General features: G+C 66.2%; 50 protein-coding genes and 1 tRNA gene (2 of these 51 cut by a window edge). 24 read left to right on the top strand and 27 right to left on the bottom strand.

Annotated features, from left to right (window positions below):
• A protein-coding gene (gene hpf, locus E8M01_RS13365; RefSeq protein WP_136960567.1) for a ribosome hibernation-promoting factor, HPF/YfiA family crosses the window boundary here: on the bottom strand, positions 1-478 show its 5' portion. Its footprint begins 122 nt before the window's first position; only the first 478 of its 600 coding nucleotides appear in the window; it begins with the start codon at positions 476-478; its stop codon lies off the left edge, out of view.
• A gap of 204 nt (positions 479-682) precedes the next feature.
• Between hpf and E8M01_RS13360 the strand changes: the two genes are divergently transcribed.
• Positions 683-1,963 carry an adenylate/guanylate cyclase domain-containing protein gene (locus tag E8M01_RS13360; RefSeq protein ID WP_136960566.1) on the top strand — a complete coding sequence of 427 codons (1,281 nt, stop codon included), beginning with the start codon at positions 683-685 and terminating at the stop codon, positions 1,961-1,963.
• Here E8M01_RS13360 and E8M01_RS13355 read toward each other — a convergent pair whose 3' ends face one another.
• The 12 genes from E8M01_RS13355 to E8M01_RS13300 form a co-directional block, all read right to left on the bottom strand.
• Complete coding sequence (locus E8M01_RS13355) at positions 1,964-2,677, bottom strand: Crp/Fnr family transcriptional regulator (RefSeq protein WP_136960565.1); 714 nt, start codon at positions 2,675-2,677, stop codon at positions 1,964-1,966.
• 124 nt (positions 2,678-2,801) lie between these two features.
• A complete protein-coding gene (locus E8M01_RS13350) occupies positions 2,802-3,122 on the bottom strand; it encodes a hypothetical protein (protein ID WP_136960564.1) in 321 nt (106 codons plus the stop codon).
• A gap of 158 nt (positions 3,123-3,280) precedes the next feature.
• The gene (locus E8M01_RS13345; RefSeq protein ID WP_136960563.1) at positions 3,281-4,198 is read right to left on the bottom strand and encodes an ABC transporter permease; all 918 of its coding nucleotides are present in this window, start codon (positions 4,196-4,198) and stop codon (positions 3,281-3,283) included.
• Positions 4,198-5,274: an ABC transporter permease gene (locus E8M01_RS13340; protein ID WP_136960562.1), complete on the bottom strand. Its 1,077-nt coding sequence runs from the start codon at positions 5,272-5,274 to the stop codon at positions 4,198-4,200. The genes E8M01_RS13345 and E8M01_RS13340 overlap by 1 nt, the downstream gene beginning before the upstream one ends.
• Positions 5,271-6,776 carry an ABC transporter ATP-binding protein gene (locus tag E8M01_RS13335; RefSeq protein ID WP_136960561.1) on the bottom strand — a complete coding sequence of 502 codons (1,506 nt, stop codon included), beginning with the start codon at positions 6,774-6,776 and terminating at the stop codon, positions 5,271-5,273. The genes E8M01_RS13340 and E8M01_RS13335 overlap by 4 nt, the downstream gene beginning before the upstream one ends.
• Entirely contained in the window at positions 6,776-7,267 is a 492-nt protein-coding gene (locus E8M01_RS13330; protein WP_136960560.1) for a nucleoside deaminase, read from the bottom strand. Before E8M01_RS13330 ends, E8M01_RS13335 begins: the two co-directional genes overlap by 1 nt.
• A 128-nt stretch (positions 7,268-7,395) precedes the next feature.
• Entirely contained in the window at positions 7,396-8,601 is a 1,206-nt protein-coding gene (locus E8M01_RS13325; protein WP_136960559.1) for a CaiB/BaiF CoA transferase family protein, read from the bottom strand.
• A gap of 65 nt (positions 8,602-8,666) precedes the next feature.
• On the bottom strand, positions 8,667-9,746 hold the full coding sequence (locus tag E8M01_RS13320; RefSeq protein WP_136960558.1) for an amino acid ABC transporter permease: 1,080 nt from the start codon (positions 9,744-9,746) through the stop codon (positions 8,667-8,669).
• Positions 9,743-10,906 (bottom strand): amino acid ABC transporter permease, encoded by a 1,164-nt coding sequence (locus E8M01_RS13315; RefSeq protein ID WP_170181888.1) that lies wholly within the window; start codon positions 10,904-10,906, stop codon positions 9,743-9,745. The genes E8M01_RS13320 and E8M01_RS13315 overlap by 4 nt, the downstream gene beginning before the upstream one ends.
• Before the next feature lie 125 nt (positions 10,907-11,031).
• Entirely contained in the window at positions 11,032-12,066 is a 1,035-nt protein-coding gene (locus tag E8M01_RS13310; RefSeq protein WP_136960557.1) for an amino acid ABC transporter substrate-binding protein, read from the bottom strand.
• A gap of 146 nt (positions 12,067-12,212) precedes the next feature.
• Positions 12,213-13,250, bottom strand: coding sequence for a tryptophan--tRNA ligase (trpS, locus tag E8M01_RS13305; protein ID WP_136960556.1), 1,038 nt, complete (start codon positions 13,248-13,250; stop codon positions 12,213-12,215).
• Positions 13,251-13,358: 108 nt separating this feature from the next.
• Positions 13,359-16,973 (bottom strand): histidine kinase dimerization/phospho-acceptor domain-containing protein, encoded by a 3,615-nt coding sequence (locus E8M01_RS13300; RefSeq protein WP_246088716.1) that lies wholly within the window; start codon positions 16,971-16,973, stop codon positions 13,359-13,361.
• A 269-nt stretch (positions 16,974-17,242) separates the two neighbouring features.
• Between E8M01_RS13300 and E8M01_RS13295 the strand changes: the two genes are divergently transcribed.
• The 3 genes from E8M01_RS13295 to E8M01_RS13285 all read left to right on the top strand — a co-directional run bounded on the left by E8M01_RS13295 (position 17,243) and on the right by E8M01_RS13285 (position 18,688).
• Entirely contained in the window at positions 17,243-17,629 is a 387-nt protein-coding gene (locus E8M01_RS13295) for a phasin (protein ID WP_136960555.1), read from the top strand.
• Positions 17,630-17,853: 224 nt separating this feature from the next.
• Positions 17,854-18,372, top strand: a complete 519-nt coding sequence (locus E8M01_RS13290) for a phasin (protein WP_136960554.1) — start codon at positions 17,854-17,856, stop codon at positions 18,370-18,372.
• Between the two features lie 240 nt (positions 18,373-18,612).
• Positions 18,613-18,688: transfer RNA gene (locus tag E8M01_RS13285), tRNA-His, on the top strand.
• Between the two features lie 49 nt (positions 18,689-18,737).
• Here the strand turns inward: E8M01_RS13285 and E8M01_RS13280 are convergent.
• Positions 18,738-20,345, bottom strand: coding sequence for a glycosyltransferase (locus E8M01_RS13280; protein WP_246088715.1), 1,608 nt, complete (start codon positions 20,343-20,345; stop codon positions 18,738-18,740).
• 193 nt (positions 20,346-20,538) lie between these two features.
• Here E8M01_RS13280 and E8M01_RS13275 point away from each other — a divergent pair, with 193 nt between their 5' ends.
• Positions 20,539-21,276 (top strand): acetyltransferase, encoded by a 738-nt coding sequence (locus tag E8M01_RS13275; protein WP_425467722.1) that lies wholly within the window; start codon positions 20,539-20,541, stop codon positions 21,274-21,276.
• Positions 21,273-22,430, top strand: coding sequence for a DegT/DnrJ/EryC1/StrS family aminotransferase (locus tag E8M01_RS13270; RefSeq protein WP_215908884.1), 1,158 nt, complete (start codon positions 21,273-21,275; stop codon positions 22,428-22,430). Before E8M01_RS13275 ends, E8M01_RS13270 begins: the two co-directional genes overlap by 4 nt.
• 203 nt (positions 22,431-22,633) lie before the next feature.
• Here the strand turns inward: E8M01_RS13270 and E8M01_RS13265 are convergent, their stop codons facing one another.
• Complete coding sequence (locus E8M01_RS13265) at positions 22,634-23,722, bottom strand: TRAP transporter substrate-binding protein (RefSeq protein WP_136960552.1); 1,089 nt, start codon at positions 23,720-23,722, stop codon at positions 22,634-22,636.
• A 270-nt stretch (positions 23,723-23,992) separates the two neighbouring features.
• On the opposite strand from E8M01_RS13265, the gene E8M01_RS13260 reads away from it, so the two are divergent.
• The 14 genes from E8M01_RS13260 (at position 23,993) to E8M01_RS13195 (ending at position 40,171) form a co-directional block, all read left to right on the top strand.
• On the top strand, positions 23,993-24,805 hold the full coding sequence (locus E8M01_RS13260) for an AraC family transcriptional regulator (RefSeq protein WP_136960551.1): 813 nt from the start codon (positions 23,993-23,995) through the stop codon (positions 24,803-24,805).
• Between the two features lie 70 nt (positions 24,806-24,875).
• Positions 24,876-26,039 (top strand): acyl-CoA dehydrogenase family protein, encoded by a 1,164-nt coding sequence (locus E8M01_RS13255; protein WP_136960550.1) that lies wholly within the window; start codon positions 24,876-24,878, stop codon positions 26,037-26,039.
• A 15-nt stretch (positions 26,040-26,054) separates the two neighbouring features.
• Positions 26,055-26,720, top strand: coding sequence for a glutathione S-transferase family protein (locus E8M01_RS13250; protein WP_136960549.1), 666 nt, complete (start codon positions 26,055-26,057; stop codon positions 26,718-26,720).
• Between the two features lie 94 nt (positions 26,721-26,814).
• Positions 26,815-28,437, top strand: a complete 1,623-nt coding sequence (locus tag E8M01_RS13245; RefSeq protein ID WP_136960548.1) for an acyl-CoA carboxylase subunit beta — start codon at positions 26,815-26,817, stop codon at positions 28,435-28,437.
• Positions 28,434-30,431, top strand: a complete 1,998-nt coding sequence (locus E8M01_RS13240; RefSeq protein ID WP_281287845.1) for an acetyl/propionyl/methylcrotonyl-CoA carboxylase subunit alpha — start codon at positions 28,434-28,436, stop codon at positions 30,429-30,431. Before E8M01_RS13245 ends, E8M01_RS13240 begins: the two co-directional genes overlap by 4 nt.
• An 11-nt stretch (positions 30,432-30,442) precedes the next feature.
• Positions 30,443-31,231, top strand: coding sequence for an enoyl-CoA hydratase/isomerase family protein (locus E8M01_RS13235; RefSeq protein ID WP_136960547.1), 789 nt, complete (start codon positions 30,443-30,445; stop codon positions 31,229-31,231).
• A 94-nt stretch (positions 31,232-31,325) separates the two neighbouring features.
• Positions 31,326-32,189 (top strand): beta-keto acid cleavage family enzyme, encoded by an 864-nt coding sequence (locus tag E8M01_RS13230; protein WP_136960546.1) that lies wholly within the window; start codon positions 31,326-31,328, stop codon positions 32,187-32,189.
• Positions 32,190-32,272: 83 nt separating this feature from the next.
• Entirely contained in the window at positions 32,273-33,148 is an 876-nt protein-coding gene (locus E8M01_RS13225; RefSeq protein WP_136960545.1) for a branched-chain amino acid ABC transporter permease, read from the top strand.
• Positions 33,149-33,152: 4 nt separating this feature from the next.
• Entirely contained in the window at positions 33,153-34,229 is a 1,077-nt protein-coding gene (locus E8M01_RS13220) for a branched-chain amino acid ABC transporter permease (RefSeq protein WP_136960544.1), read from the top strand.
• On the top strand, positions 34,226-35,014 hold the full coding sequence (locus tag E8M01_RS13215; RefSeq protein WP_136960543.1) for an ABC transporter ATP-binding protein: 789 nt from the start codon (positions 34,226-34,228) through the stop codon (positions 35,012-35,014). The genes E8M01_RS13220 and E8M01_RS13215 overlap by 4 nt, the downstream gene beginning before the upstream one ends.
• On the top strand, positions 35,011-35,799 hold the full coding sequence (locus tag E8M01_RS13210) for an ABC transporter ATP-binding protein (protein WP_136960542.1): 789 nt from the start codon (positions 35,011-35,013) through the stop codon (positions 35,797-35,799). The genes E8M01_RS13215 and E8M01_RS13210 overlap by 4 nt, the downstream gene beginning before the upstream one ends.
• Before the next feature lie 10 nt (positions 35,800-35,809).
• A complete protein-coding gene (locus tag E8M01_RS13205) occupies positions 35,810-37,669 on the top strand; it encodes an AMP-dependent synthetase/ligase (RefSeq protein WP_136960541.1) in 1,860 nt (619 codons plus the stop codon).
• A gap of 116 nt (positions 37,670-37,785) precedes the next feature.
• The gene (locus E8M01_RS13200) at positions 37,786-38,964 is read left to right on the top strand and encodes an ABC transporter substrate-binding protein (protein ID WP_136960540.1); all 1,179 of its coding nucleotides are present in this window, start codon (positions 37,786-37,788) and stop codon (positions 38,962-38,964) included.
• A gap of 70 nt (positions 38,965-39,034) precedes the next feature.
• Positions 39,035-40,171 carry an acyl-CoA dehydrogenase family protein gene (locus tag E8M01_RS13195; protein WP_136960539.1) on the top strand — a complete coding sequence of 379 codons (1,137 nt, stop codon included), beginning with the start codon at positions 39,035-39,037 and terminating at the stop codon, positions 40,169-40,171.
• A 19-nt stretch (positions 40,172-40,190) separates the two neighbouring features.
• Here the strand turns inward: E8M01_RS13195 and E8M01_RS13190 are convergent, their stop codons facing one another.
• Together E8M01_RS13190 and E8M01_RS13185 are read right to left on the bottom strand one after the other, a co-directional pair.
• Positions 40,191-42,050 (bottom strand): extracellular solute-binding protein, encoded by a 1,860-nt coding sequence (locus E8M01_RS13190; protein WP_136960538.1) that lies wholly within the window; start codon positions 42,048-42,050, stop codon positions 40,191-40,193.
• A gap of 101 nt (positions 42,051-42,151) precedes the next feature.
• Positions 42,152-42,613, bottom strand: coding sequence for an Lrp/AsnC family transcriptional regulator (locus E8M01_RS13185; protein WP_136960537.1), 462 nt, complete (start codon positions 42,611-42,613; stop codon positions 42,152-42,154).
• Between the two features lie 150 nt (positions 42,614-42,763).
• Between E8M01_RS13185 and E8M01_RS13180 the strand changes: the two genes are divergently transcribed.
• Positions 42,764-45,157 carry a transketolase-like TK C-terminal-containing protein gene (locus tag E8M01_RS13180; protein WP_136960536.1) on the top strand — a complete coding sequence of 798 codons (2,394 nt, stop codon included), beginning with the start codon at positions 42,764-42,766 and terminating at the stop codon, positions 45,155-45,157.
• Positions 45,158-45,220: 63 nt separating this feature from the next.
• On the opposite strand, the gene E8M01_RS13175 is transcribed toward E8M01_RS13180, so the two are convergent.
• The 10 genes from E8M01_RS13175 to E8M01_RS13130 all read right to left on the bottom strand — a co-directional run bounded on the left by E8M01_RS13175 (position 45,221) and on the right by E8M01_RS13130 (position 55,173).
• Entirely contained in the window at positions 45,221-45,916 is a 696-nt protein-coding gene (locus E8M01_RS13175; protein ID WP_136960535.1) for a ribonuclease T2 family protein, read from the bottom strand.
• A gap of 95 nt (positions 45,917-46,011) precedes the next feature.
• Entirely contained in the window at positions 46,012-46,548 is a 537-nt protein-coding gene (locus E8M01_RS13170; protein ID WP_136960534.1) for a hypothetical protein, read from the bottom strand.
• Positions 46,549-46,643: 95 nt separating this feature from the next.
• A complete protein-coding gene (locus E8M01_RS13165; RefSeq protein ID WP_136960533.1) occupies positions 46,644-47,231 on the bottom strand; it encodes a Smr/MutS family protein in 588 nt (195 codons plus the stop codon).
• Positions 47,228-48,664, bottom strand: a complete 1,437-nt coding sequence (gene mltA, locus E8M01_RS13160; RefSeq protein ID WP_136960532.1) for a murein transglycosylase A — start codon at positions 48,662-48,664, stop codon at positions 47,228-47,230. The genes E8M01_RS13165 and mltA overlap by 4 nt, the downstream gene beginning before the upstream one ends.
• 27 nt (positions 48,665-48,691) lie before the next feature.
• Entirely contained in the window at positions 48,692-49,405 is a 714-nt protein-coding gene (locus E8M01_RS13155; RefSeq protein ID WP_136960531.1) for a Tim44/TimA family putative adaptor protein, read from the bottom strand.
• A 154-nt stretch (positions 49,406-49,559) separates the two neighbouring features.
• Positions 49,560-50,564, bottom strand: coding sequence for an ABC transporter ATP-binding protein (locus tag E8M01_RS13150; RefSeq protein WP_136960530.1), 1,005 nt, complete (start codon positions 50,562-50,564; stop codon positions 49,560-49,562).
• Complete coding sequence (locus E8M01_RS13145) at positions 50,561-51,598, bottom strand: ABC transporter ATP-binding protein (RefSeq protein ID WP_136964608.1); 1,038 nt, start codon at positions 51,596-51,598, stop codon at positions 50,561-50,563. The genes E8M01_RS13150 and E8M01_RS13145 overlap by 4 nt, the downstream gene beginning before the upstream one ends.
• 20 nt (positions 51,599-51,618) lie before the next feature.
• Positions 51,619-52,554: an ABC transporter permease gene (locus tag E8M01_RS13140; RefSeq protein WP_246088714.1), complete on the bottom strand. Its 936-nt coding sequence runs from the start codon at positions 52,552-52,554 to the stop codon at positions 51,619-51,621.
• Positions 52,529-53,470 carry an ABC transporter permease gene (locus E8M01_RS13135; protein ID WP_136960529.1) on the bottom strand — a complete coding sequence of 314 codons (942 nt, stop codon included), beginning with the start codon at positions 53,468-53,470 and terminating at the stop codon, positions 52,529-52,531. Before E8M01_RS13135 ends, E8M01_RS13140 begins: the two co-directional genes overlap by 26 nt.
• Before the next feature lie 104 nt (positions 53,471-53,574).
• Positions 53,575-55,173 (bottom strand): ABC transporter substrate-binding protein, encoded by a 1,599-nt coding sequence (locus E8M01_RS13130; RefSeq protein WP_136960528.1) that lies wholly within the window; start codon positions 55,171-55,173, stop codon positions 53,575-53,577.
• Between the two features lie 474 nt (positions 55,174-55,647).
• Between E8M01_RS13130 and E8M01_RS13125 the strand changes: the two genes are divergently transcribed.
• The 3 genes in view from E8M01_RS13125 to pcaF are tightly spaced (at most 36 nt apart) and all read left to right on the top strand, a layout consistent with a single transcriptional unit that may run on beyond the window.
• Positions 55,648-56,508, top strand: a complete 861-nt coding sequence (locus E8M01_RS13125; RefSeq protein WP_136960527.1) for a CoA transferase subunit A — start codon at positions 55,648-55,650, stop codon at positions 56,506-56,508.
• Between the two features lie 11 nt (positions 56,509-56,519).
• Positions 56,520-57,287 (top strand): CoA-transferase subunit beta, encoded by a 768-nt coding sequence (locus E8M01_RS13120; protein WP_136960526.1) that lies wholly within the window; start codon positions 56,520-56,522, stop codon positions 57,285-57,287.
• Positions 57,288-57,323: 36 nt separating this feature from the next.
• Positions 57,324-57,671: the beginning of a 3-oxoadipyl-CoA thiolase gene (gene pcaF / locus E8M01_RS13115; protein WP_136960525.1), read on the top strand. The gene runs 858 nt beyond the window's last position; only the first 348 of its 1,206 coding nucleotides appear in the window; the start codon lies at positions 57,324-57,326; the stop codon falls past the right edge of the window.

Raw genomic sequence — 57,671 nt, 5'->3', positions numbered from 1 at the left:
CCGTGACGTCCAGTTCCATCACGGCGTCGGCCACTGTCATGCGTTTCAGGTTGGCGGTCTGTTCGGCAATGATCACCGGCTCGAATTCACCGGTCGGGCCATCGTCATCCTCGTCAGCCAGGTCGACCGGCGCCTCGATGACATAGGACCGTGCCTCGACGGTGGCGGCCTGGCCATTGCTGGCTGTCCGGTCCTTCTGGCGCCGCGCATAGCGCCGGAGCCGCTTCTCGATGCGCTCGGCGGCGAGGTCGCAGGCTGCATAGGCGTCGGCCGCGAAAGCCTCGGCCTGCAGCGTCGTGCCGCTCGCCAGGTGCAACGCATAGACCGCGCGGAAACCATGGGCTTCCTTCTCGACGGTCACATGTCCGGTATAACGGCCATCGGCATATCGGCCGGTGGCGTCCCCCACGCGCACCGCGATTCGTTCACGAAGCGCTTCACCGATATCGAGGTTCTTGCCAGAAATGCGCAGAGCCATAAGGCTCCCCCGATTGTCTGTTCGGATCGCGGACCGGTGGGCCGTTCCGCTTCCATCTTCTTATGTAGGTGACGGTTACGGATTACGAAATGACAAGTCAATGCGACATCGGAACGGGCCGGCCGGCAGGGCCATGCCCCGGCGCCCGCGAACGCAAGCTTAATATTTGATAATATTGAAGCATTTTGTTGTACTGGACCTGCCATGACGCCCGATGACGAGCTGTTCGCAAAGCCTGAACGCCGGGGCATCACGCTTCCCGCCTGGCTCGAACGGGCGATCTCGATCGGCATCGTAACCGCCGACAAGGAGGTGGCGCGGCGCCAGCGCCTGACCAATGTCGCGACATTCGCCGCCATGTCGAATGCCGGTTCGCATCTCGTCTCGAACGCGCTGCACGACTTCGACGGCATGATGGTGATCCATCTCTACAACGCCTTGATGGTGATTCTCGAACTGTTCATCCATCGCTTGCATCGGCGCGGCCCGAATGCCGGCGCCGTGGCGCTGCTCAGCCTGGTCATCGCAGGCAATTGCTTCGTCGTCGCCATGCTCGGCCGCGACAGCGGGCTGCAGGTCTATTTCACGCTGGCCGGCGGCATCCTGTTCCTGATCGGCATCGAGAACTGGCGGCTCTGGCTGCCGTTCATGGCGGCGACCTTCATGGCGCTCATCGCCGCGCTGTTCCTGATCTCGCCGCATGGGCTGATCGTGCCCGAGGATGCCGAGATCCGCCGGTCGCTGGCGATCCAGGGCATGCTCAACGCGATCCTGATCAATGCGGTGATGATCTTTTACGCCCTGACCGCCCTGCGCCGCACCCAGAACGAAGTCGAAGCGGCGCTCGGCCGCTCCGACGCGCTTCTGGAGATCCTGCTGCCGGCGCTGATCGCCGAACGCCTCAAGGCCAACCCCTCGAAGCCGATCGCCGACCGGCTCGACGACGCGATCATCCTGTTCGCCGATCTGGTCGGCTTCACCACGGCCTCGCACCGGCTGCCGCCCGACGTGATCGTTGCCTATCTCGACGACCTGGCGCGCGCCTGGGACGACAATTGCGCCGATCATGGCGTGCAGAAGATCAAGAGCATCGGCGACAGCTATATGGTCGCCGCCGGGATCGGCGAGGCCGGCAGCGACGGTGCGGTCCGCATGGGCCGCTTCGCCCTCGCCATGATCGAGACGCAGAAAGCCCGCGCGGCCCTTGCCGGGCATCGGCTGGATCTACGCGTCGGCATCCATCGCGGCGTGGCGACAGCCGGCGTCATCGGCCGGACCCGCATGGGCTACGACCTCTGGGGCGATGCGGTGAACACCGCGTCGCGCATGGAAAGCACCGGCCTGCCCGGCCGAATCCATGTCAGCCGGGCATTCCATGACGCGACCTGCGAGGCCTTCCGGTTCGAAGCCCGCGGCACCGTCGCGCTGAAGGGGATCGGCGAGGCCGAAACCTTTTTCCTGCTGGGCGAAAAGCCGGCGCCCTGATCAACGGGCGGCGCGGGTGATCACCTGCGGCCGCTCGAGGCAATAATAGCCGGCCAGCCGGCTGATATCGCCCCTGCGCAGCCAGTCGTTCAACATGCGGCTGGCGGTTTCCCTGGACACGCCGGCCATGGCCGCGATATCGGCCTGGCCGAGCTTGACCTTGATCAGGATGCGGCCGGATCCGACATCCTGGCCGAAGCCCTCGGCAAGAGCCACGAGGGCCACCGCCACGCGCCCCTTGACCGCCATGAAATTGGCGGTGGCGAGGGCCAGGTTGGTATCGCGCAGACGCCCGGCAAGCAGGACGGCGATGGCGCGGCAGATGGCGGCGTCGCGCGCCACCAGATCGTCGAAGGCGATACGCGGAATGAAGCGCAGCCGCGCCGCCTTCAGCGCCGAGACCGAGGCCGACCGCGGGTGGCCGTCGATCAGCGACAATTCGCCCACCACCGAGCCTGGCCGCAGCAGGGCGAGAATGCGCTGGATGCCGTTCTCCGAGGCGAGTTCGACCTTCAGAAGGCCATCGTCGATCAGGTAACAGCCGTCGCCGGGATCGCCGGCCAGGAACAGCACCTGGCCCGGATCGAGCTTGACCGGCATGGCGCGGTCGAGGAGCCGCGACGTCATGTCGGACGGCAGGGCCGCAAAAAAATGCGGCCGGCCCGCCGGCGCGGCATTGGCGAAGTCGTCGAGGCGCGGCGAGGCTGTCGGCATGGCAGGTGACGCTTGCATCCCGGCGGGCAAAGGACAAGGTGAAGCGGCGAAGCCTGCCGAAGCGGTAGGGCTTGGCAAAAGGGGGCGGCTCGCGCCGCCCCGTCCATGGCCTGGTGGACAGGGATCAATAGCAGATGCGGATCTGCCGGTAATAATCCCATTCACAGGGCGGGCCGCCGTAAAGGCCGAAGCGGTAGTGCCGGTGATGCCAATGGCCATGGCGGTGGAAATGCCCGTGACGATGGAAATGCCCGTGGCGATGGAAATGATGGCCGTGCCGGTGGAAGCCGCCGCCATGGCGGAACCCGCCATGATGCATGCCGCCGCTACGGACACCGCCGCCGCCGCGACCGCCGCGCGCCTCGGCATCGGTCGTCGCGATGAAGGCCGACCCGGCGAGAGCCAGAGCGGCGATCGCGAGATATTTGGTCGTCTTGCTGATCATGAAACCCTCCTGGGGCTTGGCCGAAGCCCGTTTGCTGTCGGTGAGGCCAAGGATGCCTGGAGCGGCGGCGCGCCGATGTGACGGGCATCACCGAATGCGCGATTGGCGCGGTGGCGGCTTGGGTGCGCCGCGCAGGCCATAGGCCCGTGAGAAACGCGCTAGCGATCCGGCACGAAGGGCGTGCCGAGCGCCGCGGGCGCCTGGCTCGCCACCCGTCCCGCCCGGCTGATCAAGACCAGGACCAGGATGGTGGCGAGATAAGGCAAGGCCGACATGAGCTGGCTTGGAATGCCCAGGCCGCGCGCCTGGGCGTGCAGCTGAAGGATGGTCACGCCGCCGAACAGATAGGCGCCGATCATGGCGCGGCCCGGCCGCCAGCTGGCGAAGACGACAATGGCAAGCGCGATCCAACCCCGCCCGGCGGTCATGCCGGGCGACCAGAACGGCGTATAGGCCAGCGACAGATAGGCGCCGGCAAGCCCGGCGCAGGCGCCGCCGAACAGCACCGCGAGAAACCGGATCTTCAAGACCGAATAGCCGAGCGCATGGGCCGAGCCGTGGCTCTCGCCGACGGCGCGCAGGACAAGGCCGGCGCGCGACCGGTAGAGAAACCACCAGACCGCGGCGCCGAGCGCGACCGACAGGTAGACCACCGGGTCCTGCTGGAACAGGAGCTTGCCGACAACCGGCAGGTCGCTCAGCCAGGGCAAGGCGATCTTCGCCATGGGATCGCGCCGGGCGCCGATGAAATCGGCCCCGATCAGGCCGGACAGGCCGAGGCCGAGGATCGTCAGCGCCAGGCCGGTCGCCACCTGATTGGTGGCCAGGCCGAGCGCCAGCGCCGCGAACAGGCCCGCCATGACCATGCCGGCGGCGATCGCCGCGAGGCAACCGACCAGCGTCGAGCCGGACAGGATGGCGGCGGCAAAACCGGTCGCCGCCCCGATGATCATCATGCCCTCGACACCGAGATTCAGGACGCCGGACCGTTCGGCCACCAGCTCGCCGAGGGCGGCGATGAACAGCGGCGTCGCGGCGGTGACGACGGTCAAGAGGATGGCTTCGACGATCCCCATCAGGCGGCCCTCTCGCGCCCGACGAGGCGCAGGCGATAGAGAATGAAAGTGTCGCAGCCGAGCACGAAGAACAGCAGCAGGCCCTGGAACACGCGGGTGAGGTCGAGCGGCACGCGCAGCGTGATCTGGGCGTTCTCGCCGCCAATGAAGGTGAGCGCCAGAAACAAGGCGGCGATCAGCGCGCCGACCGGATTGAGCCGGCCGAGGAAGGCGACGATGATCGCGGTGAAGCCGTAGCCCGGCGAAATCGACGGCTGCAGCTGGCCGATCGGCCCGGCCACCTCGATGATGCCGGCAAGGCCGGCGAGAGCCCCCGATACGGCGAAGACGAAGAGCGTGGTGCGGCGGTCGTCGAAACCGGCGAAGCGGGCAGCCCGCGGTGCCGCGCCGACCAGCCGGATCTCGAAACCCTTCAGCGTGCGGCCGATCATGAAGGTCGCCGCAATCGCCACCACGACGGCCAGGATGAAGCCGACATGCATGCGACCGCCGCCGACGATCAGCGGCATGACGGCCTCCGGCTCGAAATTGACCGATTGCGGGAAATTGAAGCCCTTCGGATCGCGCCAGGGTCCGCGCACGAGATAGTCGAGCGCCAGTTCGGCGACATAGACCAGCATCAGGCTGGTCAGGATCTCGTTGGCGCCGTAACGGGTCTTCAGCACTGCCGGGACCAGAGCCAGCAGCATGCCGCCGAACGCGCCCATGGCCAGCATGGCGGGCAGCACCCAGGGACCATTGGGCGTGCCGTGGGTGGCGAGCGCCAGCCAGGAGCCAAAAATGGCGCCCATGACGAGCTGGCCCTCGGCGCCGATATTCCAGTTGTTGGAGAGGTAGCAGAGGCTCAGGCCCACTGCGATCAGCGCCAGGGGCGTCGCCTTGACGGTCAATTCCTGCAGCGCCCAGCCGTCGGACAGGGGATCGAGGAAATAGACCTTGAGCGCGGCGAGCGGCGCCTTGCCCATCAGCGAGAACAGGATCGCGCCGGCGATCAGCGTCAGCATCACGGCAACCAGCGGCGAGGCGAACGAGAGCCAGAACGGCTGGTTGTCGCGGCGTTCGAGCTGCAGCCTCATGGCGCTGCCCCAGGGATGCCGCCCATCAGCAGGCCAACCTGCCCGCGCGGGAAATCGGCCGCCAGACGCGCCTCCGACAGGGCTCCGGCCGAGATGACGGCGAGCCGGTCGGCCAGTTCGTAGAGTTCATCGAGATCCTGGCTGATCACCACGACCGCCGCACCACGCACGGCAAGGTCGATCAGCGCCTGGCGAATGGTGGCGGCGGCCGCCGCGTCGACGCCCCAGGTCGGCTGCGCCACGACCAGCAGCAAGGGCTCGCGCAGGATCTCGCGGCCAACCACGAATTTCTGCAGATTGCCGCCGGACAGCGCCTTGGCCAAGGGGTCGGCGCTGCCGGCGCGCACGTCGAAGGCCTTGACCACGCGCGCCACCCAGGCTGCGAGGCTGGCGCGGTCGACCAGCCCGCGCGAGACGAAGCCGTTGGTGCCATGGCCCGACAGCAGGGCGTTGTCGGTCAGGGAGAAATCCGCCGCCGCGGCATGACCAAGCCGTTGCTCCGGGACAAAGGCCGCGCCGCGGCGCCGGCGCCGGGTGATATCCTCGAGGCCAGCGGGCCGATCGTCGATCCGGATCGCCTCCGACGGGCTCAGCCGCTCGCCGGAGAGGGCCTGGAACAGCTCGTCCTGGCCGTTGCCGGCAACGCCGGCAATGCCGAAGATCTCGCCGGCGCGAACGCTGAACGAGACCCGGCTCAGCGTCACGCCATGGCTGTCGGCGGCCGGCAAGGACAGGTCGTTCACCGCCAGGCGGATATCGCCCGGCACGTGGGTCGCGACCTTCAGCGTCGCCACGTCGGCGCCAACCATCAGGCGGGCAAGGCTCGCCGCGGTTTCGGTGCGCGGATCACAGGTCGCCACCACCTTGCCGCCGCGCAGAATGGTGGCCCGGTCGCACAGCCGGCGGACCTCGTCGAGCTTGTGCGAGATGTAGAGCACGCTGCGTCCTTCGGCCTTCAGCGCCTCGAGCGTCCGGAACAGCTGGTCGACCTCCTGCGGGGTCAGGACCGAGGTCGGCTCGTCGAGGATCAGGAGTTTCGGATTCTGCAACAAGGCGCGGACGATCTCGATGCGCTGGCGCTCGCCGACCGACAGGCGCCAGACCTCGCGCTTCGGCTCGAGCGGCAAGCCATAGGCGCGCGACAGGCGCGCCACCTCGGCCTCGATCCGCGTCATCGGCGTGGCCGAGGGCAGCGACAGCGCGACGTTCTCGGCAACGGTGAGCGCCTCGAACAGCGAGAAATGCTGGAACACCATGCCAATGCCGAGCGCCCGCGCCTCGGCGGGATTGGCCAGCCGGACAGTTTGCCCGCTCCAGGCGATGCGGCCCTCGGCCGGCTCGAGCAGGCCATAGAGGATCTTCACCAGGGTCGACTTGCCGGCGCCGTTCTCACCCAGCAGGGCATGGATCTCGGCGGGCTGGACGGTCAGGTCGATGTGGTCATTGGCGGCCAGCGCGCCGAACCGCTTGACGATGCCGCGAGCCTCGAGGAGCGCCGCCATCAATAGGCAATCTTGTCGGGCTTGGCGGCCCAGGCCTGAAACACCGCGCGCGCTTCGGCACTCGGCTGGTGCTCCATGGCGACCAGGGTGGTCGACGGCGCCCGCGCCACCTCGTCATAGAACGGCGCATCGTCGAATTCGATCGCCGCCGCGTCGCCGCGGGTATTGGCATAAACGATGCGGCCGACCCGGGCCCAGAGCGCGGAAGCAAGGCACATCGGGCAGGGTTCGCAACTCGTATAGAGCGTCGCGCCGCGGAGATCGAAACGGCCAAGCGCCGTGCAGGCGCGCCGGATCGCCACCACTTCGGCATGAGCGGTCGGATCATTGGTCGAGGTGACCTGGTTCCAACCCTCCGCGACGACCGTGTCGCCGACCGCGACCAGCGCCCCGAACGGGCCACCCTCGCCCTTCTCCATATGCTCGCGCGACAGCGCTACGGCGCGCGCCATGAACAGGGTGTCGAGCGAAGAGGAGCTTGTCGCGGTCATTGTCCGATCACACGCGGGCGCGGCGCCCAAGTCAATTCTGAAGCCAGGATTTCAATTCTGAAGCCAGGATTTCAATTCTGAAGCCAGGAATTCAATTCGGAAGCCTGGGATCGCATGACAAACGGCCGCTAGAGAACGCCATTCTCGCGCATCGCTGCGATCTCATCGGCCGAATAGCCGGTAGCACCCAGCACCGCGTCGGTATGCTCGCCGAGGCGCGCGCCGGGCCAGCGGATCTTGCCGGGCGTGCGCGTCAGCTTCGGCACGATGCCCTGCATGGTCATCGGTCCGAAATCGGCGGTCTCGACCTCGACCACCATGTCGCGGGCGCGGAAATGCGGATCGGCGGCAACCGCCGCCGCGTCATTGACGCCGCCGGCCGGCACCGAGGCGCCGTCGAGCAGTTTCAACAGTTCGGCGCGCGGACGGGTCGCCGTCCAGTCGCCGATGATCCGGTCGATTTCGGCCTGGTTGTCCGGCTGGCCGCGGGCGCCATGGGTGGCAAAGCGCGGATCGTGTTTGAGCCCGGCCATGCCCATGACCTCGGCGAGCCGGCCGAAGATGGTGTCGGCATTGGCGCCGATGACGATGTGGTGGCCATCCAGCGTCGGATAGATATTGGACGGTGCAAATCCCGGCGAGGTCAGCCCGGTGCGGCCGCGGACATGACCGGTCACCGAATATTCCGCGACGATGCCTTCGCTGGCGGCCAGGATGGCGTCGGTCAGGCCGACATCGATGACCTGGCCCTGGCCGTCGCAGCCGCGCTGGTGCAGCGCCGCCAGAATGCCGAAGGCGGCGTAGATGCCGGCCAGCGTGTCGCCGATCGACAGGCCGGTGCGGGTCGGCAGCCGGTCGGGGTAACCGTTGATCACCCGCATGCCGCCGATCGCCTCGGCGACCGCGGCGAAGCCGGCCTTTTCCGCGTAGGGCCCATATTGGCCATAACCGGACACCCGCGCGACGATCAGCCCGGGATTCAACGCCCGCAGCGCCTCGACGGTCAGGCCCCATTTCTCCAGCGTGCCCGGCCGGAAATTTTCGAGCAGCACGTCGGCTTCGGCGATCAGGCGGCGGAGCACCTCCTGGCCCTCGGGCCTCCGCAGGTCGACGGTGATGCTTTTTTTATTGCGGCCGATCACCGGCCACCAGACCGAGGCGCCGTCCTTCTTGGCGTAACCCCATTGGCGCATGGCGTCGCCCTTGCCGGGGTCCTCGAACTTGATCAGGTCGGCGCCCATGTCGGCCAGCAGCTGGCCGCCATAAGGGCCGGCGATGAACGAGCCGAGCTCGATCACCTTGATGTCGGAGAGCGGACCGGTGGATTGCGACATGGCGGCTTCCATCAGCAGGGGACCCGCCGAGAACTAGCCCCGCCGCCGCGGCCCGGCAATGGCCGCTAATAGGTGGTCTTCTTGCCTTCCAGCCGGCGCGCCCAGCGCGACAGGCCGAAGCAGATGATCCAATAGACCGAGCCGGCAAAGACATAGGCCTCGTTGTTCATGCCGACCCAATTGGGATCGGCCAATGCGGCCTGGGCAATGCCGAGCAGGTCGAAGATCGAGACGATGGACACCAGCGAGGTGTTCTTGACCAGCGCGATGAATTCGTTGGTCATGGCCGGCATGGCGATGCGCAGCGCCTGCGGCAGCACGATCAGCCGCGTCGTGGTCCAATAGCCGAGACTGGCGGCGGCGGCGGCCTCCGACTGGCCCTTGGGGATGGCCTGCAGGCCGCCGCGCACGGCTTCCGCCATATAGGCGGCGATGACGAAGGCGAGGCCGACCACCGCCCGCACCAGCCGGTCGATGTCCCAGCCGGCCGGCATGATCAGCGGCAGCAAGAGCGACGCCAGGAAGATCACCGTGATGATCGGCACGCCGCGCCAGAATTCGATGAAGATGGTCGACAGCATGCGGATGACCGGCAATTCGGAACGGCGCCCGAGCGCCATCAGGATGCCGAGCGGCACCGCCAGCACGCCGGCATAGACCGACAGGAAGATGGTCAGCATCAGCCCGCCCCATTGGCGGGTCTCGACCCGGACGAGGCCGAGGCCGCCGGAGAGCAGCCAGACGCCGACCAGCATGACGGCGACCCACATGAGCGGCACGACGCGGCCGCGCTGCGGCATGGCCTTCCAGAACGACAGCGCAACGGTTGCCAGCAGCAGGAGGCCGGCGAGATTGACGCGCCAGCGCTCCTCGATCGGGTAGAGCCCGTACATGAACTGGCCGAAACGGGCGCGAATGAACACCCAGCAGGCGCCGCCGCCGGTGCAGTCATTGCGCGTGGTGCCGACAAAATTGGCGTCGATCAGCGCCCAGCGCAGCACCGGCACGATGATCGCAACCAGCGCGACGAGGCAGACGATCGAGATGACCGCATCGACCGGCGTCGCGAAATAGTCGCCGCGCAGACGCCGGAGAATGGACGGGCCCTGCGGCCGGGCGAGGTCGGTGGCGGCCACGTCAGTCATCGGGTCACCAGAGCGGTCTTGGCGTTGTACCAGTTCATGAAGCCGGAGACGGCGAGCCCGATGGCCAGATAGATGGCCAGCGTGATGGCGATGATCTCGATCGCCTGGCCGGTATTGTTGAGCGCCGAACCGACGAAGACACTGACCAGGTCGGGATAGGCAATGGCCGCGCCGAAGGACGAGTTCTTCAGGACGTTGAGATATTGGCTGGTCATCGGCGGGATCATCACGCGCATGGCCTGCGGGATGACGACCAGGCTGAGCGTCCGGTTCGGCCTGAGGCCCAGCGCGTAGGCGGCCTCCCACTGGCCCTTGACCACGGCCTGGATGCCGCCGCGCACCACCTCGGCGATGAAGCCGGCGGTATAGACGGTGAGCGCCAGGAACAGCGCGACGAATTCCGGCACCAGCACGAAACCGCCACGGAAATTGAAGCCGCGGAAGGCCGGCAGGTCCCAGGTGGTGGCGAAACCGGCAATGCCGAAGGCCAGCACCGGCAAGCCGATGAGCAGGACCAGCCCGGTGGCCCAGGCCGGGAAGATCTGGCCGGTGGCATCGCGCCGGCGCTTGGCCCAGATGGCGATCGCGGCCTGGCCGACAATGCCGGCAAGGATCACCAGCGCGGCGATCTTGAAGGCCGAGCCCTCGACCGGCACCGGGATGGTCAGTCCGCGATTGTTGAGGAAGGCGACGCTGAAAATGCCGATCGACTGGCGCGGCGCCGGTAAGGCGTTGATGACCAGCGAGTACCAGAACATGACGAAGAACAAGAGCGGGATGTTGCGCACGATCTCGATGAAGGCGCCGGCAATGCCCGACAGGAGCTTGTTTTTCGACAGCCTGGCCACGCCGACCACGAAGCCGAGCAAGGTGGCCGCGATGATCGACACGATGGTGACCACCAGGGTGTTGACGACGCCAACCCAGAGCAGGCCGAGAATGTTCGAATTGCTGGTGTAGTCGGTCAGCACGAAGGGCACGTCGATGCCCGAGGTGCGCCACAGGAAATCGAATCCCGAGGCGATGCCGGCATTGACCATGTTCTGCGACGCGTTGCGCACGATGAACACGGTGACGATGACCAGCGCGAGCAGGATCACGACCTGCCAGAAGATCTCGCGCGCACGCTTGTCGTAGATCAGCCGGGTGAGTTCAGCCATGGCACATGACGGCCGGAGGGCAGAGAACCTCCCTCGCCAGGGGCGAGGGAGGTCGTGATGGCGGGAAGACGGTCAGGCTTGCAGGCCGCAGCCGGCCGGCCGGACAATGGCCGCCGGCGATCCGGTCATTGGAACGGCGGCGAGAACAACAGGCCGCCGCGGGTCCACAGCTGGTTCTGCCCACGCTCCAGGCCGAGCGGCGAGCCCTTGCCGACGGTGCGCTCATAGCTCTCGGCATAGTTGCCGACCTGCTTGATGGCGTTGAACAGCCAGTCGTTGGACAGGCCCAGCATGGCGCCGAAGCCGCCATCGGCGCCGAGCAGGCGACGGATTTCGGCATTCTTGGAATTGGCCCTGAAGTCATCGACATTTCTAGAGGTGACGCCGAGATTTTCCGCCGCGATCTGGCCGTTCAGCACCCAGCGGACGATGGCCTGCCAGCGCTCGTCGCCCCAGCGGGTCACCGGACCCTGCGGGTCGTTCGAGATGGTCTCGGTCATGATGGTGTGCTCGGCCGGGTTCTTCAGCTTGATGCGCTGGCCAGCCAGCGCGCCGAGGCCGGCGGTGTAGCTGTCGCAACGGCCGGCGTCGTAAGCCGCGATGGCGTCGTCGTTCTTCTGGAAGTTGATGATCGAGACCTTGAGATTGCGCTCGCGGAAATAGTCGGCCGCCATGCGCTCCTCGGTCGAGCCGGCGGCAACGCAGATCGAGGCGTTCTCGAGATCCGACGGTTTCTTGGCGCCCGAAGCGGTGCGCACGATGAAGGTCTGGCCTTCATAAAAATTGATGCCCTGGAAGTTCACCCCGAGCGTCACGTTGCGCGAATAGGTGATGGTGGTGTTGCGCGACAGGACATCGACCTGGCCCGACTGCAGCACCGGCCAGCGCTGCTGCACCGAGGTCGGCGTGAAACGAACCTTGGTCGCGTCGCCGAGCACGGCGGCGGCCAGCGCCCGGCAATAATCGACATCGAGGCCCGACCACTCGCCCTTGTCATTGGCGAAGGAGAAACCCGGCAGGCCGAGATGCACGCCGCATTCGAGATGGCCGCGGGCGCGGATGGCATCGAGCGTCGGGCTCGGCGCCAGTTGCTGGGCATTCGCCGCGCCGGCTCCGCCCAGGATGGCGGCAAGCAGCGCGCCACGGAACAGACTCTTCATGGATAGGCTCCCATTCCCCTCCGCGCCGGAAAATCCGCGCGGATGTTCTTGGGCGCCACAGTTCCGAGCGGCGAGCCTGGAGTCAACAGGCAAGACCGAGACGGACGGGGACAAGACCCGGTCGGCCGCCGGCAGCGGGCCGCTGGCTAGGACCGGACGAAGCCGAGGATATCCTTCACCGAGGCCATGACCGGCGCGGCGATGGCGCGGGCCCGCGCCGAACCCTCGGCCAGGATCCGGTCGATCTCGGCGGGATCGGCAAGCAGGCGCTGCATTTCGCCGGTGATCGGCGCGAGCTTGGCGACCGCCACATCGGCCAGCGCCGCCTTGAACCCGGAGAACTGACCGCCGCCGAATTCAGCCAGCACGTCGGCCTTGCTGCGGTTGGACAGCGCGGCAAAAATACCGACCAGATTGTCCGCCTCGGCGCGGCCTTCCAGGCCCTTCTCTTCCGAAGGCAAGGGCTCGGGATCGGTGCGGGCCTTGCGGATCTTCTGCGAGATCGTGTCGGCGTCATCGGTCAGGTTGATGCGCGAATAGTCGGACGGGTCCGACTTCGACATCTTCTTGGTGCCGTCGCGCAGGCTCATGACCCGGGTCGCCGGCCCCATGATGACCGGCTCGGTGACCGGGAAGAAGCCATCGCCAAGCCCGAGTTCGGCGATGCGCGGGCCAAAATCATTGTTGAACTTGATGGCGATGTCGCGGGTCAGTTCCAGATGCTGCTTCTGGTCCTCGCCCACCGGCACGTGGGTCGCCCGATAGACCAGGATGTCGGCCGCCATCAGGCTCGGATAGGCGAACAGGCCGAGCGAGACGTTCTCGCGGTCCTTGCCGGCCTTCTCCTTGAACTGCGTCATGCGGCTCATCCAGCCCATGCGCGCGACGCAATTGAACACCCAGGCAAGCTCGGCGTGCTCGTGCACCTGGCTCTGGTTGAACAGGATGGAGCGCTTGGGGTCGATGCCGGCGGCGATATAGGCGGCGGTCACCTCGCGAATCGCCTTCTTCAGCGCAGCCGGATCCTGCCACACCGTGATCGCGTGCATGTCGACGACGCAATAGATGCAGTCGTGCGTCTCCTGCATGCGCACCCAATTGACCAGTGCGCCGAGATAATTCCCGAGGTGCAGGTCGCCGGATGGTTGCATGCCGGAGAAGACGAGCGGCTTGAAGGTCGCCATGGACGCGGATTCCCTTGAAGGACGGCGCGCATCGGCGCCGATAAGGTGGCGCGCTTCCTCGCATGGGAGGCGCGCCGTTTCAAGGTTTTGCGTGAGGCCGCGCGGGCGCTATTCCGCCAGCACGCGGGTCGCCGGGAACACCACTTCGACGAGCGTGCCCTGATTGGGCGTCGACGAGATGCCGAAGCTTGCCCGGTTCGCTTCCACCAGGGCCTTGGTCAGCGGCAAGCCGAGACCGGTGCCCTTGACGCTCTGCGGATTGGAGGTCGCGACCTGGCGGAACGGCTCCATCGCCGCCTGCAGCTCGGTATCGGTCATGCCGACCCCGGTATCGCGCACGCGCAACACGGCCTCGCCGGCATCCGACAGCGCGGTGGAGACGATGATCTGGCCGCCGGCCGGGGTGAACTTGACCGAATTCGACAACAGGTTCAGCGCGATCTGGCGCAGCGACCGGGCATCCGCCACGACATTGGGCAGCTTGCCCATCAGCGAGGAGCGGATGATCACCCGCTCGCGGTTGGCCTGCGGCTGCATGATCGCCACCGTCGACTGGACGACGTCATTGAGATCGACACTGGTGAACGACAGTTCGAGCTTGCCGGCCTCGATCTTGGACAGATCCAGGAGATCGTTGATCAGCGACAGGACATGGCCGCCGGACGCGTGGATATCCTTGAGATAGTCGCGGTAGCGCTCGTTGCCGATCGGCCCGAAGCGCTCTTCCATCATCACTTCGGAAAAACCGATAATGGCGTTGAGCGGCGTGCGGATTTCATGGCTGATCTTGGCCAGGAAGTCGGATTTTTGCGACGAGGCCTGCTCGGCCTGGCGCCGGGCGGCGACCAGATCTTCTTCCGCCTTCTTCCATTGTGTCATGTCGCGGAACACGGCGGCGAGCTTCGGCCGGGCGCGCGGGCCGGTGCGGCCCATGGTCATGTAGAGCGGGATCAGGCCGCCCTGCTTGAAGCGGCCGATGATCTGGCGGCCGTCGTTGAGCACGCTGGCAACGCCATTGGCGAGCAGGCCGTCGCAATAGTCGATCGCCGACCGATGGCTCTCGGGCGCGAACAGCGTGGTGAAGCTGCGGCCTTTCAGATCGGCCGATTCATAACCGAACAGGGCTTCCGCCGAACGGTTCATGCTCTCGATGGCGCCGTCCGGCGCCAGGATCACGATGCCGTCGGTGGCGGTGTCGAGGATCTGCTCGACCTCCTCCAGTCGCCCGCGCAATTCGGTGAGCGTCGCGGTCTCGGCTTCGCCGTCAGGCGCCGCCGCGGCGTCGACCCGGGTGAGCGTGAACAGGAAGGCCTGATCGCCGGCCCAGGGGAATTTCGACAGCCGTGCCTCGACCGGCACGACCGAGCCGTCGGCGGCGGTAATCGCGATCGCCGTGTCGGAGCCGAGCTGATCCTGGTTCGGCTGGGTGGCGAAGACACGGGCGACGCCGCCGGCCGCTTCGAGGGCGGCTTCGCTCGCATAACCGGTCCAGTCGAGCAGCGTGCGATTGGCGAGCAGCACCGAATTGCCACGATGGACGAGCAGGCCGAGCGGCACCCGGTCGAGCAGCGCACGGGTATCGGCGTCGGCCGCGATCGGCAGCGCCGGTGGCGCTGGCGGCTGGGGCGTGGCGGGCCCGGAGGGCGGTGCGGGCCGGGGGGCAGCGCCAGGCGTGGCGCCAAAAGCGCTCGGCAGCGGACCGAACGGCGTTCCGGCGTCGACAAAGGTCCGCGGCGGCGTGATCGACGGCGCATCGGTTATGGCCGGCGTCACCAGTTCGGCCTGGGCCGGGGCATTGGTCTCGGCTTCGGTCTCGGCCGCGGCCGCGGCCGCGACGGTTTCAGCCGCAATCGGTTCGGCCACAATCTCCGCGACAGGTGCGACAGTCTCGGGCTCAACCGGTTCGAACGTCGCCGATTCGGGCTCGGTCAAATCGGGCCTGGCCGGCGCGGGATCGACCGATTCGGGCCTGGCCGATTCGGTGGGAGTCACCAGCTTGGCGGCAGGAGCAGCCGGTGCGGCAAGATCGGCGGCAGGCGCTTTCGGCGCCAGCGGCGGCGAGGCGGTGCCGTCGTCCATGTCGGTCTTGGCGCCCAGCGCCTTGGCAATCTCACGGAAGGCGTTGCGCTCGCCCGGCGACAGCGTCGCGGTGCGCTTCATGTCCTGCCCGGCCGTGCTGCGCAGCGCCACGACATTGGGCGGGTTGGTGTGCACGGTGAGCACCGGGCGCTGCTCTTCGAATGGAGCGGCGGCCGGCGTGCCGGCATCTTTGGTGTCCGTCTGCTTCGGCTCGTCGTGCTTGGCATCGGGGGCATTGGCGGTTTCGTCACCAGGCGATTCGGTCGCCGGGACGGCGACGTCGGGGGCCGGCTGGGTAGCAGCCTCGAGCGGGGCGACGACAGCCTCAACCGTCGGCTCGGTTAACGAGGCCTGGACGGAAAGCTGGCCGGCGGTTGCCGCAACGTCGGCCGCATCGGCGGCCGGCGCTTCGGCCTTGCCTTGGTCGACGGCAGCGGCCTCCTCGGACCCGGCCTCGACCGGCGGCGGTGCGATCGGCGCCGTCTCGCCGGTGACCAGGCCAAAACCGGAATAGCCCTGGAGGCTGCCGTCGCGCAGGCTCGGAAAGGCCGCGAGCGTGACCGACAGCCGGCGTGTTTCGCCGAGCGGCCAGGCTGCCGGAATGCCGCTGAACGGCTTGGCCGTGGCAATCGCCGCGGCGAGCGCGCCGTCGGGGTCGAGATCGAAACGATCGACGGCTTCGGCAAGGGTCAGGCCGGACGGCGCCGCAAGGACGGACGGATCGATGGCGCCGAAGCGCCTGTCGGCATCGAGACGCCAGGAAAACCGCTGCGGCGGCTCGAGCGCGGCATCGGCCTGTGCCGGCACGGCGGCCGGTTCGGCGACCTGCGCCGGCACTGCGGTGGCGCGCGGCACCGCGCTCGCGGCTGGCGCGACTTCGGTCGCCGTGGCGGCTTCGACCGCCTCGCCGACCCGCGGCATGGCATCGGGCGGGGTCACGGCCGCCTCTGGCCTTGCCGAGGAAGCGACCAGCCGAAGGCCCGGCTCCGGCTCCTGGCGCTCCCTTGCGCCGAGGAAAGCGACCAGGGCGTCAGCCGCCGGCAGCGCCACGATCACCAGGGGGCCGGTCACCAGATCGAGCCGGGCCAGGCCGTGGTCGGCCAGCGCCGCCTTGACCTGGGGCGCCTCGGCGCCGATCAGGGCACTAAGATCGGCCCCGGCGAAAGGCCGGGCAACCGCGCTGACGCCGAGCGGCGCGCCCTGGCTGTCGAACAAGGCGGCTGGAGCCGACAGATCCTGGATGAAGGACAGGGCGGCGGCGCGCGGCGTCCCCTTGGCCGGCGCCACCAGCGTGACGACGACCATGGCCGTCTCGCCGGCACGGACCAGGCGCGCCTGGGCAAGGGCATTTTCCGAGCCGAAACGGCCGAACAGGCGCAGCCGTTCCAGGCGCGGCGCGCCGTCGGCCGGCAGGTTCGGCGCCAGCCGGGCGATCTGGCCGGCCAGCGGATGGCTCGCGGCATAGCTTCGTTCGGTCGCCGTGGCGATGCCGGCCAGGCCCATGGCACGCGCGCCGGCACCGTTGGTGGCGACCAGCCGCGCCGCATCGGCCGACCACAGCCACCACGGACCGGCTTCGGCGATGAGGCCGGAGATCGCCGGGTTGGCGAGCACCGTCGACACATCGGGCGACAGGGATGTCATCCGGGCGATCCCCCAAAGGCAGCGCGCGGTCGCGCCACCAACATGATGAACGAAGTCTTGACAGATAGTGTCGGAACCGACGCCGCCCGTCCACGCCAGCCCGCCATTCCAGGTCCTCAACCCTTCGTTAGGGTTAATGTAGGCGCCGCCGCTGCATCCGCAATCGCCGCCGCTGTGTACTCTCAGGACCGGCCCGCTTCCGCTTTGCCCGGATCTGGGCAATGATTCGGCCGGGGCGTCTGTCTGCAGGCTGAGTCGGGGAGGGTCGCATGGTCGCCAAGGCACCGGTCGCCTACGAGATTCCGCTGGAAATGCGCGAGTTCGCCGACAAGAGCGTCGAACAGGCGCGCAAGGCCTTCGATGGCTTCGTCGGCGCCGCCCACCGCACCGTCACCGCCATGGAAGGCTCCGGCGAGACCGTCCAATCGGGCGCCCGCGACGTCAGCCGCAAGGCCATCGAGATCGCCGAGACCAACGTGGCGGCAAGTTTCGCTTTCGCCCAGAAGCTGGTCCGCGCGACCGATATGGTCGAGGTGATGCAGATCCAGGCCGAATTCCTCCAGAGCCAGATGCAGGCCATGCAGGCGCAGGCCAAGGAGCTGGGTGCGACGCTGACCGGCGCGGCCGCGAAAAAACCCAGCAACGGCAAGGCTTGAGCCCAACGGGCAGAAGGCTGATCGGCGGCGGGCCGGGTGCCCGAATGAACGACTTTGTCTTGTGCATTGCAGAATATGTTGCGTTGCACAATGAAATGGGCTATCGAATGGCCAACGCCGATCTCCAAGCAGTCTAACTGCGGGTCGGTTCGCCCGGGGAAGCCTCATCTAGGGGGAAGGCTTCGCGGAGCCTCGATGTTCGGTTCCCCGAGAGGAAATGCGACATGAGCCAGGCAGCCAAAACCACCAAGACCGAGACCACCGTTCCGGCCTCGCCGTTCCCGGCCTTCGACCTGACCAAGTTCGAAATGCCGAAATTCGACGCCGCCGCTTTCGACCTGTCCAAAATCGAAGTCCCGGCCGCGCTGCGCGAGACCGCCGACAAGGTCGTCGTCCAGATGAAGGACGGCTATGCCAAGCTGAAGGCCGCAGCCGAAGAGACCACCGACCTTCTCGAAGACACCTACGCCACCGCTTCGACCGGGGTGAAGGACTTCAATCTGAAGGCACTGGAAGCCGCCCGCGCCAACCTCAACGCCGGGTTCGATCATGCCCGCGACCTGATGGGCGTGAAGACGCTTGCCGAGGTCATCGAGCTCCAGTCGGCCTATCTGCGCAAACAGTTCGAGACGTTCCAGGGCCAGGCCAAGGATCTCTCGGCGATCGCCCAGAAGGTTGCCACCGACACCGTCGAGCCGGTCAAGGAGAAGGTCGAGAAGGCCTTCAAGACCGCGACCAAGTAATTCTCAAGGCGCGCCTGCCTGCCGGCGGGCGCCGCGCTGCTCCCAAGACCGCGTCATGCAGCACGTGGTCAAGCCTCCAAGCCCGGGCTTCGCGCCCGGGTTTTTTTCGACCCGGATTTTCAACTCGATTCGGGAAAACCGATATTCCGTGATTTTCGTCACACTTGGCCGTCTTGCCAAGGCCGGCCCTTCAGACTACTAGGGTCCGCGTTGATCGGGCGTCGCGTCACGCCCGCATGGGCAGCCGTAGCTCACTTGGTAGAGCGCCAGATTGTGGCTCTGGAGGTAGCTGGTTCGAAACCAGCCGGCTGTACCATTAAGCCCCGCGCGAACGCCGCCGCGACCCGACAGGACCGGCTGCTCGCTTATCTGCGGAAGATGGCCTTTGCGACCTCTTTGGCGCGACGGCGCAATCCCCACCCCAGCTTTCGGCGCCCAATGAACGCGTAGAGCCGGTAGAGCCTCATGCGGGCAGCAACTCTCATGCCCGCAAAGGGGTCCACCGGCGCGACCTCGGCCGATCGGAACTGTTCATTGGCCGAGCGCGATTTGGCTGTCTCTATCGGGACCGCGATCTGCCCGACGGTGCGCGCAGGAGCAAGACGGCGCGCAATGCCAATCTTCAATCTCGCCGCTGCGCGACGCAACCGTCGGAATTGCCAAGGCCGCCATCCCGCATCGAGCGCAGGCAAGAGCCGCAGGTCGACGAACCAGTATCGGAAGGCAAGATACAGACAAACAAGCGCGCCGAGAAAGGCGCGCCAGACGCTGCGATGCAGCCGGTAGCCAGGCCGCGCGGACCTGGCCAAAGACTGATACAACGCGTGCTCATCTTCGACCGTCCTGCGGAGCGTGAATTTTTCCAGCATCAGCTGCCGGCCGTTGCGGCCGAGCGAACGCGCCGCCTCTGGCTTGCGCAGCAGTTCGAGAATGCCGCGGGCAAGGTCGGCGGGGTCGCCGGGTTCGACCAGAACGCCCGTCTGTCCGTCGATCACGCTGTCGACCAAACCGCCGCAGCGGGTCGCCACCATGGGGCACTCCATCAGGAGGCCTTCGATGCTCCCGCCGAGGTTCTCACTGGCGGATGCCTGCACGGCGACGTCGAAGCTCTTCAACAGGGCTGGAATATCGGCGCGGAATCCGAGGAACTTCACACTCTCGGTCAATCCGAGATTCTGAACCAGCCCTTCCATCTTGGCGAGATAGGCGCGGCCACCCTCCTCCCATCCCGAGCCAACCAGAACGAGCTTCGCGCCCGGAACCTGTTCAAGAATGGCTGGCATGGCCTTGATCAGGTCTGCCTGGCATTTGACGGACCGCCCCTGCACGGCCGGCGGCGTCCAGCGGTTCACACCGAGTTCTGGATAGAAGTATGCGACCATGCCGATCAGAGGCGTGTCCGCCGACCACCCGTATTCGTTGCGCAGCTCTGCTGCCGTGTGGTGCCGGGGATCGAATTTCGCGTCATCGGGTCCGTAATAAATGACCCTGAGCCTCGCATCGCGGACGCCCATCGACTTGTAGAGCGTGCGGCTGAATTCGCAGGAGGGAATCAGCGCCGTTTCCATCCATTGCGTCGATCCATCGATCCAGCGCGGCGTGTAGGCCTCCAGATGAAACGGGCCGGCAACCATCGACAGGCGAACCGGAACGTCGGCGAGCCACGCGGCCAAGCGACCGATAACCATCGAATGGAAAAGATGCGTCTGCACGATATCGAAGCGCTCGTGCCGCAATATCCCGGCGAGCGCCCATATCTTCATCGGCAGGGCAAGCAGATCCGATGAATTCAGGAACTCAAAATCGGCGACGAGCACGCGGATACCGGCGGCTTCGAAGCGGTCAACAAGCTTACCCTTGCGGCCATTCAGGATGACCGACACATCGTAGCCGAAGCGGTCCCGAAGGTCGCGCAACTGCTCGAAGGCCCAAACGGCGCCTTCAGTGGTCGCAAGGATATGGCAAACGCGCATTCGCCTCTCCGCGATATGCGCACGCGCTGGCTCTCGTACCTTGCGACCTGATGCATTCATTGGCGCTTGACGAAGAGCGGCCCCTGATCCTGCAGCGCGCCTAGCGAGATACTGGTGCCAAGTCAACTTGATCCAGCCAGACGCACAACTTTACCGATCATGAGCAGCCATCGCAACCGGCCAGAACTCGCCGTTGACTCCTTGCACCAGCTTGCATCGAACAAGCGGAGATTCTATTGGTTTTCCATACCTAAACCAGAGACTCACGGGAACATTACGGCTCCGCACGCGTGGAACTACCATCGAGGGGACATTGAGAATTGCGATCGTTGGTGCTGGGGGGCACGGCAAGGTCGTGGCTGACACGGTCCTGACGCTTGGCAAGGACGACCTTGCTGGCTTCCTCGATGATAAAGCAGAGCTGGTCGGACGCGTCATTGCGGGAGTCCGGGTCATCGGCCGCATGGACGCGTGGTCGCAGCACGGCATCGAGCGCTTGATTTTCGCGATTGGCGATAATCACGCGCGGCGTAAAGCAGTGCAGCGCGTTACCGCCGCAGGAGCGAGATTGACATCCGCCATCCATCCGCGGGCCACCGTCAGCGATCGCGCAAGCGTCAAGGATGGCACGGCGATCATGGCGGGCGCTGTCGTCAATGCCTACGCGGACGTCGGAATGAACGTCATCATCAACACCGGCGCGATCGTGGAGCATGACTGTGTGATCGGCCCACACGCGCACATCGCCCCAGGCAGCTGTCTTGCTGGCAATGTCACGATCGGCGAAGGGGCGTTTCTCGGATTGGGCAGCAGGGTCTTACCCGGCTTGCGCATTGGTTCCTGGTCCATCGTCGGAGCCGGTGCCGTGGTTACGCGTGACGTGCCGGACGGTGCTACGGTTGCCGGTATTCCCGCGCGGAGACTGACATGAACCGCACCCAGCCGGCGGCGTTGCAGATGTCCAGTCCCGACATCAATGAAGACGACATCGCGCTGGTCACCGAAATCCTGCGCAGCGGGCAATTGAGTATCGGCCCTTATCTCGAGAAATTTGAGGCGTTGATTGCCGACTATGTCGGTGCTCGCCACGCCGTAGCGGTCGCCAATGGAACGGCCGGCCTCCACCTCTGCATGCGGCTCGCCGGCGTTGACGATGGAGGCGAGGTCATTACCTCGCCGTTCAGTTTCGTCGCTTCGGCCAACTGCATCCTTTATGAACGCGGCAAGCCCGTCTTCGTTGATATCGACGAGGAAAGCCTCAACATCGACACGCGCCTGGTCGAAGCGGCGATCACCGCCCGCACCCGGGCGATCCTACCCATCCATGTCTTTGGTCAGCCGGCCGACATGGATCGGTTGAACGCGATCGCGACCAGACACTCCGTGACCGTGGTCGAAGATGCCTGTGAGGCCCTGGGCTCCGAATATAAGGGCCGAAAAGTCGGGACCTTCGGCCAGGCTGCGGTGTTTGCCTTCTATCCCAACAAGCAGATGACCACAGGCGAGGGTGGTGTCGTCGTGACCGACGATCCGGAATGGGCGAAGGCGCTGCGGAGCCTGCGCAACCAGGGTCGTGCGGAGATGGGCGGTTGGCTCACCCACGACCGGCTCGGCTTCAACTATCGCCTCGACGAGATGAGTGCTGGCCTCGGCGTGTCTCAGCTTTCGCGAGTCGAATCGCTGCTCGGCCAACGCAGCGCGGTCGCTGCCCGATACCACGAAGCGTTGAAGCGCATTCCCGGCGTCCGCCCGATCATGCCCTGCGGCGGCACCACCCGAATGAGTTGGTTTGTCTATGTTGTGCGCCTCGACGATGGCTTGCCGCGCGAGGACATCGCCCAGCATATGGCAGCCCAGGGAATTCCGACGCGCAACTACTTTCCGCCGATCCATCTGCAACCGTTCTATCGTCGGGACTACGGCTATCGGCCGGGCCAGTTTCCAATCGCCGAGCGGGTCTCCGCGACGACTTTGGCCTTGCCGTTCCACGGGCGGCTGAACGATCAGGATATCGAGCGGGTGTGCGACGGCCTGGCGCGCGCCATCAATGCCGTCGCTCCGGCCTGCGCCGGCGCCGCGGTTTGAGCCGGGCCGGTTGAAATCGGCCGGAAGAGGGGACCAGCCGGCCCGCAAGCGCGCGATGGCCGAGGCCCAGGTCGCCGGCATCCCGAACGCCCGCCTCGCCGGGCGCGACGCTGGATCGAGACCGAAAACGGGCCGTATCCCGGAAGATACGGCCCGTCGTCAACTCAACCTGAGAGCCGTCGGAACGACGGCGGCCGTGCCGGTCAGCGGCGCGCGCGCTGGCGGATCATGAAGGCGTCATAGGTGAACTCGGCCACCTGCCACCACAGGTACTGGTCGTTGCGGGTGGCGGTCATCGCATCGATGATCTTCTTGAAGTCGGCGTTCTTCGAGCCGATCTCGGCATAGAGCTCATTGGCGGCGTTGAAGCTTGCTTCCATGACCTCTTGCGGGAACGGACGCAGCTGGGTGCCGGCGGCCACCAGGCGGCGCAGGGCCTGCGGATTCTGCAGGTCGTATTTGCCCTGCATGATCAGCGTGGCATTGGCGCAGGCATTGTTCAGCGCGGCCTGATAGCTCTTCGGCAGGGCGTTCCACTTTTCCAGATTGATGAAGGTGTGGATCGCCGGGCCGCCTTCCCACCAGCCGGGATAATAATAGAACGGAGCGACCTTGTTGAAGCCGAGCTTCTCGTCGTCATAAGGACCGACCCACTCGGCACCGTCGATCGTGCCGCGCTCGAGGGCGGGATAGATGTCGCCGCCGGCGAGCTGCTGCGGCACGACGCCGAGCTTCTGCAGCACCGAGCCGGTGATGCCGGCAATCCGCATCTTCAAGCCGTTGAGATCGGCCACCGACTTGATTTCCTTGCGGAACCAGCCGCCCATCTGGGCACCGGTATTGCCGGTCTGGATCGCGTGGAAATTATACTTCTTGTAGAACTCGTTGAAGAGCTCGGCGCCGCCGCCCTGGGACAGCCAGGCGTTCTGCTGGCGGGCGTTCAGGCCGAACGGCACCGAGGTGCCGATGGCAAAGGTCGGATCCTTGCCGACATAATAATAGGAACAGGTATGGCAGGACTCGACCGAGCCATTGCTCACCGCATCGGCCGCCTGCAGACCCGGGACGATTTCGCCGGCGGCGAAAACCTGGATCTGGAACTTGTTGTCGGTCATCTCGGCGACCTGCTTGGCGACGTTCTCCGCACCGCCATAGATGGTGTCGAGCGACTTCGGGAAGCTGGACGTCATGCGCCACTTGATCTCGGGAGCAGACTGGGCAAGCGCGGGCGCGGCGACCGCGGTGGCGGCAAGGCCAGCCCCCGTGGCGGCGATAAAGTGGCGGCGTTTCATCGGCATTCCTCCTGGAAGACTGGTCGGCGGACTGCTGTGCGAACGCCGGTCGCGCCATAGATCATTCGATCCAGGCCCAAATCAAGGCCCAGCGCGCGGTTCTGGTTCTTGATTTGATAAAATTAGCTATGCGCCGGAAACCTATCTGAAACTGGATGATCGCTGGTCACATCCAGACGGTCGTGCCGCGGCCGTTCGCCGGACTGGCAGGGGCGCGCGGAAAGCCTATAGTCGACGGATAACAAAAAGACAGCAGATGGGAGGACGTGCATGAGTGGCGGCAAGCCGTGCTCGGAACGGTTCATGCTCTACGGCCCTGACCGGGTGTTTTATGCCGGGCTGCTCGGGCGACCGCGCAAGAGGACCTCGGGGGCACTGCTGTTTTATGCCTCCATGCGCGGCAGCCTGGACCTGACCATCGAGGGTCAGGCGACACGCACCGTCGAGGCAGCCCTGGTGCCGCCCAATACCGTGCACAGCATGACCAGCGAATTTCCGGCGGTCGCCTGCGTGCTGGTCGAGCCGGAGACGGTCGACCGGGCCGCTCTCGACCACCTCGCCAGGACCAGCGACGCCATGTGCCAGCTGGTGCTGGCGGCGCGGATCCGATCCGCCTACCGGGTGTTCTTCGAAACGGCGCACAAGCACGAGATCATTACCGCCGAGTTCGACGCCGAGGTGTTCGGCGCACCGCTGGCGCGACGCCGGTTCGACCCGCGCATCGCCCGCGTGCTCGACGAAATGCGTGCTCAGCCGGGCAGCATCCTGCCGGCGAGCACCTGCGCGTCGGCCGCCAACCTCTCGGTGTCGCGCTTCCTGCACCTGTTCAAGCAGGAGACCGACGTGCCGTTCAGGGCGCTGCGCGCCTGGAAGCGTGCCCGCCATCTGCTGAATTTCGCCAATGAGGCGATCAACATGGCGCATCTCGCACTGGATATCGGTTATCCCGACTCGACCCATTTCAGTCATTCGATCCGGCGCTTCTACGGATTGAAGCCGCGCGCGATCTTTTCCGGGTCGCGCGAACTGGACATTTTCCGGAGCCCGGCCGCCGCCCAGGCCAGGCGCGGTGATCCGGCGTGACCACTGGACGCAAGCCGGGGGCTGACGTTAACGGCAAGCTGGCCCGGATCGTCATCTCAAGGGACAGGCCATGCTCGATACGGCAGAACACGAAGAGGTCCGGCGCAGCCTGCAGAAATTCATCGCCAGCGAAATCAATCCGCATGTCGATGAATGGGAAAAGGCCGGCATCTTCCCCGCGCACGAGCTGTTCAGGAAGCTCGGCGCGCTCGGTTTTCTCGGCCTCAACAAGCCGGTCGAATATGGCGGCCAGGGCCTGGACTATTCCTTCGCGCTGCTGATGGCCGAGGAGCTCGGCGCGATCCGTTGCGGCGGCGTGCCCATGGCGATCGGCGTGCAGACCGACATGGCGACCCCGGCGCTGGCGCGCTTCGGCTCGGACGCGCTGCGCCGCGAATTCCTGGCGCCCTCGATCAGCGGCGACTTTGTCGCCTGTATCGGCGTCTCCGAGCCGAGCGCCGGTTCCGACGTCGCCTCGATCAAGACCCAGGCCCGCTCCGACGGCGACGACTATGTCATCAATGGCGGCAAGATGTGGATCACCAACGGCACCCAGGCCGACTGGATCTGCCTGCTCGCCAATACCAGCGACGGCCAGGTCCATCGCAACAAGTCGCTGATCTGCGTGCCGATGAAGACCAAAGGCGTCGAAATCGCCCGCAAGCTCGACAAGATGGGCATGCATTCGTCCGATACCGCGCAGATCTTTTTCGACAATGTGCGGGTGCCGAAACGCAACCGCATCGGCGAAGAGGGCAAGGGCTTCACCTATCAGATGCTGCAGTTCCAGGAGGAGCGCCTGTGGGGGGCGGCGGCCAGCCTCAAGGCGAACGAGTTCCTGATCGAGGCGACCATCGACTATACCCGCCAGCGCTCGGCCTTCGGGCAGTCGATCCTGGACAATCAGGTCGTGCATTTCCGCATCGCCGAGCTGCAGACCGAAGTCGAGCTGCTGCGTTCGCTGGTCTATCGTGCCGCAGCGCTCTACCTGAAGGGCGACGATGTCACCCGGCTCGCCACCATGGCCAAGCTGAAGGCCGGCCGGCTCAACCGCGAGCTCAGCGACGCGCTGCTGCAATATTGGGGCGGCATGGGCTTCATGAACGAAACCCCGGTCAGCCGGGCCTATCGCGACGGCCGGCTCGCCTCGATCGGCGCCGGCGCCGACGAGGTCATGCTCTCCGTCCTGTGCAAGATGATGGGCACCTTGCCGGGCCAGACCAACAAAACCTGAGAAGCCAGCTGCCTCATGATCACGCTTTACCACTGCGCCAGCGCCCGCTCGTTCCGCCCCCTGTGGATGCTGGAGGAGCTGGGCCTTGCCTATGACCTGAAGATGTTGCCGTTTCCGCCGCGCATGTTCGCCAAGGACTATCTGGCGATCAATCCGCTGGGCACCATCCCCTATCTGATCGATGGCGAGACGCGGATGACCGAGTCGGCCGGCATCTGCCACTATCTCGGCATCAAATATGGTCCAACCCCGCTCACCGTGGCGCCCGAGGAGGCCGACTACGGCGCCTATCTCAACTGGCTGCATTTCGGCGAGGCGACGCTGACTTTTCCGCAAGCCCTGGTGCTGCGCTATTCCAGGCTGGAGCCGCCGGAACGGCGAAGCCCCCAGGTGGTCGAGGACTATTCGCGCTGGTTCCTCGGCCGGCTGCGCGCCGTCGATGCCGTGGTCGCCGCGCAGGAGACCCTGTGCGCCGGACGGTTCACCGCGGCCGACGTGTCGGTCGGTTATGCCTTGATGCTCGCCAACAATCTCGGGCTGGCCAGAGAGTTCGTGCCGGCAACGCAAGCCTATTGGCAGCGTCTCGCCGCGCGGCGGGCCTTTCTGCGGGCGCTGGCCGCCCAGGAGGAAACCGCGCGGCGCGACGGTATCGGACAGGATCCGACCAAGAAGGCCGGATAGCCAGCAGCGACTCGACACAAGACGGCCGTCCGGGCCGGCGTCAGTCTTGAACCTGGGCCATTTGCCGGCCCGATCGTTCAAGGGTTGCCTGCCGATGGCCGTCATCGAAACCATGTTGTCGACCGGCGGCGAGACCTTTCGCGGCCATCGCGACGGCATGCTGGCGCTGATCGAACGGGTGCGCCTTCTGGAAGCGCGCGCCCGCTCCGCTTCGGCCGCCGCGAAGGCCCGCTTCCACGAACGTGGCCAGCTCTTGCCGCGCGAGCGTATCGCGCTGGTGCTCGATCCGGGCTCGCCTTTCCTCGAACTGTCGACGCTTGCCGGCTACATGATGGACGTGCCGGATGCGGACAAGAGCGTTCCCGGCGGCGGCGTCATTGCCGGCATCGGTTTCGTCTCGGGCGTGCGCTGCATGATCAGCGCCAGCGATTCCGGCATCGATGCCGGCGCGCTGCAGCCGATGGGCCTCGACAAGCAATTGCGCGTGCAGGAACTGGCGCTCGAAAACAAGCTGCCCTACCTGCAGCTGGTCGAAAGCGCCGGCGCCAACCTGATGCGCTACCGGGTCGAGGACTTCATCCGCGGCGGCAATATCTTCCGCAACCTGGCGCGGCTGTCGGCCGCCGGCCTGCCCGTGGTCACCGTCACCCATGGTTCGTCGACCGCCGGCGGCGCCTATCAGACCGGCCTGTCGGACTATATCGTCATGGTGCGCGGCCGCACCCGCGCCTTCCTGGCCGGTCCGCCCTTGCTGAAGGCCGCGACCGGCGAGATCGCCACGGAAGAAGAACTCGGCGGCGCCGAGATGCACACCACCATTTCGGGCCTCGGCGACTACCTGGCCGAGGACGATCGCGACGCGCTCAGGCTCGCCCGCGGCATCATGGCCGGGCTCGGCTGGGACAAGGATATCGCGCTGCCCGCCCAGCCCTCCTATGAACCGCCGCGCTATGACGCCGAGGAGCTGATCGGCATCATGCCGATGGACGGCAAGCGGCCGGTCGACATGCGCGAGGTGATCGCCCGCATCGTCGACGGTTCCGACTTCCTGGCCTTCGGCGAGAATTACGGGCCCGGCACGGTCTGCGGCCATGCGGCGATCGAGGGTCATCCGGTCGGCATCATCACCAACAATGCGCCGCTGGATCCCGCCGGCGCCAACAAGGCGACCCATTTCATCCAGGCCTGCTGCCAGTCGAAAACACCGATCCTCTACCTGAACAACACCACCGGCTACATGGTCGGGCGGGCCTATGAGGAGGCCGGCATGATCAAGCACGGCGCCAAGATGATCCAGGCGGTGACCAGCGCCACCGTGCCGCAGATCACGCTCTATTGCGGCGCCTCTTATGGCGCCGGCAATTACGGCATGTGCGGGCGCGGTTTCCATCCCCGCTTCTGCTTCTCCTGGCCGAATGCCCGGACCGCCGTGATGGGCGGCGAACAAGCCGCCGAGACCATGGCGATCGTCACCAAAGCCGCCGCCGCCAGGCGCGGCAAACCGGTGGACGAAGAGCAGGTGACCCGGCTGAAAGGCGACATCATCAGCCTGTTCGAGCGACAGATGGATGTCTTCACCACCAGCGCCAAGCTGCTCGACGACGGTGTGATCGACCCGCGCGACACCCGCGCGGTGCTGGCCGAGGCGCTGGCCATCTGCCGCGAGGCGGACCGGCGCCAGCCGGTGGCCATGCAGTTCTCGGTGGCCCGGCCATGACGACAAAAGCCAATGCCGCGACGATGACAGCCGCGACCCCCTTCACCTCGGTCCTAATCGCCAACCGGGGCGAGATCGCGCTGCGCATCATGCGCACGGCGCGCCGGATGGGCCATGGCGTGGTGGCGGTCTATTCTTCCGCCGATGCGGGGGCGCAACACGTGCACGCGGCCGACCGCGCCGTCCATATCGGCGAGGCCCTGCCGAGCCAGTCCTACCTGGCGATCGACCGGATCATCGCCGCGGCCAAGGCCTCCGGCGCCGACGCGGTCCATCCAGGCTACGGATTCCTGGCCGAGAATGCCGATTTCGCCCGGGCCTGCCGCGCCGCCGGCCTGGTCTTCATTGGCCCGTCGCCCGAGGCCATCGATGCCATGGGCAACAAGGCCGGCGCCAAGACAATCATGGCGGGTGCCGGCGTGCCCGTGGTGCCCGGCTATCAGGGCGCCGACCAGGGCGAGGCGAGGCTCGCCGAAGAGGCCGCCAGGATCGGCTTCCCGGTCATGATCAAGGCGGTGGCCGGTGGTGGCGGGCGCGGCATGCGCCTGGTGCCGGATGCCGCGCGGTTCACCGATCTGCTCCGCAGCGCCCGGTCCGAAGCCGAGAACGCTTTCGGCGACCCAACCGTCATCCTGGAACGGGCGATCATCGATCCGCGCCATATCGAAATCCAGGTCTTCGGCGACCGCCATGGCGGCGCGGTGCATCTCGGCGAGCGCGACTGCTCGGTGCAGCGGCGCCATCAGAAACTGGTCGAGGAAGCGCCCTCGCCGGTGGTTTCGGCGGATTTGCGCGCGCGCATGGGGGCGACCGCCGTCAAGGCGGTCAAGGCGCTCGGCTACGAGGGGGCCGGCACGCTGGAATTCCTGCTGGAGCCGGACGGCGCCTTCTATTTCATGGAAATGAACACCCGCCTGCAGGTCGAGCACCCGGTCACCGAACTGATCACCGGGCTCGACCTGGTCGAATGGCAGCTGCGGGTCGCGGCCGGCGAACCCTTGCCGCTCGGCCAGCAGGCGATCGGCCTCGCCGGCCATGCCATCGAGGTCAGGCTCTGCGCCGAGGATCCGGCCCACGACTTCATGCCGCAGTCCGGCAGCATCGCCTATTGGGCGATGCCCGGGGAATTGCGGGTCGAAACCGCGGTCGGCTCCGGCACCGAGATCCCGCCCTTCTACGATTCGATGATCGCCAAGGTGATCGCCCATGGTGCGACGCGCGACGAGGCCCGGCGCAAGCTGATCGCCGGGTTGACGCGGGCCGCGGTCCTGGGCATCCCGACCAATCAAGGCTTCCTGGCGCGCGTGCTCGATCACCCGGCCTTCGCCGCCGGTCAAGCGACCACCGGTTTTGTCGCCGAGCACGGCGAAACCTTGAAGCCGGGGCCCGGCCAGGGCCTGCCCGCGCCGGTGCTCGCGGCCCTGCTCTTCTATGTCACCGACACCGCACCCGCCCATCGCGGCACGACCCGCCATCTCGGGCCGCCCCTGCCGGTTCCCATGCTGGTCGAGATCGACGGCGTGAAAGCCGAGGTCGGCATCTACCGGGATCGCGACGGCAGCCACCGCATCCAGTTCGACGGCCAGGACCGGCGCATCCAGGTCGACGGCATCGGGCCGAATGCGCTGCGGTTCAGCCATGACGGCGTCGCCGACACGCTGGTCTTCGCGCGCGCCGGCGCCGCGCTGTTCCTTCAGCAGGGCGCCGACGCCGTCGCCATCCGCGACCTGACCCGGGCGGTCGCCGAAATCGCCGGGGCCGACGACAGCGACGGCCGCCTGCTGGCGGCCATGAACGGCCGGATCGTCGCCGTGCATGTGGCGGCCGGCGACCAGGTCGCGGCCGGCCAGCCGATCGTCACGCTGGAGGCGATGAAGATGGAACATGTCCACACCGCGCCGGTCGCCGGCACCATCACCGATATCGGCGTGGCCGCCGGCGAGCAGGTGACCACCCATCGCCTGATCGCCAGGATCGAAGCGGCCGCCGCCTGAAAGGGATCCCGATGTCCGAAACCCCGGCATCCGACACCGTCCTCATCGACAAGCGCGGCCAGGCGCTGTGGATCACCATCAACCGGCCGGACAAGCGCAACGCCATGAACGGCGAGGTCGTCGCCGGCATTGCCCGCGGTTATGCCGAGGCCCATGGCGACCCGGATATCCGGGTCATCGTGCTGACCGGCGCCGGCGACAAGGCGTTTTGCGCCGGCGCCGACCTGCAGCTCGGCAAAGGCTTCTTCCAGGACCTGGCCAAGCCGAACAGCGATTATGCCGATCTCCTGAGGCTCTCGCAGAACGCCACCAAGCCGTCGATCGCGCGGGTCAACGGCGTCTGCATGGCTGGCGGCATGGGGCTTTTGTGCATGACCGACATGGCGGTGGCGGCCGAGAGCGCGATCTTCGGCCTGCCGGAGGTGAAGGTCGGCGTGTTCCCCATGCAGGTGCTGAGCCTGCTGCAGCGGATCGTGCCGCGCCGGCTGGTCCATGAATGGTGCCTGACCGGCGAACCCTTCGATGCCCATGAGGCCAAGGCCGCGGGACTGATCAACCATGTCGCGCCGGCGGCCGGGCTGGATGCCAAGCTGGACTGGCTGATCGCCCGGGTCGTCGACAAGTCGCCGACCGCCATCCGGCGCGGCAAATATGCCATGCGCGCCATTGCCGCCATGTCGTTCGACGAGGCCATTGCCTATACCGAAGCGCAGATCGCGCTGACCGCGGCCACCGAAGACGCCAAGGAGGGCATCGCCGCCTTTGCCGAAAAGCGCAAGCCGAACTGGACCGGCCGGTGACCCATCTAGCCGATTTACACAAGACGCCGCCCGGCGGGACTGAAACGATGGCCCTCGAGATCACGGGCCAAGGTCATTCGGGAACGAGCCGGCCATGAGCGACAAGGCGATCATCACCTGCGCGCTGAACGGCGTGCTGACTGATCCGAAGCAGCATAGCGTGCCGGTCACGCCGGCCGAAATGGCGGCCGAGGCGAAGCGTGCCTATGACGCCGGCGCATCCGTCATGCATATCCACCTGCGCCAGCAGGGCGAGGGCAAAGGCCATCTGCCGTCCTGGGACACCTCGCTTTCGGTCGAGGTGCAGGCGGCGATCCGCACCGCCTGTCCAGATGTGATCATCAATCACACCTCCGGTGTCGTCGGTCCCGATTATGCCGGCGCGCTCGCCTGCATTCGCGAAACCAAACCTGAAATGGCCGCCTGCAATGCCGGCTCGCTCAATTATCTGAAGGTCAAGGCGGACGGGACCTGGGCCTGGAAGCCGATGCTGTTCGACAATCCGGTCGAGAAGATCCAGGCCTATCTCGATGTGATGGCCAGCGCCGGCACCTTGCCGGAGTTCGAATGTTTCGACGTCGGCATCGCCCGCTGCGTCGCGATGTATTCGCAAGTCGGCATGGTCAAGGGACCGCTGCAGTACAATTTCGTCATGGGCGTCGAATCCGGCATGCCGGCCGACCCCGATCTGCTGCCGATCCTGATCAAGCTGAAGGCGCCGGCCGCCAATTGGCAGGTCACCGCCATCGGCCGCGGCGGCATCTGGCCGCTGCACCGGCGCTGCGCCGAGCTCGGCGGCCATTTGCGTAGCGGGCTGGAAGACACGTTCTACCGGGACGACGGCACCAAGGTCGCGTCGAACGGCCCGCTGATCGATCAGCTCGCGGCATACGTAAGACAGGCGGGCCGCACGGTCGCGAGCCCCGAGGAGGCCCGTACGATCCTGAAGCTGCAATGACAGCCTGGCCGAAGGCCGGATCAACCGGCCTCGGCCCACAAGCCGTGCATGGGGAACGCCGACAGCCCAAAGGGGAGAACCGTTTGCAGATCGTTCAGCTGGTGATCAGCGGGCTCGCGCAAGGCTGCATCTATGGCCTGATCGCGCTCGGCTTCGTGCTCATCTACAAGGCGACCGAAACCGTCAATTTCGCCCAGGGCGAGTTGATGATGATCGGCGCCTTTGCCGGCCTGTTCGCCGCCACCACGCTCGGCTTGCCCTATTGGCTGGTGATCCTGGCCGCCATGGCCGCGACCGCGCTGATCGGCCTTGCCATCGAACGCGTCGTGCTCCAGCCGATCCTTGGCCACCCCGCCTTCTCGATCGTCATGGTGACCATCGGGCTGAGCTATATGGCGCGCGGCCTGGTCACCATGATCCCGGTGGTCGGCACCGACACCCATGCGCTGCCGGTGCCGTTCCGCGGCGAGATCTTCCGGCTCGGCACGCTGGTGATCAGCGCCGAGCACATCGTCATCATCGCCGCCACCATCGTGCTGTGCGGCCTGCTCGCCGCCATGTTCCATTACACCAAGGTCGGCATCGCCATGCAGGCCATGTCGCAGAACCAGCTGGCGGCCTATTACATGGGCATTCCGGTCAAGCGCCTGTCGGGGCTGATCTGGGGGATCAGCGCGGCGGTCGCGGCGATTGCCGGCATCCTGCTGGCGCCGCTCACCTTCGTCCATGCCAATATGGGGCTGATCGGCATCAAGGCCTTTCCGGCCGCGGTCATCGGCGGCTTCACCAGCCTGCCCGGCGCGATCGTCGGGGGCTTGATCATCGGCGTCGTCGAGTCTCTCGCCGGCTTCTACCTGATGGAGGGCTTCAAGGACGTCGCCGCCTTCGTCGTCGTGCTGCTCATGCTGGTGTTCAAACCCACCGGCCTGTTCGGCGAAACCGCCCGAAAGAAGGTGTGACGCCATGCGGTTCATCTTCAAGACCCGCTACGAACAGGACATCAACCTGATCCAGCACAACGGCCAGCTGTTCTGGTACGGCCTGCTGATCGTTGCCCTCCTGGCCATTCCGGCGGCGGCCTCGCCCTATCTGCTGACCCAGATGTCGCAGATGCTGATCTACACGATCATCGCCTTCGGGCTGATGCTGCTGGCCGGCTTCACCGGGCAGATGTCGCTCGGCCACGCCGCCTTCATGGCGGTCGGCGCCTATACCGAAGCGGTGCTGGCCATTGCCGGCTGGCCGTTCTTCCTGTCGGTTGCCGCGTCAGGCCTGCTGGCGGCGATTGTCGGCGTGATCATCGGCCTGCCGGCCCTGCGCGTCAAAGGCCTCTATCTCGGCATCGCGACGCTCGCCTTCGGCACCATCGTGGAAGAGGTCATCGCCCGGGCCGAACATGTCACCGGCGGCAATGCCGGCCTGATGGTGCCGCCGATCCAGTTGTTCGGCCTGCGTTTCGCCGACGGCCCGGCCTTCTATTATCTCTGCCTCGGCTTCGCCATCGCCGCCGCGCTGGTGCTGATCAACCTGCTGCGCTCGCCGACCGGCCGGGCCTTCGTGGCGATCCGCGATTCCGAGATTTCCGCGCAGAGCATGGGCGTGCACCTGGCCACCTACAAGACGCTGTCGTTTTCGATCAGCGCGGCCTTCGCCGGCGTCGCCGGCGCGCTCTACGCCCACAATATCCGCTTCCTGTCGCCCGACCAGTTCACCGTCGTGCAGTCGATCGAGCTCTTGATGATGGTGGTGATCGGCGGCCTCGGTTCGATCCACGGCGCGGCCTTCGGCGCCATCTTCCTGATCGCGCTGCCGCAGGTGATCAATGCGGTCAAACCGCTCATGCCTTCGGCGCTGGCGGAGGCGACCGGCCTGCAGCCGACCATTTTCGGCATGATGCTGATCCTCACCGTGCTGTTCGAGCCGCTCGGCATCTACGGCGCATGGCTTAAGCTCAAAGCCTATTTCGACCTGTTCCCGTTCTACCGGAAAGGCATGTTCCGCCGGCAGAAGGCCTTCCAGAAATCGGACCGGTTGAAATGAGCGGGCACCTGTTCGAAGCCAAGGGCATTTCGGTCCAGTTCGGCGGCCTGCGCGCCGTCGACGATGTCAGCTTCACCGTCGCCAAGGGCGAGGTCTTCACCATTATCGGGCCGAACGGCGCCGGCAAGACCACGGTGTTCAACATCATCAGCCGGATCTACGACGCGACCACGGGCACGATCTTGCTCGAGGGCCAGGACATCACCCAGGTCGCGCCGCACCGGGTGGCAAGCCTCGGCATTGCCCGGACCTTCCAGAATATCGAGCTGTTCGAGCATGCCACCGTGCTGCAGAACCTGCTGATCGGCGCCCATATCCACCGCACCACCAATCCGCTGACCGAGGCCCTGTTCCTGCCCTCGGTGCGCCGCGCCGAGGTGGCGCTGCGCGAACATGTCGAGCGGATCATCGACCTGCTCGACCTGGCGGTTCACCGCGACAGCATGGTGGCCGGCCTGCCTTATGGCGCGCGCAAGGTAGTCGAGCTCGGCCGGGCGCTCGCCACCAAGCCGAAGCTCCTGCTGCTCGACGAACCCTCGTCCGGCCTCAATGTCGAGGAGACCGAGGACATGGCCTTCTGGATCGAGGACATCACCAAGGACCTCGGCATCACCGTGATCATGGTCGAACACGACATGACGCTGGTGTCGCGCGTCTCCGACCGGGTGCTGGCGATGAACCAGGGGCGGGTGCTGGCGCTCGGCAAGCCCGACGAGGTGCAGCGCCACCCCGCCGTGATCGAGGCCTATATCGGCCGCCCAGCCCTGGAGGTCGTGCCGACATGACCGCACCGGTCCTGACCGAACCCATCCTGACTCTTGCCAATGTCGAGGCGGCCTATGGCGCGGTGAAAGCCATTCGCGGCGTCTCGCTGTCGGTGGCCAAGGGCGCCATCGTCACGGTGCTGGGCGCCAATGGCGCGGGCAAGACCACCATCCTGAAGACGATCTCCGGCATTCTCGATCCGCAGAAGGGGGCGATCACCTTCAAGGGCGAGCCGATCGACCGGCGCGATCCGGCCGAGATCGTCCGCCGCGGCCTGAGCCATTCGCCCGAGGGCCGCGAGGTGTTTCCGCTGCTGTCGGTGCGCAACAACCTCTTGATGGGCGCCTTCACCCGTTCGGATCGCGACGAGATCGCCCGCGATCTCGAACTGGTCGAGAGCTATTTCCCGATCCTGAAGGAGCGCGCCGACCAGGAGGCCGGCCTGCTCTCGGGCGGCCAGCAGCAGATGCTCGCCATTTCCCGCGCGCTGATGTCCAGGCCGGATCTCCTGCTCCTGGACGAACCCTCGCTCGGGCTGTCGCCGAAACTGACCCAGGACATCTTTTCCATCGTCAAACGGGTCAACCGCGAGCGCGGCGTGACCATTCTGCTGGTCGAGCAGAATGCCGCCATGGCACTGGAAACCGCCGATTTCGGCTACATTCTCGAACATGGCCGCATCGTCATGGAGGACAGCTGCGCGAAGCTGCGGGACAAGGACGACGTCAAGGAATTCTATCTCGGCCTGAAGGATGTCGGCGTGCGCGGCCACCGGCGCTGGAAGAAAAAGAAGATGTGGCGGTAGGAGACAGCCGATGTTGGAAATCTGGCCATTCCAGGACGTCCGCCGCCCGGCGACCCCCGCCGGCGAAACGATCGCCGAGATCCTGGCCTCGGCGATCGCCATGCGCGGCGACAAGATCGCCCTGCGCCAGAAGGATCTCGGGCTCTGGCAGTCGACCACCTGGACTGAAATGGGCGTCATCGTGCGCGAGATCGCGCTTGGCCTCGCAGCCCTCGGGCTGGAGCCCGGCGACGTCGCCTCGATCCTGTCCAACACCCGGCGGGAATGGTCCTTTGCCGATTACGCCGTGCTGTGCGCCGGTGGCGTCTCCAACGGCATCTATCCGACCGACGCGCCGGAACAGTGCGAATATCTGATGACCGATTCGGCCACACGCTTCGTCTTCGTCGAGGACGAGGAGCAGCTCGACAAGATCCTGGAAATCCGGGCCCGCACGCCCGATCTCGCCAAGATCATCGTGTTCGACACCGAGGGTCTGATGCGCTTCTCGGATCCGCAGGTGATGAGCCTGGAGGCGCTGCGCGCGCTCGGCCGCGCCACCGACGGGAACGATCCGGAGCTCTGGGCACGCCGGCTCAAGAGCCGCAAACCCGAAGACCTGGCCATCCTGGTCTATACCTCGGGCACGACAGGCAAGCCGAAAGGCGCGATGCTCACCCATCGCAACATCCTCTCGGCCATCTCGGTCATCACCAACGAGACGCTGCGCCAGAACGAAGACGACCAGCGCATGGCTTTCCTGCCGCTCTGCCATGTCGCCGAACGGGTCGGCGGGCAGCTCCTGGCGCTCTATTCCGGCGCCACCCTGAATTTCGTCGAGAACCCGGAAACGGTTCCGGAAAACGTCCGGGAGATCTCGCCGACCATCTTCTTCGCGGTGCCGCGGATCTGGGAGAAATTCTATTCCGGCGTGATGATCAGGCTCGCCGAGGCGACCCCGGCACAGCGGCTGATCTATGGCTGGTCGATCGAACAGGGCCGCAAGGCCGCCGACCTCTATATCGACGGCCAGCCGATCCCGCTCGGCTTGCGGCTGAAGGTGCATCTCGGCCGCTGGCTGGCGCTCAACAATGTCCGCCGGGCGATCGGCATCCATCGCTGCCGGTTCCTGGCGACCGGTGCCGCGCCGGTCTCGCCCGACCTGATCCGCTGGTATTTCGCGCTCGGCGTGCCGCTGCTCGAACTCTGGGGCATGACCGAGACATCGGGTGCCGGCAGCGTCGTGCCGTTCGAGCGGGTCAAGCCCGGCACCATCGGCCGGCCGACCAGCGCAATCGAAATGAAGATTTCCCCCGAGGGCGAAATCCTGGCCCGCGGTCCGACCATCATATCGGGCTATCTCAATCAGCCGGAAAAGACGGCGGAAGCCATTCGCGACGGCTGGCTGCATACCGGCGATGTCGGCATGGTCGACAATGAGGGCTTCTTCAAGATCACCGACCGGATGAAGGACATCATCATCACTGCCGGCGGCAAGAACGTCACGCCGAGCGAGATCGAGAACGAGCTGAAATTTTCGCCCTATATTACCGACGCCGTGGTGATCGGCGACCGGCGGCCCTATCTCACCGCGCTGGTCATGATCGACCTGGAAAATGTCGAGAAATTCGCCCAGGACCGCGACATACCCTTCTCCAACTATGCCAGCCTCTGCCGCGCACCGGCAGTGCAGGCGCTGATCGAGACCGAGGTCGAGCGGGTCAACAAAAAATTCGCCCGGGTCGAACAGGTGAAGAGCTTCCGGCTGATCGAACAGCAGCTGACAGCCGAAGACGAGGAGCTGACGCCGACCATGAAACTGAAGCGCGGCTTCGTGCAGAAGAAATATGCCGAACTGATCGACGGCATGTATCGCAGTTCCGCGGCATGACAGCTGCTATGACAAATTGGCGGATTGGACTAGTCTCGCGCGACCACCAGCATTCATGACCTAACTCTAAGAAGATCGCCGCGAAGCAACTGCGGGTGACCCAGATGGAGGAAATGATGAAGACCAGACTTACCACCGGCCTGGCACTGGCGCTTTGCCTCACTGCCGGCACCGCATGGGCGCAGACACAAGGGGTCACGCCCACCCAGATCACACTCGGCAGCATCCAGGACCTGTCCGGACCAGCGGCGGGCTATGGCAAGCAGATCCGCAGCGGGCTGCAAATGTATTTCGACGAATTGAATGCCCGCGGCGGCATCCATGGCCGGCAGGTGCGCCTCATTGTCGAGGACAACGCCTATGATCCGCGCAAAGCGCTGCTGGCGGCGCAGAAACTGGTCAATAGCGACCGCATCTTCATGATGATCGGCCATCTCGGCACGGCGCAGAACATGGCCGCCATGCCGGTGCAGTTCGAGCGCAACGTGCCGAATTTCATGCCGGTGACCGCCGCCCGCGAAATGTACCTGCCGGCGCAGCCGCTGAAAATGGCTTTCGCCACGGCCTATTACGACCAGTTGCGCACCATGCTGCCGGAGATCGTCAAGGAGCGCGCGCTGAAGCGCGCCTGCGTGGTCTATCAGGACGACGAGTTCGGCCTGGAGGTCATGCGCGGTGGCGAGGCGGCCCTGGCGACGCTCAACCAGACCTTCGTCGAACGGGCGTCCTACAAGCGCGGCGCGACCGAATTTTCCTCGCAGGTGGCCCGGCTGAAGGCGGCCAATTGTGATCTCGTTGTCATGGGCACGATCATCCGCGAGACGGTCGGCGTACTGGCCGAAGCCAAGAAGATCGGCCTCGACGCGGTCTTCGTCGCCACCAGCGCAGCCTATACCCACCTCATTCCGCAGCTCGGCGGGCCGGTCGCCGAAGGTTTCTATGCGGTCACCACCACGGCCCATCCCTATCCGGATGATCCGAACCCAGCGATCCGCGAATGGGCGGTCCGCTACAAGGCGAAATTCGGCGAGGATCCGACCGTATTCTCGGCCTATGGCTGGCAGATCGGCAATCTGTTCTACGAAGCCGCGGTGAAGGCCGGCCAGGACCTGACGGTCGAGAGCTTCCTGCGCGCCATGGAAACGCCCTACGGCACCGACCTGTTCGGCAGCCAGGGCTGTGCCATTACCGCGCAGAACCGGCTCTGCAACAACTCCGCGCGCCTGTCGCAGGTGCGCAACGGCCGCTGGGTGATCACCCGCGATTGGGTGCACGGCGCCATACCGACGCATTGAGCCAGGCGACACCCGCGCCGCCGGGCCTCCCGGCGGCGCTCACCCCGACCACCGACATGAGGACCGCGCTTTGGCCAGTCCGTTCTATACGGCCGACCACGAGGCCTTTCGCGACGTGGTTCGCCGCTTCGTCGCGCGCGAAATCGAGCCCTATGCCCAAGCCTGGGACGAACAGGAAGAATTCCCCCGCGAGCTCTACCGCAAGGCCGCCGAGATCGGCCTGATCGGCCTCGGCTTTCCCGAGGCCTATGGCGGGGTCGCGGCCGACCGGTTCATGTGGCTTGTCGCGGTGCAGGAACTGGCCAGGCCGGGTTCGGGCGGTGTCAGCGCCAGCCTGATGAGCCATGCCATCGGCGCGCCGCCGATCGCGCTCGCCGCCACGCCGGAGGTCAAGGCGCGGGTCTTGCCGCAGATCCTGTCGGGCGCGAAGATTTCGGCGCTCGCCATCACCGAACCGAGCGGCGGCTCGGATGTCGCCAATCTGCGGACCAGCGCCCGCCGGCAGGGCGACCATTATGTCGTCAATGGCGAGAAGACCTTCATCACCTCGGGCATGCGGGCGGACTATTACACCGTGGCCGTGCGCACCGGCGGCCCCGGCGCCGGCGGCGTCAGCCTGCTCTTGATCGAGCGCGACAGCCCCGGCTTCTCACGCACGCCGTTGAAGAAGATGGGCTGGTGGGCCTCCGACACCGCGACCCTGCATTTCGATGATGTCCGCGTGCCCACAGAGAACCTGATCGGTGAAGAGGGCCAGGGCTTCAAGATCGTCATGCGCAATTTCAACCACGAGCGCCTGACCATGGCGGCCGGCTGCACCGCCTTCGCCGAGGTTTGCCTCGACGAGGCAAGGACTTATGCCAAAGAACGGCAGACCTTCGGCAAGCCGCTGACCCAGCACCAGGTGATCCGGCACAAGCTGGTCGACATGGCCGAGCGCGTGGCGGCGAGCCAGGCCTGGCTGGAAATGCTGACCTGGCGGCTGGAGCAGGGCGAGAACCCGGTCGCCGAGATCTGCATGCTGAAGAACCAGGCCACCCAGACCATGGCCTTCTGCGCCTCCGAGGCCGTGCAGATCTTCGGCGGCGCCGGCTTCATGCGCGGCGGCAAGGTCGAGCGGATCTATCGCGAAGTGAAGGTCAATGCCATCGGCGGCGGCACCGAGGAGATCATGAAGGATCTCGCCGGCCGCCAGATGGGGCTGTAGCGCCGTGTCGGCGCCCGCTTCAGCCCTGGCTGATGCGCGCGGCCTTGACCGGATCGAACCACCAGGTGCCGGGTGCGCCGCGGCCGTAACGCGGCTTGGTCTCGGGGAAGCCGAACATGTCCCAATAGGCGATCTTGTGGACGCCCTGGTACCAGTTGGGCACCCAATAGCGGCCGGCCCGCAGCACCCGGTCGATCGCCTTGCAGGTCATCGTCAGCTCGGGCCGGCTTTTCGCCACCAGGGCCTTTTCGATCAAGGCGTCGAGCACCGGATCGGCAATGCCCGAGAGATTGTTCGAGCCGGGTTCGCGGCCACTGGCCGAACCGAAAAAGGTCCGCATGGATTCGCCGGGGGTCAGCGACAGCGAATAGCGCCGGATGGTCAGGTCGAAATCATAGTCCTTCAGGCGTGCCTGATATTGCGCGGAATCGACCCGCCGAATGTTCGCCTCGATGCCGAGCCGGCGCAGATTGGCGACAAAGGGCTGGGTATGGCGCTCGAGCGAATTGTCGAAATCGACAAATTCGATCGTCATCGGCTGGCCGCGCGGGTCGGTGAGTTTGTTGTCGCGCAGGCTAAAGCCCGCCTCGCGAAGCAGCGCGGTGGCCCGGCGCAAGAGGTTGCGATCCTGGCCGGAGCCATCGGAGACCGGCGGCGAATAGGGTTCGCCGAACACTTCCGCCGGCAGCTTGTCGCGGAACGGCTCGAGCAGCGCCAGTTCTTCCGCCGAGGGTGGGCCAACGGCCATCATCGGCGAATTCTGGAAGAACGAATGGGTCCGCTTATAGGTGTCGAACATGACGTTCTTGTTGGTCCATTCGAAATCGAAGGCGAGACCGATGGCCTCGCGCACTCTCGGGTCGCGGAATTTCTCGCGCCGCGTATTGATGAACCAGCCCTGGGCGCCTGATGGCGTCTCGTCGCGCAGCTCCTTGCGCATCACCCGGCCATCGCGCGCCGCCGGAAAATCATATTGGGTTGCCCAGGTGCGCGAGACGAACTCCTCGCGGAAGGTGTAGGTGCGGCTCTTGAAGGCCTCGAAACTGACGTCGCGGTCGCGGAAGAATTCCAGCCGGACGACGTCGAAATTGTTCTGGCCGACCGCGACCGGCAGCTTCTCGCCCCACCAATCCTTGACCCGCTCATATTCGATGAAGCGGCCCGGCTCGAAACGGCCGACCTTGTAGGCCGACGAGCCGAGCGGCAGCTCCATGGTCGAGGCCTCGAAATCGCGGGTTGCATGCCAGGCCTTCGACAGGATCGGCATGCCGGCAACCGTGAGCGGCAGATCACGCGAGCGACCTTGAGCAAAAGTCAGCTTGACCAGCTTTTCGCCCTCGGCCTCGGCGCCGGCAAGGTCGCGCAGGATCACCCGCAGGATCGGATGGCCCTTCTCCTTCAGCGTCATCATCGACCAGGCGACATCGGCCGCGGTGATCGGCGTGCCGTCATGGAATTTCGCAATGTCGCGCAGCACGAAGCGGTAGGTCTGGCCATCGGCCGAAATGCGGACGCGCTCGGCGACCAGGCCGTAAAGCGAATCGGGTTCGTCGCCGCCGCCCGACATCAGGCTCGCGAAGATGCCGTCGAGCTGCGGCGGCGCGTCGCCGCGCAGCACGAAGGTGTTCATGGTGTTGAAGGTGGTGGGGTTCTGGTTGAAACCCCAGCTCGCCGGGCTGTGGCTGAACACGCCGCCTTTCGGCGCCTGCGGATTGACGAAGTCGAAATGCTTGAAGTCCGGGCCATATTTCAGATCGCCAAAGGACGAGATGCCATGGGTCTCGCGTTCCGCGTCGGCGAGCACCTCGGGCGCCAGCAGGCCGGCGCCGGCACTTGCCGCGGCCAGGGTCAGGACAGTTCTGCGGGACGGGCGAAACATGGCGAACCTTCCGGGGTGGGCTGATCGGGCCAGCAGAGCACTGCGGCAAAGGGACGAAAATCAGGCAAATCAGCACGGTCGGCCTGATCCTGGCCCGAATCTCAGGCGATCGGCAACACGTTGGTGTGTTTCACCTGGGCCAGCGCGAAGCTCGATTCGATCGAGGCGACGCCGTCGAGGCGGGTCAGCTTGTCCTTGAGGAACTGCTCATAGGCCGGCAGGTCGGCGCAGACGACACGCAGGAGATAGTCGCGCTGGCCGGTCATCAGGTAGCATTCCATCACCTCTGGCCAGCGCGCCACCGCGCCGGCGAAGCGGTCGAGCTCCTCCTCGCGCTGGCGCTCGAGCTTGATCGAAATGAACACGCTGACCGGCAGGTCGACCGCCTTCTGGTCGACCATGGCGACATAACCCTTGATGATGCCGGCGGCCTCCAGGAGCTTGACCCGGCGCAAACAGGGCGTTGCCGACAGGCCGACCCGCTCGGCCAGCGCCTGATTGGTGATCCGGCCGTCGCGCTGCAGCTCGGCGAGGATGCGGCGATCGAGTTGGTCGAGGTGCATATTGGATAATTCGACTTCAAATGAACCCGGGCTTAGCGCTAACTGCCAAATGATGCTTCGTCCATGGCCAAATTTGGCAGGCATGACGCCCGCGCCTTTGGCAAGATCGCGCGATGCGCGCCACCTCAACAAGCGCGACCGAGGAATGCCATGACCGATCGCCGCCTGACCGCCTTGACCGCCCTTGAACAGAAGGTGCTGTGGCTCGCGTCCTGGACCATCCATCATGCCAATCACCTGCGCGACAGCCCTGACGGCATGAAGGTCGGCGGCCACCAGGCGTCTTCGGCGTCGCTCGCGACCATCATGACGGCGCTCTATTTTGCGGTGCTCAGGCCCGACGACCGGGTGGCGGTGAAGCCGCATGCCAGCCCGAATTTCCACGCCATCCAATATCTGTTCGGCAATCAGACGCGCGCCAAGCTGGAGAATTTCCGCGGCTACAAGGGCGCCCAGAGCTATCCCTCACGCACCAAGGATGGCGACGACGTCGATTTCTCGACCGGGTCGGTCGGCTTGGGCGTTGCCCAGACGCTGTTCTCCTCGCTGGTGCAAGACTATGTGAAGGCCCATGGCTGGGCCAGGAGCCAGGCGGAAGGCCGCATGGTGGCGCTGATCGGCGACGCCGAAATGGACGAGGGCAATATCTACGAGGCGCTGATCGAGGGCTGGAAGCATGGCCTGCGCAACACCTGGTGGGTGGTCGATTACAACCGGCAGAGCCTGGACGCGGTGATCCGCGAGGGCCTGTGGGAACGGTTCGAGGCGATGTTCCGCAATTTCGGCTGGGACGTGGTCATCCTGAAACATGGCAAGCTGCAGGAGGCGGCCTTCGCCGAACCCGGCGGCGAACGGCTCAGGGCCTGGATCGACACTTGCCCGAACCAGCTGTTTTCGGCCCTGTGCTTCCAGGGGGGAGCGGCCTGGCGCAAGCGGCTCACCGACGATATCGGCGACCAGGGCCCGGTGACCCGGTTGATCGACAAGCGCTCGGATGCCGAGCTCGCCCGGCTGATGACCAATCTCGGCGGCCATGACCTGGCGCTGCTGCTGGAGGCCTTCGAGCGGATCGACCATGACCGACCGGTCTGTTTCATCGCCTATACGATCAAGGGTTTCGGCCTGCCGCTGCAGGGCCACAAGGACAACCATGCCGGCCTGATGACATCAGGCCAGATGGACGCCCTGCGCGGCGCGATGAACGTCCGCACCGGCCACGAGTGGGACAGGTTCGAGGGGCTGACGGTGGCGCCGGCCGAGCTCGAAAGCTTCCTCGCCAAGGTTCCCTTCGCACGCAAGGGCGCCCGGCGCCTGACCGCGCCGAAAATTCCGGTGCCGGAGACGCTGGCCTGGCCGGCCCAGGCGGCGATGTCGACGCAGCAGGGTTTCGGCCTGATCCTCAACGAGATCGCCCGCTCGGATACGACCTTCGCCGACCGGATCGTCACCGCCTCGCCCGATGTCACGGTGTCGACCAATCTCGGCGCCTTCGTCAATCGCCGCGGCCTGTTCGCCCGCGAGTCGCTCGCCGATACGTTCAAGCAGGAGCGGATCCCCTCGACCTTCAACTGGGACTTCTCGCCCAAGGGCCAGCATATCGAGCTGGGTATTGCCGAGATGAACCTGTTCATCATGCTGTCGGCGCTCGGCCTGTCCCATTCGATCCACGGCGAAAGGCTGCTGCCGGTCGGCACGCTTTATGACCCGTTCATCCAGCGCGGCCTCGATGCGCTCAACTATGCCTGTTACCAGGATGCCCGTTTCATGCTGGTGGCGACACCGTCAGGCGTGACGCTGGCGCCCGAGGGCGGCGCCCACCAGTCGATCGCGACGCCGCTGATCGGCATTGCCCAGGACGGGCTCGCCGCCTTCGAGCCGGCTTTCGTCGACGAACTCGCAACCATCATGCAGTTCGGCTTCGACTATATGCAGCGCGACGGCGGCGATGATCCGGACGAGGCCAACTGGCTGCGCGACGAGACCGGCGGCTCGGTCTATCTGCGGTTGTCGACCCGCACGATCGACCAGCCGCAACGGGCCATGACGGCGGCGCTGCAACGCGACATCGTCAACGGCGCCTATTGGATGCGCCGGCCCGGCCCGAACTGCCAGGTGGTGATTGCCTATACCGGCACGGTGGCGCCGGAAGCGATCGCCGCCGCCGGGCTGCTGGCCGAAAGCCACCGGGACGTCGGCGTGCTGGCGATCACCTCGGCCGACCGGCTGAACGCCGGATGGACCGCCGCCGAACGGGCGCGCCAGCGCGGGATTGGCAATGCCACCAGTCATATCGAGCGGCTGATCCAGCCCCTGTCGCGCGAATGCGGTTTGGTGACCGTGATCGACGGCCACCCGGCCGCGCTTGCCTGGATCGGCTCGGTGCACGGCCACCGGCTGAAATCGCTCGGCGTCGAGCATTTCGGCCAGACCGGCACGGTCGGCGACCTCTATCGCCATTTCGGCATCGACACCAACGCCATCCTGCATGCGGCGCAGGCCGTGATCGCCGGGCGTCCGGTGCGCTATCTGGCGGCGCTGCCCTGACGGCCTGAACGGCATGATCGACGCAGGACGTGCCGCAGGACGTGCCGACGGCGGTCCGAGGCCTCAGCTGCGGCCGGCCCGGGCCGGCGGCAGTACCAGCTGCTCGCGCCGGCAGGCGCGCCGCTCGGCTTCCTCGCAGGCGGTGAAGTTCATGTCGCGGCCAATGCAGATGCGCACCTCGCGCAGCCGCTGGCTGTCGCATTGCACACTGATCATGTCGCGCGCCAGGCCCGGATTGACGCGCACGAAGGCGTCCTCGACCTCGTCGGGCGAGACGGTCTTGATCGCCGTGATGTTCTCGAATTCCTGCGGAATGCGGATCTTGGCGCGGGCTTGCCGGACCGTCTCGAAATAGGCGCTGGCCGAGCGCGCGCCCGAGCAGGTGCCGTGCTTGGCCCATTGCTGACGGACCAGCCCCGGCGCCGGCATGATGTCGAGCATGCCATTGACCACGCGCCGGTCGAGCTCGGGCGCCGGAACCTGGCAATATTCCGGGAAGCCGCGGGTGAATTGCGGCCAGAGGCCATGGACAACGAAGCTGAACGGCCGCTCGCCGGCGCATTGCATCGAACGGCTCGACCGTTCGCCCTGGGCCTCGCAGAAGGACGGCGACCAGGACAGCGCCAGGACGTAAAAATCGAACTCGCCCGGCGTCGCGCCGTGGCGCGCCTGGCCGAAGGCAGCGCCAGCCCCGGCCGAGACCAGCAAGGCACTGCCAAGGACGAGCGCGCGCAGACGCTTCGAGATCGCAACCGACATGATCAACCTCCCGTTGAACTGCCCGGAAGGCTAGTCAGCAAACGAGAACAAAGAAAGAACGTATTTTAGCGGATGCCTGGGCGAAGCCACGTCCGTCAGGGCCGCGCCATCCGGCAATTGGGCGCGAAACTCCAGCCGCGATCGAGGCCGCGCACGCACCATTCGACACCCCAGGTATAGCCGATGATGCTCTGGTCTTCCATGATGGCATAATCGACCGTGCGGACGCGGCCATCCGACAGGTGGGCGCGCGCCGAGCAATAGATGCGCGGAATATTGTTGCGGCCCCAGGGATTGATCGAGACCTGCCGGATGCGGTCGAAGCCGGCAATGGTCAGCGCCGAATTCCAGAACTGGCCTTCCTTTTCGGCGAAGCGCTGGCTCACGGTGGTCAGCGCCTGCGGATCGTCGCAGGGCAGCAGGACATTCTGGAAGCGCGGATCGCGGAAGATCAGCCCGCCTGGAATACCGTAACCGCTGGATCCGCCGCGAAATCCGCCGGTATCGGGGTCGATGCGGCTGGTGGTCAGCGTCGTGCCGCCGAGCCCGCGTGCCCTGTCCTGCCCGAGAGCCGCGCCGTTGAGCGCGATCGTCAATCCGGCGGCTGAAGCGAGAAGGGCAGGAATCCGCATGGCATGGCACTCCGAATAAGATTCGCTGGACGATTGATCGGCAGATCGGTCAGGTCAAGAGCCGGGCGGCCACAGGTCCGATCAAATCGCGCCGGTCAGCCCCCGGCCGGCCGGCGAATGCGGACATAGAGCGCGCCGGCGCCGCCATGGCCAATGGCCGCCTCTTCGAAACCGATCACCAGCGACCGCATTTCCGGCAAGGTCAGCCAATGCGGCACCATGCGGCGCAGCACGCCGCGGCCGGCGAACGGATCGGAACTCCAGTCCGCCGTGTCAAAGGCGGCCGTCCGTTTCGGCGCGCCCTTGCCGGTGATGACGATCACCACCCGGAAACCTTCGAGCTGGGCCCGGCGCAGAAAGGTCAGCAGCCGCCGATGCGCGGCCTCCTGGGTCAGGCCATGCAGGTCGAGCCTGGCGTCGACATCGGCCTGGCCACGCGTCAGGCGCTGGCGCAGGCGCTTTTCCAGCGGCGCGAGCGGCGGCGGCGCCGGCAGCGCGGCCTTGGCGATCCTGGTCGCGGCGACCGCCTTGGCCGCGGGCTCGGGCTTCTGGACGACGTCTTCGGCGGGTTCGGCCAGGAGGTCGGCGGCGCGTGCCGGATCGAGCGGCGTGACGCTGCGCGCCACATGCGACCACAACGTCCTGTCCTCGGCGGAGAGCTTCTTGCCGCGACGGCCGGTCATCGCGCCGGCCGCGGCAAGGGCACCGGCACATTGGCCGCCTCCGGCGACAGCGGCGCGGGCAGCAGAACATACCAGTCGGCCCGGTGGCGGATCCGCCCGGCGGTCGAGCCGGCCTCCGATCCCGTGCCGAGGAACAGGTCGCCGCGCGCCGGGCCGACGATCGCCGAACCGGTGTCCTGGGCGATCATCAGGCGGCGAAACGGCTCGCCCGATTCCGAAGATCCGGTCGGCAGCATGCTGTCGATGAACACCGGCGTGCCATAGGCATGGACATTGCGGTCGATGGCGATCGAGCGCCAATCGGTGATCGACACGCCCTGGCCGCCGATCGGCCCGTCCTCGGTGCCAAGCTCGCTCTTGACGCGGAAGAACACATAAGACCGGTTCTGCCAGCGCACGTCGCGCGCGGCCTCCGGGTTCTGGCCCATCCAGGTTCTGATGAAATCCATCGACATCTGCTCGCGGGTGGCGATGCCGCGTTCGACCAGAACCCGGCCAACCGGCACATAGCGGTGACCGTTATGCGCGGCATAGCCAATGCGCAATGTCGATCCGTCGGCAAAACGCAGGCGCGCCGAGCCCTGGATCTGGGTGAACAGGACATCGACGGGATCGCGCACCCAGGCGATCTCCAGTCCACGCCCGTCGAGCGCGCCGGCTTCGATCTCGCCGCGATCGAAATAGGGCAGGAAACGTCCCGCCACCCAGCGGCCGGCGCCACCGCGGGCATCGAAGCCGCCGGATGTCGCGCCGCGGCCATTGGCAAGGTCGCCGGGCCGGGCCAGGAAGGCGACGCCATATTCGGCGGAGCGCTCGCGCGCGGCCTGAACCTCCGGCTCGTAATAGCCGGTGAGGAAGCCGGCCGGATCGGTCATCTTGGCGATCCGGGCGGGGCGGAACTCGGCCTCGAAAAAGGCTTTTGCCGCGGCGCGGCTGACCGGGCTCGGCAGGTCGAGCGCGCGCGGACAGATCTCGCGCAGCGCAAACCAGATCGGCTGAGCCGCGCGCGGCGCCGAGCGCGCCCGCAAGATCTGGCGGCAGGAGGTGGCAAAGGGCTTGAAGGCGAGGTCGTGCCGGTCCTCGTCCCAGCCGGGAACCTCGGCGAATTTCGCCGCCTCGAGACGGGCATCGGAGAATATGAAGGGAAATCCCGAGGCGTGGGTTTCAAGCGCCGGAGGGACCAGCGGCAGTTCGGCTGCCTGCGGCGGCTCGGCGCCCGGATCAGCCGGTGCTGCGGGGGTTTCGGCGGCGGGCCCCGGCGGTTGCTGCGGGACGGCCGGTGCTTCGGGAGAACCGGGACCTGCTCCAGCCGGCGCCTGCGGCTGCAACAGAAGCAGGAGTTCGCTCGCAGCCAGGGCCGGCCGGCCGCAGGAGAGCAGTCCGGCCATCGCCAGGACCGCGAGGCCTCCGGCGCGGACCCTGCGGCTCGTCATCGAAGGCCTCCGTTGCGACGGGCGCGTTCAGCTGCCGGCTTCGGTCGCGATCAGGCGCCAGTTGGGATCGCGATCGGTGGCATTGCGCGCGAAGGTCCAGATGTCGGTGACATCGGTGACGCGATCGGGCGAACCATCGACCACGGCGCCGGACCGGTCGCGCGTCGCGGTGACCAGCTGGGAGACGAATTTCAAGGTGACCTGCGCCTGATCGCCGCGCATCTGAGCATCGGTGACCTCGGCCTTCTCGATGCCGACAAAGCGGGTCTCGACGGCCTCGCCGCGGGTCTCACGCTCCTTGATCGCCGTCTCGAAGCCCTCGAACACGTCCTTGGCGAGCAGATCACGCAAGGTGCGGCGGTCGCCGCCGGCAAAGGCCAGGACGATCATCTCATAGGCCGACTTGGCGCCGCCGACGAAACCGATGGCATCAAAAGACGGATCGCGGGCTGCGATCGCATCAAGTCCGCGGGCCACCGGCGAACCGGCGGTCGCGACATCACCCCATCGCGGCTCGGTCGGCTCGGCCTGGACCACCGGCGCGGGCGGCTGCTGGCCGTTGCGATTCGGCAAGGGCACGACATCGGCAGGCCCCTGACCCGGGCCGCGCTGGGCATCGCGATTCTTGTCGCCCGGCTGGAACGGATCGCGCTCCTGGCCGGTCTTCGTTCCGAGCACGCTACGCAAGCGGAAGAAGATGAACACCGCGAGGGCGAGGAAGACGATCGTATAGATATCCATGAGCCGACTTTCGGGGCGGAAACGAGGCGCGACAGAGCAGTCCAGTCGTGGACCATCGCACAGCCCGCACTCCACTGCACAAATAAGGCATTTTTCGCGGATCGCCAGATGGCCCCCCGCGTTTCGCCCGTAAACCCAATAAAACGGGCATGTTTCAATTTGACGCGGCGGCCGCGGCCGGGCGCGTTTCGTCATGCAGGTGGCAGGCGGCGAAATGGCCCTCGCTGGTGGCTTTGAGCACCGGTTCCTCTTGCCTGCAGCGGTCGAAGGCATAGGGGCAGCGGGTGTGGAAGCGGCAGCCCTTGGGCGGGTTGATCGGGCTCGGCACGTCGCCCTTCAGGATGATCCGGTCGCGCGCCGCGCCCGGGTCCGGCACCGGTACGGCTGACAGCAGCGCCTGGGTATAGGGGTGCTTCGGATCGGCGAAGATGCCGCGGCGTGGCGCGATCTCGACGATCTTGCCGAGATACATCACCGCCACCCGGTGGGTCATGTGCTCGACCACCGCCAGGTCGTGGCTGATGAACAGGAGCGCCAGGCCGAGCTCCTTCTGCAGGTCCTGCAGCAGGTTGACGATCTGCGCCTTGACCGAGACATCGAGCGCCGAGACCGCCTCGTCGCAGATGATCAGGTCGGGTTCGGCGGCGAGCGCCCGGGCGATGCCGATGCGCTGGCGCTGGCCGCCGGAGAATTCATGCGGCCAGCGGTTCACCGCGTCGCGCGGCAGCCTGACCGTATCCATCAGGTCGGCGATGCGGGCGTCGACCTCGGCGCGGTTCTTGGCGAGGCCGAAATTGGTGATCGGCTCGGCCAGGATGTCGCGCACCCTGAGACGCGGGTTGAGCGAGGAGAACGGGTCCTGGAACACCACCTGGACCCGCCGGCGCAATGGCCGGAGCGTGCCCGCCGACATGTCGTCGATGCGCTGGCCATCAAGCACCACCTGGCCCGAGGTGATCGGGAACAGCCTGAGGATGGCCTTGCCGACGGTCGACTTGCCGCAGCCCGATTCCCCCACCAGCGACAGGGTCTCGCCCTTGTCGATGGCAAAGGAGATGCCGTCGACGGCATAGACCTTGGCGGTGACACCGCCGAAAAAGCCTCCGGTGATCGGAAAATGCTTCTTCAGGTCATTCACTTCCAGAAGGGGCTGGTTCATGCGGCGACTGCCTCCTTGGGCGCGTGGTGGCAGGCGACGATGTGATGCGCGGCCTTGGCTTCGAGACCGGGCGCGACCGCCCGGCAGAGATCGGTGACCTTGGAGCAGCGGCCGGCGAAGACGCAGCCGGTAATCTTGCTCTTCAGGCTCGGCACCAGGCCGGGGATCTCGGCGAGCCGGGTGGCCGTGCCCTCGAGCGAGGAGCCGAGCTTGGGCACCGCCCCGAGCAGCCCTTGGGTATAGGGATGGCGCGGATTGCGGAACAGGTCGGTGACGGTCGCCTCCTCGACCTTGCGGCCGGCATACATGACCATGACCCGTTCGGCGACCTCGGCGACCACGCCGAGATCATGGGTGATCAGCACGATGGCCGCGCCGACCCGGTTCTTCAGATCGCGCATCAGGTCGAGGATCTGGGCCTGGATGGTGACGTCGAGCGCGGTGGTCGGTTCGTCGGCGATCAGGAGCTTGGGATTGCAGGCGAGCGCAATGGCGATCATGACGCGCTGGCGCATGCCGCCGGACAGCTGGTGCGGATATTCCGTCACCCGCCGCGCCGGTTCGGGAATGCCGACCAGAGTGAGCATCTCGATGGCCCGCTTCTCGGCCTCGTTCTTGTTGAGGCCCTGGTGCAGGCGCAGCGTCTCGCCGATCTGCTTGCCGACGGTGAGCACCGGATTGAGGCTCGTCATCGGCTCCTGGAAGATCATCGAGATGTCGTTGCCGCGGATCGCCCGCATCTCCTTCTCGCTGAGCGCCAGCAGGTCGGTCCCCTGAAACCGGATCGAGCCGGCGATGCGGCCCGGCGGATCCGGAATCAGCCGGAGCAGCGACATGGCGGTGACCGACTTGCCGCAGCCGGATTCGCCGACCACGGCGAGCGTCTCGCCGGCCTTGACGTAGAACGACACGCCGTCGACCGCGCGGTTGATGCCGTCGGGCGTCCGGAAATGGGTCTGGAGGTTGATGACCTCGAGCAAGGGCTCGGTGGTCGGATCGGTCGCGGTGGCAGTGGTCGTGCTGCCAGCGGTCATGGTGCCAGTGGTCATGGTGCTCAGTCCCCCTTGGCCATGCGGGGATCGAGCGCATCGCGCAGACCATCGCCGAGCAGATTTACCGCCAGCACCGTCAGCGACAGGAAGATCGCCGGGAACAGCACGATGTAGAACTTGACCTGCCAGAGCGCCCGGCCCTCGGCCATGATGTTGCCCCAGGACGGGATGATCGGCGGCGTACCGGCGCCGATGAACGACAGGATCGCCTCGGTGATCATGGCGCTGGCGCAGATATAGGTTGCCTGGACGATCAGCGGCGCCAGGGTGTTGGGCAGGATATGGCGCAGGATGATCATCGGCGCGCGGGTGCCGGCCGCCACCGCCGCGTCGACATAGGGCTGTTCGCGCAAGCTCAGCACGACACCACGCACCAGGCGCGACACGCGCGGGATCTCGGCAATGGTAATGGCGATGATGACATTGCCGACCGAGCCGCGGGTGAGCGCCATCAGCGCCACCGCCAGCAGGATCGGCGGGATCGACATGATGCCGTCCATCACCCGCATGACGATGCTGTCGGCGAGCCGGACGAAACCGGAGACGAGACCGACCAGCAAGCCGCCGGCGGAGGCGAGCAGGGCCACCGAGAAGCCGACGGTGAGCGACACCCGGGCGCCGTAGAGCACGCGCGAATAGATGTCGCGGCCGAGCATGTCGGTGCCGAACCAATAGAGCGCCGACGGCTCGCGGGTACGCCTGGAGGTGGCGATCGCGGTCGGATCGACCGTGCCGAGCCAGGGCGCAAACAGCGCCGCGATCAGCATCAGCAGCAGCAGCGCGCCGCCGAGCGCAATGGTCGGATAGCGCCTGAGGAAGCCGAGCACGCCGCGGCGCGGCTTGACGTCGGGCAGGATGTCCGGAAGCTCAGGGGCGACCGCGGTGCCGGCCGGAATATGGGGGACTGCATGTTCAATAGCGGATCCTCGGATCGACAAGCGTGTAGACGAGGTCGATCGCGAGATTGACCAGCACGTAGACGAAGGAAAACAGCAGCACCAGGCCCTGGATCACCGGATAGTCACGCCTGAGGATGGCATCGACGGTGAGCCGGCCGAGGCCGGGGATGGCAAAGACGCTCTCGGTGACCACGGCGCCGCCGATCAATAGCGCGATGCCGATGCCGATGACCGTGACGATCGGCACGGCGGCGTTCTTGAGCGCGTGGACGAACAGGATGCCGCCCTGGCTGACGCCCTTGGCGCGCGCGGTGCGGACATAGTCCTGCTGCAGCACTTCCAGCATGGTCGCCCGGGTGATGCGGGCGATCAGCGCGATATAGACGCAGCCGAGCGCAATCGATGGCAGGATGAGATTCTCAAACCACGGCCACAGCCCTTGCGCGATCGGCGTATAACCCTGGACCGGCAGCCATTCGAGCTCGAGCGCAAAAAAGTAGGCCAGGAGATAACCGACCACGAAGACCGGCACCGAGAAGCCGAACACGGCAAAGGCCATGATCGCACGGTCGATCCAGGTGCCGACCTGCCAGGCGGCCATGACGCCCAGCGGCACCGCGATCGACACCGCCAGAATCAGCGTGACGATCATCAATGACAGCGTCGGCTCGATCCGCTGCGCGATCAGCGCGGTCACCGGCAGGCCGGTGAAGATCGACGTGCCGAGATCGAAGTGGACGAGTTTCCAGACCCATTCGCCGAACTGGACCAGGAACGGCCGGTCGAGACCGAGGCTCTGGCGGATCTTCTCGACATCGGCCGGCGAGGCCTGGTCGCCGGCAATCACCGCCGCCGGATCACCCGGCGCGATATAAAGCAGCGAGAAGACGAAGAGCGCGACCACCGCCATTACGGGGATCGTCGCCAGAATACGCCGCGAGATGTAAACGAACATCAGGACCGTCTTTTCATGAAACGCCCGGAGCATGGCGGATCAAGATCCGCCATGTGCGAGCTGGTGCCGATCAGCAGCCTATGCTGATCGGCAGGCTTATGCGATCAGCTCTTGGAGACACCCCAAAAGAATGGCAGTGGGCCCTTGACGATGCCGCTGACATTGCTGCGCCAGGCGGTGTAGCCAAGGAAGAAGCCCGGCGGCACGAAGACGACATTGTCCAGCGCGGCCTTGTTGAGAGCGCGCATCGCCACCTTCTCCTCATCGATATTCTTGGCGTCGAACCAGTTCGTCACCTGCTGTTCGACGGCCGGGATGTTGGGCCAGCCGAACCAGGCGCCGTCGCCATTGGCCCGAATGGCGGTATAGCTCGCCGGATTGATGCAGTCGGCACCGGCGTGCCAGGAGAAGAAGATGTTCCAGCCGCCCTGGGCCGGCGGCGCCTTGACGGCGCGGCGCTGGCCGGTGGTGCCCCAGTCGGTCGCGACGAAATCGACATTCATGCCGAGCTTCTTCAGGAGATCGGCGGCGACGTCGCCTTGGGCCTTGGTGATCGGCTGGTCCTGCGCCACCACCATGGTGATCGGCTGGCCGGAATAACCGCTTTCGGCGAGCAGCTTCTTGGCGCCCTCGATGTCGCGCGGGCCTTTCAGAATCTCGCCGCCTTCTTCGTTGTAGAGCGGCGTGCCGGGGGTGAAGTAGCCCGGCAGCGGTTTCCACAGATTGTCGTCCGAGCCGACAATGGCGCGCATGAAATCCTCCTGGTTCAAGGCCATGAGCAGCGCGCGGCGCGCCCTGACGTCATTGAACGGCGGATGCAGGTGGTTCAGGCGGAAGGCGCCGATATTGCCCAGGGGGTCGCCAATATCGACCCGGATATTGCGGTTGCGCTTGAGCACCGGCACGAGGTCGGCGATCGGGTTCTCCCACCAGTCGACCTCGCCGTTCTGCAGCGCGGCGGAAGCGGTGGCCGGATCCGGCATGATCAGCCATTCGATGCGGTCGACCAGCATCTTCTTGCCGCCGGCGAGCCAGGAGGCGGGCTCCGAACGCGGCACATAGTCGGCGAAACGCTCGAACACCGCCTTGGCGCCGGGAACCCAGTCGCCGCGGACAAATTTCATCGGACCGGAGCCGATATATTCGCTGATCTGGGTGAACGGGTCGGTCTTGGCGATGCGCTCGGGCATGATGAAGGTGCAGGGCGCATTGTTCTTGCCCAGCGCCAGCAGCATTTTCGGATAGGGCTTCTTCAGCTTCCAGCGGAACGTCGTGTCGTCGACCGCGACCAGTTCCTCCTGGATCGCCTTGAGCATCAGGCCCATCGGATCGCGTGCCGACCAGCGGGCGAGACTCGCCACGCAGTCGCGGGCGAGCACCGGCGTGCCGTCATGGAATTTCAGGCCGGAGCGCAGCTTGAAGGTCCAGGTCAGGCCGTCGGCGGAGACCTCCTCCGATTCGGCCATCTGGCGCTGCGGCACCAGCTTGTCGTCGACGCCATAGAGCGTGTCCCAGACCATGGCCGCGGCGTTGCGGACGACATATTGGGTGCCCCAGATGGGGTCGAAATTGGCCAGATTGGCCTGTGGCACGAAGCGCAGCGTCTTGGCCGCCACGCCCTGGCTCAACGCCGGCGCCGACAGACCGCTCGCGGCAAGCGCGCTCATGCCGGCCCCGGCCTTGATGAAGTCTCTGCGATCCATAATCCATTCTCCCCTGGAACTGCGCGCCGTCGACGTCCCGCTCTGCCTAAGGCCTGGGCTGTTGCCGCCCTTTGAAGAGGCCTTTCGGACCATTCCGACCTTGGCCGGACGGTCCACGGTAACGCTTGGCAAAGCCCGTGCCATAAGGGGTTTTCCGGATGCTGTTGATGGAGTGGTGGTGGTTTCACCTTCCGTGGAACGGCATCCAGCAATGAATTTCTGCAAAACAGCAGCCACGCGGAATGACCAACGGCGTACCGTGCCTGTGATTTAGGCTGCCCATTCCCTGGCCTGCTCCCATCAAAGTCACACCGCGGTCGTGACGGCGGCGCGGCCGCGCCGACAGCAAGGGAGCTATGCCATGCGGATTAGTGCGCTAATCGCCCTGATGTCAGAATATCGCACTTGACAGACCGGGTCGGTGGCGCGAGGAGATGGGCCTGAGGAAGCGCCAACCGTTAAGAAGGATGGACCATGGCGACATTCATGTCCCTGTCCGACGCCATCGCCGCCAATGTTCGCGACGGCGACACCATCGCCATGGAAGGCTTCACCCATCTCATCCCCTATGCGGCCGGCCACGAGGTGATCCGGCAGAAGCGCCAGGATCTGACCCTGATCCGGATGACCCCGGACATTCTCTACGATCAGCTGATCGGCATGGGCCAGGTGAAGAAGCTGGTGTTCTCCTGGGCCGGCAATCCGGGCGTCGGTTCGCTGCACCGGATGCGCGAGGCGGTCGAGAGCGGCTGGCCACGCAAGCTCGAGATCGAGGAACATTCCCACGCCGCCATGGCCAATGCCTTCGAGGCGGGGGCTGCCAACCTGCCCTTCGCGGTGTTCCGCGGCTACAAGGGCGTCGACCTGCCCAAGGTCAATCCGCGGATCAAATCGGTGACCTGTCCCTATACCGGCGAGGTGCTGGCGACCGTGCCGGCGGTGCGCCCCGATGTCTCGATCATTCACGCGCTGCGGGCCGACCGCGAAGGCAATGTGCTGCTCGAAGGCATTGTCGGCGTGCAGAAGGAGGCGGTGCTGGCGGCCAAGCGCTCGGTGATCACGGTCGAGGAGATCGTCGACGATTTCGGCCCGCGCAACGCCAATGCGGTGATCCTGCCGTCCTGGACGGTCGGCGCGGTGGTCAAGGTGCCGGGCGGCGCGCACCCGTCTTATGCCCAGGGCTATTACAAACGCGACAATGCCTTCTACATCGCCTGGGACGCGATCGCCCGCGACCGCGCGACCTTCCTGAAATGGATGGAGGAGAACGTCATGTCCAAGGGGCCGGAGGCTTTCGCCGCCCACGCCCGGCGCTTCGCCGTCGCGGCCGCGTGAAGGAGCCGATCATGACCGATTACACCCCCACCGAAATCATGACGATCGGCGCGGCGCGCCTGCTCGGCAATGACGATGTCTGCTTCGTCGGCATCGGCGCGCCGTCGGCCGCCTGCAATCTCGCCCGCCTGACCCATGCCCCGAAGATCACGCTGATCTACGAATCCGGAACCCTGTCGACCCGGCCGACCGTGCTGCCCTTGTCGATCGGCGACGGCGAATTGTGCGATACCGCGCTGACCACCGTACCGGTGCCGGAAATGTTCCGTTACTGGCTGCAGGGCGGCCGGATCACCGTCGGTTTCCTCGGCGGCGCCCAGATCGACCGCTTCGCCAATCTGAACACCACGGTGGTCGGTCCCTACGACAATCCCAGGGTTCGCCTGCCCGGCGGCGGCGGCGCGCCGGAAATCGCCATCCATTGCGGCCAGATCTTCATCATCATGGCGATGGGCCAGCGCGCCTTCATGGACAAGCTGCCGTTCATTACCTCGCTCGGCCACGGCACCGGCAAGGGCTCGCGCGAGGCCCTGGGGGTCAAGACCAAGGGTCCGACCCAGCTGATCACCGATCTCTGCATCTTCGAGCCGGACGCGGCGACCAGCGAATTGACCGTCACCACGATCCATCCGGGCGTGACGCGCGAGCAGATCCAGGCCAATTGCGGCTGGCCGGTGAAATATGCTGAAAACGTCCGCGAGACGCCTGCGCCGACCGAGACCGAGCTCAACGTTCTGCGCGACCTGCACGCCCGCACCAAGGCAGCGCACGCGGCCTGAGGCAAAAAACACCGAGGTTCTCGAGAGGAAACGACCATGGCCGATGTCTTCATCTGCGACGCCGTGCGCACCCCGATCGGCCGCTACGGCGGCGCGCTGGCCAAGGTCCGCGCCGATGACCTCGCGGCGGTGCCGCTGAAGGCGCTGATTGCCCGGCACCCGGCGATCCGGGAGGCCATCGACGAGGTGATCTTCGGCTGCGCCAACCAGGCCGGCGAGGACAACCGCAATGTCGCGCGCATGGCGACGCTGCTGTCGGGCCTGCCCGACACGACCCCGGCACTGACCGTCAACCGGCTCTGTGCCTCCGGTCTCGACGCGGTCGGCGCGGCTGCCCGGGCGGTCAAGGCCGGCGACATCGACCTCGCCATTGCCGGCGGCGTC

Origin of the sequence: Phreatobacter stygius (assembly GCF_005144885.1) — a bacterium.
GTDB lineage: Bacteria > Pseudomonadota > Alphaproteobacteria > Rhizobiales > Phreatobacteraceae > Phreatobacter > Phreatobacter stygius.
Note: the sequence above shows the minus strand (reverse complement) of the source record. Positions and strands in the feature narration are given on the sequence as shown.

Excerpts from the sequence above, each read along its gene's own strand:
- E8M01_RS13360 (WP_136960566.1), top strand. The coding sequence starts at position 683 with ATGACGCCCGATGACGAGCTGTTCGCAAAGCCTGAACGCCGGGGCATC.
- E8M01_RS13355 (WP_136960565.1), bottom strand. The coding sequence starts at position 2,677 with ATGCCGACAGCCTCGCCGCGCCTCGACGACTTCGCCAATGCCGCGCCG.
- E8M01_RS13350 (WP_136960564.1), bottom strand. The coding sequence starts at position 3,122 with ATGATCAGCAAGACGACCAAATATCTCGCGATCGCCGCTCTGGCTCTC.
- E8M01_RS13345 (WP_136960563.1), bottom strand. The coding sequence starts at position 4,198 with ATGGGGATCGTCGAAGCCATCCTCTTGACCGTCGTCACCGCCGCGACG.
- E8M01_RS13340 (WP_136960562.1), bottom strand. The coding sequence starts at position 5,274 with ATGAGGCTGCAGCTCGAACGCCGCGACAACCAGCCGTTCTGGCTCTCG.
- E8M01_RS13335 (WP_136960561.1), bottom strand. The coding sequence starts at position 6,776 with ATGGCGGCGCTCCTCGAGGCTCGCGGCATCGTCAAGCGGTTCGGCGCG.
- E8M01_RS13330 (WP_136960560.1), bottom strand. The coding sequence starts at position 7,267 with ATGACCGCGACAAGCTCCTCTTCGCTCGACACCCTGTTCATGGCGCGC.
- E8M01_RS13325 (WP_136960559.1), bottom strand. The coding sequence starts at position 8,601 with ATGTCGCAATCCACCGGTCCGCTCTCCGACATCAAGGTGATCGAGCTC.
- E8M01_RS13320 (WP_136960558.1), bottom strand. The coding sequence starts at position 9,746 with ATGACTGACGTGGCCGCCACCGACCTCGCCCGGCCGCAGGGCCCGTCC.
- E8M01_RS13315 (WP_170181888.1), bottom strand. The coding sequence starts at position 10,906 with ATGGCTGAACTCACCCGGCTGATCTACGACAAGCGTGCGCGCGAGATC.
- E8M01_RS13310 (WP_136960557.1), bottom strand. The coding sequence starts at position 12,066 with ATGAAGAGTCTGTTCCGTGGCGCGCTGCTTGCCGCCATCCTGGGCGGA.
- trpS (WP_136960556.1), bottom strand. The coding sequence starts at position 13,250 with ATGGCGACCTTCAAGCCGCTCGTCTTCTCCGGCATGCAACCATCCGGC.
- E8M01_RS13300 (WP_246088716.1), bottom strand. The coding sequence starts at position 16,973 with ATGACATCCCTGTCGCCCGATGTGTCGACGGTGCTCGCCAACCCGGCG.
- E8M01_RS13295 (WP_136960555.1), top strand. The coding sequence starts at position 17,243 with ATGGTCGCCAAGGCACCGGTCGCCTACGAGATTCCGCTGGAAATGCGC.
- E8M01_RS13290 (WP_136960554.1), top strand. The coding sequence starts at position 17,854 with ATGAGCCAGGCAGCCAAAACCACCAAGACCGAGACCACCGTTCCGGCC.
- E8M01_RS13280 (WP_246088715.1), bottom strand. The coding sequence starts at position 20,345 with ATGCGCGTTTGCCATATCCTTGCGACCACTGAAGGCGCCGTTTGGGCC.
- E8M01_RS13270 (WP_215908884.1), top strand. The coding sequence starts at position 21,273 with ATGAACCGCACCCAGCCGGCGGCGTTGCAGATGTCCAGTCCCGACATC.
- E8M01_RS13265 (WP_136960552.1), bottom strand. The coding sequence starts at position 23,722 with ATGAAACGCCGCCACTTTATCGCCGCCACGGGGGCTGGCCTTGCCGCC.
- E8M01_RS13260 (WP_136960551.1), top strand. The coding sequence starts at position 23,993 with ATGAGTGGCGGCAAGCCGTGCTCGGAACGGTTCATGCTCTACGGCCCT.
- E8M01_RS13255 (WP_136960550.1), top strand. The coding sequence starts at position 24,876 with ATGCTCGATACGGCAGAACACGAAGAGGTCCGGCGCAGCCTGCAGAAA.
- E8M01_RS13250 (WP_136960549.1), top strand. The coding sequence starts at position 26,055 with ATGATCACGCTTTACCACTGCGCCAGCGCCCGCTCGTTCCGCCCCCTG.
- E8M01_RS13245 (WP_136960548.1), top strand. The coding sequence starts at position 26,815 with ATGGCCGTCATCGAAACCATGTTGTCGACCGGCGGCGAGACCTTTCGC.
- E8M01_RS13240 (WP_281287845.1), top strand. The coding sequence starts at position 28,434 with ATGACGACAAAAGCCAATGCCGCGACGATGACAGCCGCGACCCCCTTC.
- E8M01_RS13235 (WP_136960547.1), top strand. The coding sequence starts at position 30,443 with ATGTCCGAAACCCCGGCATCCGACACCGTCCTCATCGACAAGCGCGGC.
- E8M01_RS13230 (WP_136960546.1), top strand. The coding sequence starts at position 31,326 with ATGAGCGACAAGGCGATCATCACCTGCGCGCTGAACGGCGTGCTGACT.
- E8M01_RS13220 (WP_136960544.1), top strand. The coding sequence starts at position 33,153 with ATGCGGTTCATCTTCAAGACCCGCTACGAACAGGACATCAACCTGATC.
- E8M01_RS13215 (WP_136960543.1), top strand. The coding sequence starts at position 34,226 with ATGAGCGGGCACCTGTTCGAAGCCAAGGGCATTTCGGTCCAGTTCGGC.
- E8M01_RS13210 (WP_136960542.1), top strand. The coding sequence starts at position 35,011 with ATGACCGCACCGGTCCTGACCGAACCCATCCTGACTCTTGCCAATGTC.
- E8M01_RS13205 (WP_136960541.1), top strand. The coding sequence starts at position 35,810 with ATGTTGGAAATCTGGCCATTCCAGGACGTCCGCCGCCCGGCGACCCCC.
- E8M01_RS13200 (WP_136960540.1), top strand. The coding sequence starts at position 37,786 with ATGAAGACCAGACTTACCACCGGCCTGGCACTGGCGCTTTGCCTCACT.
- E8M01_RS13190 (WP_136960538.1), bottom strand. The coding sequence starts at position 42,050 with ATGTTTCGCCCGTCCCGCAGAACTGTCCTGACCCTGGCCGCGGCAAGT.
- E8M01_RS13185 (WP_136960537.1), bottom strand. The coding sequence starts at position 42,613 with ATGCACCTCGACCAACTCGATCGCCGCATCCTCGCCGAGCTGCAGCGC.
- E8M01_RS13180 (WP_136960536.1), top strand. The coding sequence starts at position 42,764 with ATGACCGATCGCCGCCTGACCGCCTTGACCGCCCTTGAACAGAAGGTG.
- E8M01_RS13175 (WP_136960535.1), bottom strand. The coding sequence starts at position 45,916 with ATGTCGGTTGCGATCTCGAAGCGTCTGCGCGCGCTCGTCCTTGGCAGT.
- E8M01_RS13170 (WP_136960534.1), bottom strand. The coding sequence starts at position 46,548 with ATGCGGATTCCTGCCCTTCTCGCTTCAGCCGCCGGATTGACGATCGCG.
- E8M01_RS13165 (WP_136960533.1), bottom strand. The coding sequence starts at position 47,231 with ATGACCGGCCGTCGCGGCAAGAAGCTCTCCGCCGAGGACAGGACGTTG.
- mltA (WP_136960532.1), bottom strand. The coding sequence starts at position 48,664 with ATGACGAGCCGCAGGGTCCGCGCCGGAGGCCTCGCGGTCCTGGCGATG.
- E8M01_RS13155 (WP_136960531.1), bottom strand. The coding sequence starts at position 49,405 with ATGGATATCTATACGATCGTCTTCCTCGCCCTCGCGGTGTTCATCTTC.
- E8M01_RS13150 (WP_136960530.1), bottom strand. The coding sequence starts at position 50,564 with ATGAACCAGCCCCTTCTGGAAGTGAATGACCTGAAGAAGCATTTTCCG.
- E8M01_RS13145 (WP_136964608.1), bottom strand. The coding sequence starts at position 51,598 with ATGACCGCTGGCAGCACGACCACTGCCACCGCGACCGATCCGACCACC.
- E8M01_RS13135 (WP_136960529.1), bottom strand. The coding sequence starts at position 53,470 with ATGTTCGTTTACATCTCGCGGCGTATTCTGGCGACGATCCCCGTAATG.
- E8M01_RS13130 (WP_136960528.1), bottom strand. The coding sequence starts at position 55,173 with ATGGATCGCAGAGACTTCATCAAGGCCGGGGCCGGCATGAGCGCGCTT.
- E8M01_RS13125 (WP_136960527.1), top strand. The coding sequence starts at position 55,648 with ATGGCGACATTCATGTCCCTGTCCGACGCCATCGCCGCCAATGTTCGC.
- E8M01_RS13120 (WP_136960526.1), top strand. The coding sequence starts at position 56,520 with ATGACCGATTACACCCCCACCGAAATCATGACGATCGGCGCGGCGCGC.